Genomic DNA, 57,671 nt, shown 5'->3' with positions numbered 1-57,671 from the left:
CCTTCTAATAAACGGATTATGGGTCAAATTCAAGAGTGAATCGATGGTTCAGGAGGCAGTTTGCACCGGTATGCCGGTTAACATCTTCGGGTGAACGATAGATTGATAGCTATTGTCGGGAGAGAGTTGTTGAAAGGTAAACGAAATGAGACCCTGCTTGACATGAAATTCTTTTTCTCCTTGAACGATTTTAATATAATCGGGTTTGATTGCGGTTAACAGCTGATGTTCATGACCTACGACTTTATAAGGGATGACACGCATTCTTCCTGTCCATGAATATTCGGGCTGCACTTCCTGACTAATCAGGGTATCGGGGTTTTTAAAGAGCTCTAGCATATCATTCGGAATTCCCGTTTCCGCGCCTGAAAGAGAAATGATCATTACTGGGGAACGTGTAATCGGGTCATATAGTTGATTGCCGCTATCCACCAATCCATGAAACGTTCCTTCAAAGTCAGAAATTTTAACCGAGACCGAAACCATCTGTTCATGTGTAAGCTTGGTCATTTCCATCCCTTCTAATGTTCGCTTGGAAAATTGCCATGCGAGCGGGAACCCGATCATGACGAATATCCAGCTGACAGGGTCGCCAAAACGATTGATTCCGGCATATTGACCAGGGTCCTTGGACACGATTTGGAATTCAAATAGGTAGTGAAGTCCCAGAAGGATTCCTCCCGATAAAAATGTCACAAAATATAAAGTGGCCACCGATTTCACGAAAAGTTTTAGCCTATTAAACCCAAAGGTTGCCAGCACCATGACCATGGATACTAAAATCTTCATGTATACCCGGTCGGCAATTGCATAAAAAGGAGTGAATGCCAATACGATAATGAAGGAACCAATCAGTCCGCCGATGCACACCCGCCAAAGAGCTACCCTTCGTTTGAGAATGATTGCGGTCCAATATAAAAGGAGGCAGTCAAATAACCAATTCAATAACCAGATCACATCTAAATATAAAGTCAAACACCCTCCCCTCCTTATATGAACTAACCTTCCACTAGCAAAAAGTATAGCGTACCTGCCCTAAGAAAGTGTGTCACTTTTTGTACTGAAAACTTAAGAGTTTTTCAGTCATTTTTACCCTTTTTGTAGAAAATCAGCTATTGATATTTTCAATACTGTCTTAGAGACTATCCTGCTCCCTTTTACTTCTGTCGATTTATGTTATAAAAGTTTAATAATTTCTCTCTCATCTTTTTACATTAATGAATGGAAGTGAGCAAAAGATGGAAGCTCCTTTCTGCCCAGGCAACATCCAGCACAATTCCGTCTAGGGATGCATTTTATTAACGACAAAAAACCGTCCCCAAATGGGAACGGCTATGACGTTGTTATTAACGGCGTCTATTACGGTTACGGAGGAAGGTTGGAATATCCAAAGCCTCATCGCCTTGATTGGCATTACGTGCAGGCTGTTCATTGACTTCTTCCCTCTTCACTTCACGCTTCACGTTAGACTGTGGCGTTTGTTGTGTCTGAGGTCTTGATTGCTGCTGCTGTCCGAGTGTTGGACGTCCACTAGGCCGAATTGAAGCTTCAACCTCGTTAAAGCCTGTAGCAATTACCGTAACGACGATTTCATCTTTAAGGTTTTCATTGATAACAGAACCAAAAATCATGTTGACGTCTTGATCGGATGCTGTAGCCACGATATCGGCCGCTTCCTGGACTTCAAAAAGACTTAGGTTCGTACCGCCGGTAATATTCATCAGTACACCTTGGGCGCCATCAATCGATGTTTCAAGCAACGGACTGGAAATGGCTTTTTTCGCCGCTTCCGCTGCACGGTTTTCCCCGGAGGAAATCCCGATTCCCATAAGAGCGGAACCTTTGTTGGACATGATCGTCTTCACATCGGCAAAGTCCAAGTTAATAAGACCTGGAACAGCAATTAAATCTGAAATCCCTTGTACACCCTGGCGAAGTACATTATCCGCTTCACGGAATGCTTCAAGCATTGGCGTGCTTTTATCGACGATTTCAAGGAGGCGGTCGTTCGGAATGACGATCAGTGTGTCAACCGATTCCTTCATGGATGAAATGCCGCCTTGTGCCTGTGTTGCACGTTTTCGGCCTTCGAAAGTAAATGGACGGGTAACTACACCCACTGTAAGGGCCCCTAGATCTTTAGCAATGCCCGCTATGACAGGAGCTGCCCCCGTTCCCGTACCGCCGCCCATTCCAGCCGTTACGAATACCATATCGGCACCTTTAAGCGCTTCTTCAATCTGCTCTTTGCTTTCTTCAGCAGCTTTTTTTCCTACCTCTGGATTGGCACCTGCACCCAAACCGCGTGTAAGCTTCCCACCGATTTGCATTTTGATTTCTGCTTTTGATAGATTAAGAGCCTGTGCGTCAGTATTGACAGATATAAACTCAACACCCTGTACACCATGCTCGATCATTCTGTTTACCGCATTGTTTCCGCCGCCGCCAACACCTATTACTTTTATCGTTGCTAATTGTTCTAGATTAGAATCAAACTCCAACATGACAATCCTCCTATTTTGACGAAATTCCCGATTCTTAATGATTGTTATTCAAAAAAGTAACCCAGGATTTTTTTGAATTTAGATTCACCTTTTTCACCTTGTTTTTTAGCCATGTTCTCTTTATTTTTCTGAGAAACCTTCTGGCTGCGCTGGTCGTTATCTTCTTGAGCTTGTCCAGCTGCTACAGGAGTTTTATTAGCGGTGTTTTTTTGCATTCTCTCTTTCTTGCATGCGTGTTTAATCAAACCAACAGCCGTGGTGTATTGGGGTTCCCTAACACCGATGTAATTGGGTTCAGCTGTCCTTACTCGGTTTTGGAACACATATTGAGCTAGCTCCAGGACACCCGGCATCTTGACGACGCCCCCGGTCAACACGAAACCACCCGGTATATCCTGGAAGCCAAGTCTCTTCAAATCATCTTGAATCAACTCGAATATTTCGGTCACCCGCGCTTCAATGATATCCGAAAGCATTAACTGGTTGCAGGTCTGTTGCTGATCGCTGCCGATGATCGGTATTTGGAATACTTCATCTTCAGACGCGTCATCATAATAGGCATGTCCATGCTTTACTTTTATTTTCTCAGCTTCTTCCATAGTCGTCCTTAGAACGATGGAAAGGTCCTTCGTAAGCGTTTCCCCGCCTATAGGTATCACAGACGTATATTGTAAATAGCCTTGTTCGAAAATTGCCAGGGTCGTGGAACCTCCGCCAATATCGACAAGTGCCACACCAAGTTCTTTTTCATCCTTGGATAAAACAAGGGAACCTGCGGCTAAAGGCTGAAGGGCGATATCGGTTATTTCCAATCCTGCCCTTTCCACGCAGCGCAGCGTATTATGTAAAATTGTCCGAAGACCTGTGATTAAAATCCCTCTCATTTCCAACCGGACACCTATCATGCCCCGTGGATCACTGATTTCATCAAGTTCATCAACTTTGTAGTGAATCGGCACCACGTCGATGATTTCCCTGTCGGATGGTATCGTTATTAACTCAGCTGCTTCCCTGACACGGAAAACGTCATGCTCGGTAATCTCTTTATTGTCACTGGATACCGCTACTACCCCATGACACGGCTGAAGCGTCACATGATTTCCACTTATGCCGACGATTACCTTTGTTATCTCCATCCCTATCATCCGTTCTGCTTGCTCTATAGCCTTTTGAATGGATTGGACGGTTTCATCTATACCGACGATCGAACCCTTTTTGAGCCCTTCTGATTTAACATTTCCTACACCGATTATATTTAATGTGTCATTGACCATTTCCCCAATGATAACTTTTACACTGGATGTACCGATGTCAAGACTTACGTATATTTCGTTGCTGTTCATTCCATGGCACCTCCTTCAGTTTATACATGTATTAGTAGAATAACATTTTTATATCGAAGACTTATACATTATAGAATAACAGAACTGTTTACAACAACTGACGAATTACATAGATAAGCGTTTCATTTTGTATTTCCCGAACAAAACTCGTACTTTATGGTGCATATTGTTCGCTTCTCTACGAGACTGATTTACTAAAAAAACTAGATACTGCCATAAACTATTCGTCATTTATAACTTAATTCCCTTTAAAATTATAGATTTTTTTTCTGCTTTTTCCGGGAAATGGACCATTTTTCAATCAGGATCCTTCTAATCAGGGCAATATTTTGAAAGAGCCTGACACCGAATACAAAGATTGCGGCTAAATATAAGTCTACACCAAGATGTACACCTAGAAAAGCCAAACCTGCTGCTAAAATAATATTAAAGAAGAATCCTGTTACAAATACAACTTCATCATAAAGATTTTGCAAATGAGCCCGTATCCCCCCAAATAATGTATCAAAAGCAGCAAGCACGGCTATGGAGAGATAATTTGAATATTCATGGGGAATATCAAAATCCACCAAAAAACCAAGGGTGATTCCAATCAACAGACCAAAAACTGAAAGCCACATCACGATTCCCCCCCATCCATAATGGGCTCCATATGTTCCACGTTAATAGCATTTTGGTAAGCCGGCAATGTCAACTCGCCGGAAGGCACCTTAATCTGCACTTCAAAATTGTCTATAAAGAAATCATCCATAAGTTCGGAACCTTCAATGCGCTGCTTCAGTCTCTTTGGATTCACGGTTATTGCCTGCATTTCGACCGGGTAATGAACCAGAGGGTATCCGTCCATTTTCGGCTGCCCATTAATATCACGAATAACCGATGTTGATATATACCTTTGTCCTGAAATGGAAATTTCGTCAGCGCCATACCTATACATTTCATTAATGAGCCGAATGATCAATACTGGTGAAATATACTCGACCTTCTCACCAAGAAGGATATCGGCTTTGATAGGCTGTATAGATACGACTACCCCATTACCTCTTATTTCGGTCAAACCTGCGTCAGTCTTCAATTCGGTCAGGGTGTCACGCAAGACTTCTTCTTTACTCTCATTTTTCTTTGTTTCATAAGATGCTATTTTTCCCTCAAGCTTACTGATACCCTCTATTAATTCCGCCTGGGTCTGCTGTTCTTTCAATAAATCATTTTTCAGTTCCCACATATCCCTTGTATCGGATACGACAGGCTGATTCACCAAATTGAATTGAATAGCGAGCATGAAGCCAGCAATCAACGTTACCAAACTAAAAGAAAGCTTTTTTTTCATTCCAGTTTCTCACCAATCTTTCATCGAATCCGGCGGTCACGATCACCCTCCAATAATTGGATCAAAAATGATATTCTTTTGCTTTTCCACTGTAAAGATAATATTCTCATTAACCAGCTGTTCCTTGATGCCACCCGGTAAATCCAGTGAAGCACCCAGGACTTCCGGGTCCCCTATCGCAGATATGATGAAGGGAGCAGGATGCTGATGGCCATCGATTGTAATAACAGGCCCATTACAGATTATGTATGAATCATGATTTAACCTTTGGCCGTTAATCGCAACAGCCTCTGCACCTGATATGTATAATTCATTGACGACCTTGAAGACATGCTGTTCATGGACGAGGTAATTATTAACATTGGCTTCTGATTCCATATCTGTACCATCTTCAAGCGTCACCTGAAGGCCTGAGCCTTTCACTTTCACTTTTCCGAGAAACATTCGGTATTTTTCCGTTTCCTTTGCCAAATTGAAAAAAAGCTGCTTTTCCTGAGCTAGGTCTTTTTCTATTTGGGATACATTTTCTTGCTTCTGGAGGAGTTCCTTCTGAAGTTCCCGGTTCTGCTTCTCTTGTTCGATCAGCTGCTGCCTGAGCTCATATTCCTGGTCCCAGGCTTTGTCCTTCCCTGCACCTTCACCTTCTTTGGTCAGATTGTAAGAGAAGGCAATCATGAATCCGAGAACCACGCAAACCAGGGGTAAAACCACCCGGTTGCCATTAATTTTCCTCATTGGTGTCTTCCTTTTGTTCAGCGTCTTCATATGCTTTAAAATAAGAACCCACTTCCAGATCGATGACTCCCTTTACATTTGGATCCAGCTGGCTGACTATCGATGGATAGTGAATCATTTTCTCGTATAAAGTCCGGCTTGTCGCACTTACTTCAAACCCATCGTTCATGAACATGACGATATGGTATTCATCGGTTTTTGTAGGAGCGTAATGAATTTCCGAAATGGCATTCTGAATCTCGACAGGAAGCTTGTCCAGCTCTTCTAAAAGCAACTTTAATGCTTTACCCTCTTTGAAACCAATTAAAACAGGGGCAAATACTGGAATTTCTCCTGTTGCTAACTCCTCTAAAACGGACCCGTTTTCCAAAATGGGTGCAAACTTCCCATTATTGGACAGATATGCCATCCTGTTATGTTCCGAAACCGTAATTTTAATGGAATTAGGAAATACCGGTGTCACCTTAACGCTTTTTATTTCTTGATTTTTTTTGATATTGGCTGCCGCTGTCCCTGTATCAACCTTCCAGATGCTTCGATCCTTCTTCACCTTACTCAATTTAATGATCTGTTTGGAAGTAATATAACGATTCCCCTCTACCTGCACGGATTTCACATAGCTCAACGGGGATAGGAAATATAGCACACAAGCAACAAGAATGAAGAAAAGGGACAGCAAAAGAACAAGTCGCCTGTTTGCTTTGCTTTTTCTTAATTGTTTTAATTTCGGGATGCGGTCCTCAATGGAAACGATTTTTCCCTTTTCCATCCCCTTCACCTCTTCCTGAAAAAATGGATGGTTCTTGACAGTGCGAAATCAAGACAAACTCAATATTATGTTCTTAACAAACTTTAAAGGTAACACATTATATCACAATATTTGGATATAATGAATCCCGTTATTTTCTTCCGATAATTTCCACTTCTGTTTCCATTTCAACTTCAAATTTATCATATACAGTATCCTTCACATGCTGTATCAAAGCTTGAACATCCGCTGCACTTCCATTACCTGTGTTAACGATGAAGTTCCCGTGCATCGGTGAAATCTGGGCTCCGCCAATAGAATGTCCCTTCAGGCCTGCATTCTCGACCAATTTACCAGCATGGTGTGGAAGTGGATTCCTAAATATGCTCCCGGCACATGGAAGATTATATGGCTGGGTATCTTTACGATAATTCTTGTTATTTTGCATTCTTTCAACGATTTCGGTTTTATCCCCCTCTGTCAATTGAAAAATTGCTTCCAGTACGATACCGGGTCTTTTCTTCTGAAGCAGAGAAGTTCGATAAGAAAACTCCATTTCCTCTTTCGAAAGCCAAGCCAGAGTTCCATCTTCAAAAAGAACATGTGCCTGCTTGAGTATTTCACTCATATCGGAACCATGTGCACCAGCGTTCATATAGACCGCTCCGCCGACGGAACCAGGAATCCCACTGGCAAATTCCAATCCTGCATATCCTTTTTTACTGATTTGTACGGAGAGGCTGACAAGTGATACCCCAGCTCCTGCTTTGATCTCCGTCCCATTTATCTCGAGATGATCAAGTCCTCTGCCCAATTTAAGCACGGCACCTTCAATTCCGCCATCACTGACCAGCAGGTTCGAGCCCCTGCCGATCACCCTCCACGGCATCCCATTTTCTTTGATGACCTGCATCGTTTTTTCTATATTTTCAATGGATGACGGCACGATGAATAAATCAGCCGGCCCCCCAATTTTCATAGTTGTATGATTGGCAAGCGGTTCCTGTTCAAGAACTTTGCCGATCTTCATTTCAGTTAATTGCTTTATCACATTATCCATGATAAACCTCCTTGTTGTTCCAAAATTCCAAGTTATAATTTTCATTTCCTCTTCCATGAGGTCACTTATATTACAAGATTAATAACGCCTTTTTAGCAGAAAAATGAACAGAAGCAAGCCCCAGTACGGCCTAACCCTCTTATACTATAGTCTAAACAAAGACGTATTGCCAATATTTATTGTGGATTCCCCAACATTCATACATGGTAATATTTAAGCGGCATTTCATTTATTTCTAATTTTCGGCAAGCCCCCCAAAAAAATCGTTTTTCCTGGAAGGGTTTTCAACGTAAAAAAGGGAATCCCTGCGTTCAACAGGACTTCCCTTTTGCCAAACCACATTTTTTTCTTATTTCAGAACCTCGAATATCGGCTAATATTCAGGAGCACCCCAATCGCCATCAACATGAGCGTCAGCGATGAACCGCCATAACTTAAGAGGGGCAAGGTGATACCCGTAACCGGCATAAGTCCCGTTACCACCCCTATATTGATCATCACTTGAATGGCGACCATTGCAATGATTCCTACCGCTACAAGGCTCCCGTATAAATCAGGGGCACCAAGTGCGATCCGAATGCCCCGCCAAAGCATTAGCGCAAATAATAAAATGACAAGAGAGCCCCCGATGAAGCCAAGTTCCTCGGAGAGTATGGCAAAAATGAAATCAGTCTGCGGTTCGGGTAAATAGAAAAACTTTTGGCGGCTTTGCCCGAGTCCCAATCCGAACAACCCCCCTGGCCCGATTGCATAAAACGATTGAATCATCTGAAATCCACTGCCCAAAGGGTCTTCCCATGGATCCAGAAAAGACGTGATCCTTTTTATCCGGTAGGGCGCTGACAAAATCAGACCGATAAAACCTGCTACCCCAATTAGCCCCAAGCCGACAAAATGACTGATTCTTGCCCCGGAAATAAAAATCATGACAATGCACGTTCCAACCATTACCGTTCCCGTTCCAAGGTCTGGCTGTAACATGATCAAACCAAATGCCAAAAACACTAAACCCAAGGATGGAAGCATCCCTTTTTTAAAGGAGGTGATCAGCTTTTGCCGTTCTGATAAAAACTTAGCTAAAAAAGCGATCATCGCCAGCTTCATGAACTCAGAGGGTTGGACCGAAAAAGCACCTACACCAATCCAGCTCCTCGAACCATTTCTCGCCATCCCTATACCTGGTACAAGCACAGCCAGTAACATAATGAAACAAATGATGATAAGGATTTTGGCCCATGTCCGCCACGTCCAGTAATCCACATTCATGATGAAAAACATGGCTATGACACCGACGCAGGCAAAAAGCAACTGCCTTTTAGCAAAATAAAACGAATCATCAAATTTATATGTTGCCCAAATGGCACTCGCGCTGTAAACCATGATTAACCCAACAGTCAAAAGACTTAAGGTGACGATAATGAGAATGAGATCAGGATTCGATTTTTTTAATGGCACGGACATCCACCTCTAGGAAGTTTTTAGCCTACGAATATAAACATCAGTGCTGATTGCTTGTCAGCACTTTAGTCAAAAAAAAAGCGATAACGGCTCATTATCGCTTTTTTTCATGGTGTCAACGTAGAAGCAGGTTCACTTCTCTCTGCGAAAGCTCTTACTTAAGTTTATGCACGGCCTCCATAAACATGTCTCCTCTTTGCTCAAAAGTTTTATATTGATCCCAGCTTGCACAAGCCGGGGAGAGAAGAATACAATCGCCTTCATTTGATAATTCAAATGCAGCCGGTACGGCCTTTTCTACATTATCGACACGTTTTATATTCGCTATTCCTATTTCTTTGGCTACCCGTTCAATTTTTTCCGCCGTTTCGCCAAAAGTTATCACGGCTTTGACATTTTTCATCGCCGGTTTCAACTCATCAAATTCATTTCCGCGATCCAGACCGCCTGCCAATAAGATGACCGGTTCCGTAAAGGATGTTAACGCTTTGGATGCTGCAAGAATGTTCGTCGCTTTCGAATCATTATAAAATTTACGGTTATCGATCGTTGCCACGAACTGCAGACGGTGCTCCACACCATAAAATGTTTTCAATACAGTCTGAATGGCTTCATTAGCTACACCCTTAAGCTTGGCCGCTGAGATGGCGGCTAGTACATTTTCCAAATTATGCTTCCCGGGAAGGGCTATCTCTGAAACTTCAATGATTTTTTCCCCTCGGAAACAGGCGGCACCATCTTCCACATAGGCTCCATTCTCATGTTTCACTTCAGCTGAAAAAGGTACAAGTTGAGCCTTGGTCTCTTTCGCCATGGATAAAACAAGATCTTGATCTGCATTATAAATCATGAAATCTGATGCTATTTGATTTTTCGTGATGGCAGCTTTTGCTTCGACATATTCCTGTTTGGAACTGTGATAATCCAAATGTGCATCATACAAATTTGTCACGATTGAGATTTCAGGACGAAATTCGTCTATTCCCATTAACTGAAACGATGATAATTCTATGACGATCGAGTCATCTGGTTTTGCATGTTCAGCAACACCAGATGCCACTGTCCCGATATTACCGGCAATCAGCGGGGATTTTTCACCGGACTTCAACATTTCGTATATCAATGTTGTCGTGGTCGTTTTCCCATTTGTACCAGTGATTCCTATGAAAGGTGCTTCACTTATCTGGTAGGCCAGTTCAACTTCCGTGATAACAGGAATCCCTTTTTCCAATGCCCCTTTTACGATAGGGTTCCGATAGGGGATTCCCGGATTTTTCACGATCAGCTCGAACCCCTCATCCAGAAGCTCGATTGGATGACTGCCGCAGATGACTTTGATTCCCTGTTCAAGAAGTCCTTGAGCCTCAGGATTTTCCGATAATGGCTTCATGTCATTAACCGTCACGAAAGCACCTAATTTATGTAGAAGCGAAGCCGCCATCACTCCGCTTTTTGCCAAACCCAATACTAATATCTTTTTCTCTGAATACTTTGCAGTCTCTTTCAATTATATCCACACCTCTAAATAGATTCCGAGTACCGCACACAGCAGCCCCACTGTCCAGAAAGTGACGACGACACGCCATTCCGACCAGCCGGAAAGCTCATAATGGTGGTGAAGCGGACTCATTTTAAATATACGTTTACCAGTCGTTTTAAAAGATCCTACCTGAAGGATGACCGAGAGCGTTTCAATGACGAAGACTCCGCCAATGATTACCAGGAGGATTTCAAGCTTCGTTAACAAGGCGATGGTTGCGATCGCTCCCCCAAGGGCCAAGGAGCCCGTATCCCCCATGAAGACCTTTGCCGGGTGTGCATTGAATACCAAAAATCCGAGTACTGCACCGACAACCGCCACCGAAAAAATGGAGACATCATATTGTGACTGACTCCAGGCCAAAATGGCAAAAGCACCAAAGGCAATGGCTGATGTCCCTGAGACAAGTCCATCAAGCCCATCCGTCAAATTGACGGCATTCGAAAAGCCTACCAGCCAGAATATAACGATGAACAGATAAAACCAGCCAAAATCAAAAGAAAAGTCAGTGCCTGGAATCGTCAATTCAGGATTAAAACGGTCTGTCTGCTTGAAGACGAAGTAAAAGATGACCGAAATCACAATTTGTCCAAGCAGTTTTTGCTTGGAAGTCAGTCCCAGGTTACGCTTCATGACCACTTTGATGAAATCATCAAGGAAACCTAATAAACCAAAACCTAAAGTAACGAATAATAATAAATACGTTTCGGTTGAAGGTGCCGAAAATTTCAAAGTCATGACTAGTGTAGCGATGGTAACAGATAATAATATGACCAAACCGCCCATGGTGGGTGTTCCCGTTTTTTTCAAATGCGATTGCGGGCCTTCTTCCCTAATACTTTGCCCGAATTTCAATCTTCTTAAAAACGGGATGAAAATCGGCGAAAGAAGAACGGTTACTAAAAACGCCACCAAAATCGTATAAAAAATCACTTGTTCCAACATTCCTTATTCCCTCATTCCTAACACAATTCAAATATTAAATTCTGCTTGATGTCTTTTCCTATTTTGTTGCAGGGCAATTTCAGCATTGGTTCAAACTGAACCCAAACGACTTTGAATTGCCTTTTCCGCTTCCTCACGGTCATCGAAGTGAAGCACTTCGTCACCGACCAATTGATAGGTTTCATGACCTTTTCCAGCAATTAATATAACGTCGCCCTCTTCCGCCTTGGAAACTGCGTAAGCTATCGCCTGCCTGCGGTCTTCAATAACCGTATATTCTTTGCCTGCTACACCAGCTTCCATATCCCGGAGGATCTGGGCAGCATTTTCACTGCGTGGATTATCCGAAGTGAAGATCGGGTCAGTCGCCAAGCTGCATGCAATTTGCGCCATGATTGGACGCTTTGTCTTGTCTCGGTCCCCGCCGCAGCCCACTATCACGTAAATTTTCTTTCTAGCAAACTCACCAACAGTCTTCAGAACATTTTCCAAACTGTCCGGAGTATGGGCATAGTCAACAATGACCGGGAAGTCCTGATTCGCTGAAATGAGCTCAAAACGGCCTGCAACACCTTTTATATCCTCGATGGATCTAATTGTCTCATCCAGATCGTTACCGGCGCACAAAGCAGCAGAGATGGCAGAGAGTACATTATAAACACTGAATTTACCAATTAGCTTCAGCTGAATGTATCGCTCTTCTTTACCTGCTGTCAAGGTGAACGATGTGCCATTTGCATCAATTTTTATATCTTTGGCCATGATATCCGCTTCATTGTCTATGCCGTATGTAACGACTGTAGCGGCAGTCGCCTTAATGAAATCGGCAGTTGCCTCATCATCAGCATTAAGCACAGCATATTTAGGGCGATTTTCTATGTAAGCATTGCCAAGCTGTGAGAAAAATAAGGATTTTGCCTGCCTGTATCTGTCCATGGTTTTATGAAAATCCAAATGATCCTGTGTGAGATTCGTAAAGACGGCAATATCATAATCACAGCCATGGACGCGCCCAAGCTCAAGTGCATGCGATGAAACCTCCATAATGGCCGTGGAGACGGATGCTTCGGCCATTTCATGAAAAGCCTTCTGCAGTGTAACGCTATCTGGCGTCGTATTCTTGGTTTCATATACCGTATCGGCGATTTTTGTATACATCGTGCCAATCAAGCCTGTTTTTTCATGTCGATCCTCGAAAATCTTTTCCAATAAGTGACTGGTCGTCGTCTTTCCATTCGTTCCTGTAATTCCGATCAAGCGCATCTTTTGAGTCGGATGGCCATAAAATGCATCGGCAAGAACCGCCATCGCCCTGCTCGAATCCCTGACTACGATCACGGGAACATCGAGGTCAAGCGGCCTTTCGGCAATGACTGCTGCAGCTCCATGCTCTACAGCAAGTTGGGCAAAATCATGACCATCGACTGTATAACCTTTTATACAAACAAATAAACTTCCGTCTATGACTTTACGGTTATCATTTTCAATGGAGGTGATTTCAGGATTTTCTCCTTCATACGTAAATAAGGAGTGTAAATAAGATAGTAATTTGTGAAGCTTCATTTTTCCATCCCTCTCAACTTAATTTGAGGATTCATTATATGTGATTAGCCTTGGCTTGTCGAGAAACCAATTTCAATTATACGGGGTTATCCCGACTCCGTAAACAAAGCGGCTGATGAATCTTCAGCCGCTTTAACTATTCATATATTATATTATACTTATTCTGTATTTTCGCCAAGATAAATTCTTATTGTAGAGCCTTGTTTTACTTTAACACCTGGATCTGGGGCTTGATTTATGACTTTATCCCCATTTCCGGCAATATCAAGCTTAAGGTCGATGAGCTGGGTTTGCAACTCTTTTTTGCTGAGACCCACGACGTCTGGTACCTCGACCATGACAGGATCCGTCCAGACCGTCTCCTTCTCAATCTGGTTTTTCCTTGGCTTGACGCCCATGGCCCTAAGTGAATCCTCCATGATATTCCCAACGATCGGTGCGGCAACGACCCCGCCGAATTGTACCGTTCCTTTCGGATTATCCACAGCTATATAAACGACGATTTGCGGATCATCCGCTGGAGCGACACCAATGAATGAGAGAATATAATTATTTTCAAGGTATCTGCCATTTTCAGCTTTTTGGGCTGTACCCGTTTTCCCGCCGACGCGGTACGACTCCACGAATGCTCCTTTACCGCTTCCTTGGGCGACAACGGATTCAAGCGCTTCCCGGACTTTCTTCGAGGTTGCTTCTGAAATCACCTTTTTCTTCGCCTGAGGGGTCTTTCTCATCAGCACTTCCCCATTTTTTGGATTCACGAGTTCCTTCGCGATATATGGTGTATACAAAGTCCCGCCATTCACGGCTGCCGATACAGCTGTCACCTGCTGAATGGGCGTTACGGCTACACCTTGTCCAAACGCAGTAGTTGCCTGCTCTACCGGACCCACTCTATCCATGTTGAACATGATTCCTTTTCCTTCTCCGGTTAAATCAATTCCCGTCTTTTGCCCAAAACCGAAATCATTTATATATTTAAACAGCTTGTCTTTACCAAGCCGGTTCCCTAATTCTACAAAACCCGGGTTACATGAGTTCTCGACCACTTCAAGAAAAGTTTGATCCCCATGCCCTCCGCTTTTCCAGCAATGCAGCGTTGATCCTGACACTTCCACATGTCCGGAATCATAAAAATGTTCCTTTTGTAAGTCGACCTTCCCTTCCTCAAGCGCCGCGGCAAGCGTGATGATCTTAAAAGTCGATCCTGGTTCATATATACTCCAAACTGGTAAATTACGATTATACACTTCCGAGGGGACATTTTGAAAATTGGCAGGGTCGAAGGTTGGCCTGCTGGACATTGCCAATATTTCCCCAGTGTTCGGGTCCATTGCAATGGCAATTATACCATCAGGATCATATGTCGCCTCCGCATTATCGAGCTCCCTCTCCACTATTGTCTGGATTTTGCTATCGATGGTCAGCTTCAAATTATCACCATCAACAGGGGGCTTATAGTCATCAGCCATATTCTCAAGCCTTTTCCCTTTCGCATCGGAGTAAAATTTAACGAATCCTTTTTCCCCGCTTAGTTCCTTATCATAAGACAATTCAATACCCATCAACCCTTGATTGTCAGAGCCTGTAAAGCCAAGAACATGTGAAAGGTATTCACCAAATGGGTAATGGCGCTTTGAATCTTCAGCGATGTATACGCCCTTTATCCCTAATGCTTTAATTTCCTTCGCCTTTTCGTGAGATATCTTTCTGCCTTCCGGAATTCTGACGCTCATCGCCTGTTTCGTTAACCATTGATAAGCCTTTTCCTTTGTCATATCCAATATTGAAGCAAGCTGTTCCGCCGTCTCCCCAGGATTCTCAATCTGTCTAGGGATGACATAGACTGTTGGCGCAGATATATTCGTTGCCAGCTCGACACCATTCCGATCCAGGATTTCTCCTCGTTTGGCTTCAAAAGGAATATTCCTGCTCCAGGAATCTTTAGCCAGCCCCGTCAACTTATCCCCTAGATAAAACTGTACAATTCCCAATCGGATATCAATGATAAAAAAAACAACGATACCGATCGCCAATGCGATTGCCAGCCGTTTTCGGACAGTAACATTCGAAACACGCAAAAACAGGCACCTCCATTTCATACATGCTTCAATATATGCTTGTCTACTCGATGCTAGACTAGAAACTTTGAAAGAAACAAAGAGGGAATCCAAATGGATTCCCTCTTTATCTTCACTCTGTTTTCTCTTTTGTCTGTATATCTTCACCAGCCCCATCAGGCTGGGATAATTCAATATTGAAGGTTTCCCCTTCATTTACCTTTTTCCCGGCCTTAAGACTCTGTTTACTCACGTATCCAGTACCTTCGGTTTTCAGATCCAGTTTTGCAACCTTAGCCAATTTCATGACATCGCGCAAGGACCATCCCTTCATGTCAGGAACTTTCATTTCGCCTTCCGTCCTGAGGATTATCTTTTCACCTTGTAAGAGTACACTCCCCGCTTTCGGGGATTGGTCGAGCACTTTACGTCCACTTCCGATCATACTTACATCATAACCAAGTTCCTTCAGTTCTGTAACAGCTGAACTCTCGGTTTGATTCGTATAGTCTTTGATTTTATTTGCTTTTTGTTTTTTAACTTCAGAAGGTTTTATGTTTAGATATTGCAGGCTATTTTGCATGACAGGATTAAATATCTCTGACAATGGATCAGCCCCAACATAAGATACACCTAACTTGGGCTGCTTGACCGCCACATACATGACCAACTGCGGATCATCTTTTGGAGCCATTCCTAAAAAGGAGAACACATAGTTATTTTTCCCTTCTAAATATCTACCTGTCGGACCCGCAATTTGTGCAGTACCGGTTTTCCCCGCTACTTGATATCCATCAATGGCATATTTTTTCCCTGTTCCTTTTTTCGCGGAAATTACCGTTTCCAAATAATCACGTACTTGTTTTGCAGTTTCTTCCGAAATCGGTTGCCCTGTCACTTTCGGCTTGGTCGTTTTCAAAATTTTTCCGGTATCCTGATCGGAAATGCTTTTTATCACGTACGGCCGCATCATTTTTCCGTCATTGGCTATTGCGGATGCAGCTTGGATTTGTTGAATCGGTGTAACGGTCGAACCCTGTCCAAAGGAGGTAGTCACTTTTTCAAGCTTATACTTGTATTGAATTTTACCGGTTATCTCGTTTGGCAGGTCAATTCCCGTTTTTTCATCAAATCCGAACTTAGTCAAATACTCACGGAACGTATCGGCTCCTATTTTATCCATCGCAAGTGTGGCAAAAGCGACGTTCGAGGAACGTTGAACCCCTTCCAGAAAGGTCATGCTCTTTCCTCTTTCGATTCCGCTATGATCCCCGATTTTACCCGATCCGGCTTTGTAGGTTCCTGCAACAAAGCTTTCATTCGGATTAAAGACCCCTTCCTCAACAGCCGCGGCAAGGGTGAATGTTTTCATGGTTGAACCCGGTTCGAAGGTTTCTTCAATTGCCAGGTTACGCCATGTATCCGTTAGCCCGACTTTCGTTGTCGGATGGAAGGTGGGTCTTTGCCCCATCGCCACAATCTCCCCCGTTTTGGGATTGGAGACAATCGCTATGATTTGTTCGGGATCATATTTTTCCTGCACTTTGCTCATCGAGTCTTCCAAGAATGTTTGTATTTTCTTGTCGATCGTAAGCATGACATCATTGCCATTATCAGGAGCAATGACCTTTTCCTTCTTATCCGGTAAGAGGAAGCCCCATGTGTCACTGTCATATGTCAGCTTCCCATCTGTTTCCTGCAATTCTTTATTGAGGTACCTTTCGATGCCGAACTTACCAGCCATTTCTCCCGTTTCCTCATCCTTTTCTACATAGCCAATCAGATGGGAGGCGAAAATCCCATTCGGATAAAAACGTTTATTCGTCCTTCCGAATGTAATTCCCGGCAGTTCCAATTTTTCTATTTTCTGCTTGACGACCTGAGTCAAATCCTTGCCGGCACTGCCAAACTCCACTTGGTATGCCTTTTTTTTCGTAAGTCTTTCATAGATGTCCTGTTCATCCATGTCGATATATTTAGCAAGCTCATTCGCGGTCTTCTCCGGATCCTTGACATGCTCCGGCTCCTTTTCACTAAGTACTGCCCTTAAGATATAGGAGGAAGTATCTTCGGCGATGACTTCACCTTTTGTATCGAGTATGCTTCCCCTTTTTGCTTCTATGACCTGTTTTTTTTCATATTTCTTTTCGATTTTCGAAGCCAGTACCTCCCCGCCTGCTGTACCCGTCACCTGAATATACAAAAAGCGGCAGACTAAAACAAAAAAGAGCAGGCCGAATAAGAAGAATAATCCGGCTGCCCCATGCTTCATATTTTTTTGTTTCTGCATTATCACTGCACACCCTTCACATTATTCTCATTTAACTTGAACCCTAGCGCTGCAGCTTTTTTCCAAATTCTCTCGTATGTACTAAGTTCAGCAACCTGCACTTTCAAATCATCATTCACTTTACCCTGTTCTTCAATCGACGTTTCCACTAGCTGGATCTCTTTATTCGTTTCATAGATGGCCGCTTGAGTAGAGACTATTTTCACTCCTATGAAGGTAACCATGATAGCAAGGGCACATAGTAAGAAAACTTCACCAATGGATATCTTCGCTTTACGGATGACCACTGTTTGCTGTGCCTGTTGCTGCTGTTGGTCTTCATATTGCTGTTCTTGTACTTTTTTGGCTATGGAACTCATTCATGTTCCCCCTCACTGATATTTTTCTGTAATCATTGCTTTTCGGCGATTCTTAGCTTAGCCGACCGGGAACGATTATTCCCTTCCAATTCTTCTTCTGAAGGTAAAATCGGTTTTCTCGTAAGTATTTTCATAGTTGGTTTGAATTCATCCGGGATAACTGGAAGTCCAGGCGGAAGATCCGGCATGCTACTGGCCTTTTTAAATACCGTTTTACAAATTCTATCTTCGAGCGAATGGAATGTAATGACAGATATTCTTCCCTCTTTATCCAAAAGCGAAATGGCCTGCTCCAGGGAATCTTCAAAGACACCAAGTTCGTCATTCACAGCGATCCTTATTGCTTGGAACACTCGTTTCGCAGGGTGTCCGCCTTTACGTCTTGCCGGGGCCGGTATCCCATCCTTAATTAATTCCACAAGTTCGAACGTCGTTTCAATCGGTTTTATTTCACGTGCCGCTTCAATTTTCCTGGCAATTTGTTTCGAAAACTTTTCTTCTCCATATTGGAAGAAAATTCTCAGCAAATCATGGAATGACCAAGTATTCACGACATCATAGGCAGAAATGGCTGCATTTTGGTCCATCCTCATATCCAATGGTGCATCATGGTTATAGCTGAAACCACGCTCCGGTGTATCCAATTGCGGGGATGACACACCTAAATCATAAAGGATCCCGTCCACTTTCTCGATTCCCCGGGCATTCAACTCTTCTTTTAAGTATTTAAAATTATTAGGAACAAGAACAATACGTTCGCCATAGCTTTCCAATTTTTCCTTAGCATTCCGAATCGCCGTTTCGTCCTGATCAAAAGCATAAAGCCTGCCCTTGTCAGAGAGCTGTGAAAGTAAGTATTCGCTGTGACCGGCTCCTCCTAAAGTACAATCCACATAAATTCCATCAGGTTTGATGTTCAATCCATCAACCGTCTCTTTTAATAACACTGTTGTATGTTGAAACATGCTAGACATCCTTCCAATCGGTTATTGAGTGACTCTATTTCTGAGGGCAGCCTTAAATATCAAAGCCAATCATATTTTCTGCTATCTCAGCGAAAGAATCCTCCGAAGCTGAAAAATAGTTTTCCCAAAGGGATTTGCTCCAAATCTCAATACGATTGGTAACACCAAGAATTACACATTCTTTTTCCAATTGGCCATATGAAGTAAGCGGCGTGGGGATATTAATTCGCCCTTGTTTATCAATTTCGCATTCTGTAGCTGCAGAAAAGAAAAAACGGGTAAAGGCTCGGGCATCTTTTTTTGTTAAAGGCAGGGCTTTCAGCTTTTCTTCTAGCAGCTTCCACTCTTCCATAGGGTAACCAAATAAACATTGATCAAGTCCGCGGGTAAGGACAAATTGCTCCCCGAGATTTTCCCTGAATTTCACCGGGACTATCAAACGGCCCTTTATATCGATGTTATGATGGTACTCTCCCATGAACATACCCACTACCCCCACATTCTAATCTCAATGTACCACATTCCCCCACCTTTCTCCACTTGTTTTTACTTTCTCCTTCCAAGTAAAAATTACCTTCTTTTCTTATTAAGTTTATTTAGCCAAATTATTCAAAGAAACGTGCATTTCCCTCGAATGCACTCAAACTAAGACGCAGGCCCACCATTACTGTCGAAGCCCCGCCTGACAAGTACTCAGAAACAGAAAAAAAGACAGGCTTTAGCACCTGTCTTTTTTCACATTTCAATCCCTCCATCAGGATTGGTTTGTGGCAACCATATTCAAAATGATCTACCCGCCACTTTCCGCCAAAACGGATGGTTTTTCTAAATGAAAATCAATTTATGCTGATTATTGAAGCGATAGTCCAGTTTCATCATATCCCTTACGAGCTCTGGCCCATATTGATTCAAGTAATAAAACACATTCCAAATCCTCTCCTGGGGTGATTCGAGAGGGTACAGCGAATTTGCTACCCGATCATATTTTTTCAAGATGACCGAATGTCGTTCCTTTGTACGGTCACCGATTTTGCCATACATGAAATTCAATTGCTTTTGAATGAATTCAATGTTCTTGTTCAACATGGGCTCGAGCCCCCTATCCAAAGAGACAGCGTGGACAAAAAGCTTTTCGTGGTTCTCTTCAAGCTGTGATTTCAACGTCCCGAACAGGGTGTCAATCGTTTCATCTTTAACGGAATCAAGGTAACTTTCCACAGCATTAGCGGTTCCTTCAGTCAGAACAGTTTCCAAACTGAGTTCCATTTCTTCAAGGTCGCTTTGGATACTCCGCTCCACCAGCGTGATATTCAACCTAGGAATGATTGGCGGCATCTTCATGGAAAACAACTCAAACACCTTTTTTAATTCTGCCCAATAGGCTATTTCCCCTGGCCCAGAAACGAATGCCAATACAGGGAAAAGCATTTCCTGCATGAGCGGGCGTGTAATGACATTGTTGCTTAATCGTTCTGGATGATTTCTGGCTATCTGCAAGAGTTCTTCCCCTGTAAATGATACCTCACCGTTTTTTCCGCTGAAACCGCCTTCTACACGTTCGAGTAAACATCGATCTTTTTTTTCTGGATCATAATAAAATAAATTAGCGGCGCGTTTATCCATTTCAATCATTTTTGCATACCCTTTCGCATGCATGAATGATTGCTGTTCCTCGACCACTTCAGCAATCCGTCCACTTTCATTGACCATCGATTCAAAGTATGCCTTCTCAATTCGCCTTAAATCCGGATCTCCGGCATCGACTAGTAAAAGGCCATATTCTTTGAACCATTCATGAATCAGCTCGGCGAAGAAATCGACGAAGGTATTCGATCTCTTAATGGTTTCCTTCATATCAATCAGGAGTTTGTTCGTAAATTCCGTTTCTCCATAAGTTTCAATGATTTCCTCAAGCCACTTCTCTGCCTTTTCCGTTTCCAGCTCCACATCAGAAACCATTGTTTTATATGGCTGGTAGGAAGGATACGTTTTTTTATCGGGTTTTCCGTTTTTCATAACATAAACATGATTGACCTCAGCCAAATCATGATCTTCTCCAGCTATCCAAAAAACCGGAATGACTGGCTGCCCCAGTTTTTTTTCCTGTTCTTCCGCAAGCTTAATGATCGATATCACTTTATGAATGGTATACAGCGGCCCTGATAATAACCCAGCCTGCTGTCCTCCAATCACAACAACGGAATCATCCCTGCGCAGCCTTCCAATATTACCCTTAACTGCCTCACTGAATGAAAGTCGAGACATGTATTGTTGTATGTAATCCGACAATTCATCACGTGAAAAAGAGCGGTTCATCAATTCTTCATATCTATTGTGATAAATGTCAGGCTTAGACAAGTCATAGTGAAAATAATCCTCCGTTTCAAGACGGTTTTGTAAATAGTCCGATGCAAAACGGTTTAAAGATGGTAACGCGAGATCTTTCATCTCCATTTCTGTTCTCCCTTTCTCTGCAACTACAATTCTTTTTAGAGTATAACATTCCGGTTTAAGAAAACAAAAGAAGTTGCCCAGCAGCAGAAAATTGATGCGATGTTCTATGTTATGTAGTCAATATCTTCGTAATACTTGTAATTATTCCAATGGAAAACAATAGAAGGTAAGCCACGAAAAAAAAGGCGAAGTTCACTCTCCAAAAACCCTTTAATACCTTATGGAAAATGATTTCTTCTTTTACCTTGTAATGGACAAGAACCACCACGAATGCGTTGATGAGCATGATGAGCATGATCACCCAAATAATTTGCATATCCCAGATCGTAATGATCAAATAATGGACGGATAATACGAACAGCAGCGTACTCATGTCCATTGCAAATTGAACGGAGCGCCGATGGTTTCCAGTGAATTGTTTGGCACCTATAAAAAAAAGTATATACCCTACGAAAGGCAAGGTAATAAATATCGCGGCAAAGCTTGAAACTACGTACGGCACATCCTCATCCCCCCTGAGACTCTTTTCCTTTGACCATCTTATATAGAGAAGACGTCAGGCAATCACTTTTCCCTTTACTCTTTGCCTCCAAGAGGATATGACCCAAAATGGCATCAATTTCCGTTTTACGGCCATTTTCTAAATCTTTTAGCATGGAAGATCGATTTTCCGCAGTTGCGATGCAAACGGCTTTAACATGTTCAAATGACTCATCCTTATTTTGAACTTCCAAAATACCGGAGATTTCTTCAAAAAGCTCTTGAAATAATTGGTAGTAAAAAGAGTTAGTGATTAAACCGCCATTTTCCACACCAAGTATCGCCGTTAATGGATTTATCACCGCATTGACGACAAGCTTATCCATCAGCATCGAGTGAAAATCTTCACTCTTCGTAAAAGGAAAATGATCGATCCTTTCATTCACTAGCGATAGTTGCTCAAGTTCCCCGCTAAAGGAAGCGATTCTTGTCATGCCCAGTCCCGTATGCTCCACGGTATTCCCATCATGTTTCAATGCTCCATGCTCCACTACCCCCACATATATGGTCGGGGATTGAAGCTGCTTTAAATAAGAAATATGCCCATAGCCATTCTGCAAGAATAGCAATGGAACCTGAAAATCTTTGATCCTAGGCAGTATTTGCGGCAGGTGATATTGCTTGACGGCCACTATAAGAAGATCCACATCCGATATCCCTTCATCCAGCCCCTTGGACATGATGCCCGTCTGCAGTCGGCTTTCACCATCCGCAATAAGACGGATTCCATCACGTTGGATGATGGACGCCTGATCCGCAGTATGGGTATAGAGAGTCACATTATGCTTTTCACTTAAACGGGACGCAAACAGCAGCCCTATGGCCCCTCCGCCAATGATTCCAATTCTCATGATAACCTTCCTTACTTTTTGAAATATATTTACTATTTTATCACATTATCTTTTTTAGCCTGCACGAATTTTCCCATCGTTGGAAAACACAGCCATTCCGATTGAATGAAACGACGGAACTGCCATTAACGATGGCTCGTCATAAAATACCAGCGGAAAGAATGATTAATACGCCATTGAAGATATAATATTTTCTTCTTTAAGTGTTAATTTAATGGTATATTAGATACGAAAAGCTTAGCCATTTTGAAGACTTTACAGAAACAAAAGATAACTCCAAACTCACCCCAAAAGAAATTGAAGGGAAAAGGGCGGGGAATAAAAGGCTATAAGCATTTAGTAAGCTAGGATAAGTCGATGATGTCATACTAGATTTAACCTAAGTTGAAATTCCACATGGCAAAGATCAGTGGGATGACTTTCAAAGGGTACTATCGGAAGAGGTTTATCAGAATTAAGGGGGAGCTTTTTTATGGAATACAAGGTTGAACGATTACTTGTAAATTTTAAAACGCTTGAGGAATTCAAAAAATTCAAAGAATACGGGATACAGGAACTGTCCATGCTAGATGATTTAGAAGGTAACATCATTGAAAATGACAGCCAATCACCTTTTTACGGAATCTTTTATGGCGATAAACTTGTAGCTCGAATGAGCCTTTATAAAAGAAGCGCTAAATTCGACCAGTATTTTGACAATTCCAGGGATTTCCTTGTTCTTTGGAAACTTGAAGTCCTGCCTAACTATCAGAAAAAAGGGTATGGAAGAGCTTTGGTCGAATTCGCCAAAAGCCTGAACATGCCTATCAAAACTAACCCAAGAGTCCATTCACAAGACTTTTGGAAAAAGATGGGTTTTTCTGCTGTTTCCTATGATTTGGACAGGGACCTCGGAGAAAACCCTCTGATTTGGAGCCCATTTGACGTACAAGATAAGAAAGAAATAGATACACAAGAATAAGGAAGCATCAAGAAAATGCGGGCGGATTTTCCCACCCGCATTTTTTATTTATTGACCCTTTCCAAATTACCATTCTTATCCATTTGGAAGCTCACCTTCGGATTCGCCTTTTCGTCCTCCTGGACACTAAGTTTTCTTGCGCGCTCCATGATCTGCATTAACGCACGATAATCTTCCTCAACAGCTTTCAGGTTTTCCTTAAGCAGGACATTCTCTTCCAGTAATCGGACATTTTCCCGTTCAAGAAATAGGGAACGCTCAGAAATCCGTTCTTTTTCTTTATTATCAAGCTGAAAGAATTCATCCATTTTGGTTAAATATAATATAACTTCCTGAAGGGTAATAGATTCTTTATCTTCATGCTCGGGCGTTATTTCTTCAATCGTGACATTTTCGACCGTTGCAATCGAATCCCTTTCCACTTCAGGATTATTGACTACCTGTTCTTTCCTTTGCTTTTTCGCCAGCTCTATCCCTGATTTATATTGCTTCCTCACAAATGAATTCCAACGGAACCCACAAGCAGCAGATGTCCTCGATAACTGTTTCCCCACTTCTTCAAACGCCTTTAATTGTGTACTGCCTTCCCGTATATGCCTCAGTACCACTTCAGCCAACAACAGATCCTCATCATGAGTCCATGCATCTTGTCTCGCAATCGTCATCTCTCTACCTCCTTAGCAAGTTTTAATTCATAATATGCACATGCTAGGAAAGATAGAAGATATATAGAGCGTGTAATATTTATTTTTTCTTATTTAGAAAACGCTCGACTGCAGCATGATGCTCATCACTCGCCCACAGTTTGGAACATTCCCGGATTTCCGCATCCATTCTTCCTTTAAGCCCGCTATCCTGCCATTTATGTACCAGCAATCGTTTATAGGCCATCAATACCCCTGTCTCATGGCGAAGAAAATCTTCCGCAAACCATTCCCATCCATCCGTACCTTCTCCGACTATCTCATCTACGAAACCAAGTTCCTTCGCTTCCTCAGCTTTATGTACTTTTGCATCCAATAATAGCTTTAGCGCTTTTTGCTCTGGTATTTTTTCAAGTAAAAGCGAAGCTCCGCCCCAGCCAGTCGTTATTCCTAGAGTACCTTGTACAAACCCTAGCCTAGCTTCCCTCTTTGATAACCTGAAATCACAAGCTGTCGCTATTTCGCATCCGCCGCCGAAAGCACTTCCATTGATTAGCGCTATTGTCGGTTTTGGGAAAACTGCTAGTTTATACAGAATTTCACCCATTTTCGATAACATAGCAAAGGCCTCTTCTTCTGTATGCAAATCCTGAAATTCCCTTAGATCCCCGCCTGAACAGAACGCCTCAGAGCCCGTCCCGGTCAGGACCAGCAACTTAACTTCATCATCGCATGCAGCTTCCGATAATATCGACTCAAGTTCGTCCATCAGCTGATAATTCACGGCATTCCTTTTCTCCGGTCTATTAAATAGGAGCTTCATGAAACCGCGTTTACTCTTTTCAACTTCAATCACCTGATCCATGTAAACACCTTCTCCAAAATCATCGGCAAACGCGAATGATTCAAAATATTCTGCCAAATGTATTTGTAAAAAAAGCACAGAGAAAAATCCCTGCGCTTTGATTAGCGTGTTGCATCAAGAGAGCTAAGCTCTCAAGTAGGTCAAGAAATTATTTTGCGACAACTTCTTTTCCTTTATATGTTCCACATTCTTTACAAACGTGATGTGAAAGAGTCATTCCACCACAGCTCGGGCATTCTACCATACCAGGTACTTGAAGCTTGAAGTGTGTACGACGTTTTCTTTTTACAGTTTTCGACGTTCTTCTAAAAGGTACAGCCATTATTCCCACCTCCTTAAAAAATATAAAAAAGCTGGAAAAATCGGATTAACGATTTTTCGTTCCAATCAAGATTCTTTATTGTTGTCAAAAAAGTCGGCAAGCTTTGCAAATCTCGGATCAACCTTATGCTCATTTTCCTCTTCGGAAATAACAGCCCAGTCTTTCCCAGATTGAGGAGCAGCTTCATTCGAATCGACATCCTCACAAAAAACCTGCATCGGAATTTCTAGCAATAAATTTTCTTTAATTACCGGTATTAGGTCTACAACGTCGCCTTCCACAACAGTGACATCATCTCCGTAGAAATCTGTGCCATCTGCCTTTAAAAGAAAGGTTTCCTTTGTATCAATATCAATCGGATATTTAACGTCTACCAGTGTACGGGAGCAAGGTAATGTTAATTCACCTGAAAGATGCAAGTGAAAAGTAATCTCGGTCGAGCTGATATCAGCTCTTCCTTCTACTCTGATCGGAGAAACATCGCGAATTTGCGGGTCTCTTTCTCTAATGTCCAAGACATCCACCAGTTCATCAAACCGTAAATCTTTGTCCCGAATTTTTTGAAGTTGACTAATCGTCCATTTCAAATGAAATCACCTCAAGGCAACAAAAATAATTATAGCTTTCAATTATAAGTTTGTCAATATTTTTTCTTTACACTATAATGTAGTCATCCTAACTGATTGTCTAAGTTTTATGAATCATTTCTAACAAAAAATCCAGACGATTACTTATAGTAATTTTACTTGAAATACTATTTTAGCACTAAGTTGATAAAATACAAAGTTTTTCTCTGAGGTGAACGAATGAAAGCTTGCGGTTTAGTAGTCGAATATAACCCTTTTCACAATGGACATGTTTTACATGCAAGAGAAAGTAGAGAAAAAACAGGGGCAGATGTCGTTGTCGCTGTTATGAGCGGGCCCTTCTTACAGCGTGGCGAGCCAGCTATCGTCAGCAAGTGGACACGCGCCGAAATGGCCTTGAATGGCGGCATTGATCTTGTCATTGAGCTGCCATATGCTTTCGCGACACAGAAGGCTGAAATATTTGCAAAAGGATCTATTGCTCTTTTGGAATCGCTAGGCTGTGACTCTTTTTGCTTCGGAAGCGAGGATGGCAAAATTGAACCATTCATCATCGCCCACAAAATCCTTTCGGAAAATTCCGCTGCATTCGATGCCGCAATCAAATCGGCCATGGATGCCGGTAATAGTTATCCGTCAAGTGCTGCCCAGGCTTATCGTTCAATCATCCATGGTGATGCGGCATTGGATTTGACGAAGCCGAATAATATCCTTGGAAAAGAATATGTAAGTGCTGCCCTTTCAAACGGCTACTCCATTCGCCCTTATACGATTCAAAGGGTCGCTGCAGGGTACCATGAAACAAAGTTGTCCAAAGACCCTATTGCCAGCGCAACGGGGATACGTAAAGCCATCCATGAACACCAGGAATTACATTCTGTTTCCAGTTATATTCCTCAAGCGACGATGAGTGGCCTTGAGCAATATTTAACACGCTACCATGCCTTGCATGACTGGGAAATGTATTGGCCCATGTTGAAATACCGTATCCTATCTTCCTCTTTAACCGAATTGGCAGGAATATACGAAGTTGAGGAAGGCATAGAGCACCGAATGAAGGAGATGGCCAAACAATCTTCGAGCTTTTCTGGATTCATGGCAGCGCTGAAGACAAAACGCTACACATGGACACGGCTGCAGCGGATGTGTGTCCATATATTGACGCATACATTCAAGGAACAGGTAATTCATAATGACCAACCGGCCTATATCAGACTTCTTGGCATGAATGGCCGGGGGCAAGAATATCTTCGTTCTGTAAAAAAAGGCTTGCCCCTCCCGCTCATCTCTAAACTTTCGTCCTATCGGAAGCAGGACATCGATTCGGACTTGCGAGCAGCACAGGTGTATGCCCTGGGCTTGCCCGAGCCGCATCAAGCTGCATTGATGAAACGTGAATATGAATCTCCCATCATTTTCAAATGAAAAGGGAGTCAAGCTTGGCCGTTTTCATCCTTAAGTGTAAAAAGCTAATCATGAAAAAAAGCGCAGACAGTAGATGACTGCCTGCGCTTTTTTTCATTTTCCTTTTCCATTTAGCTTCGTTAAATAGGCTACTGCATCTTCAAAGTTGTCAACCGGTACGATCTTCATGTCAGTGTCAATATCCTTTGCTGCAATGAGTGCATCTTCATAATTCGAACCCGCTGCTCCATTTTCATTCGGGGCAAAGAATATTTCGGCTCCAGACTTATCGGCTGCAACAATTTTCTGTTGAATTCCGCCAATTGGACCGACTGACCCATCATCAGACATCGTGCCCGTACCCGCTATGTCATATCCACTTGTAAGATCGCCTTTCGTTAATTGATTATAAATTTCCAACGAAAACATTAAACCAGCCGAAGGACCGCCTATATGTTCTGAATCTATGGCAATCGCCGGTTTTGTGTTCACTCTTCGATTGTCATCCAGCGAAATGCCGATTCCTACCCTATTTGGGTCATTTTTAAAAGGCTGTAATGAAAGAACGGCCGTTTTCTCTGTCTCTTCCCGCTTATAGACTATTTTAACTTCATCTCCGGCCTTCTTTTCGTTAATATAGTCCATGAATTCCTGTGCAGACTTGAATTTAACATCATCAACTTGAATGATTTGATCGCCCGCCTTCAGCTCTTTTGCTGCCGGCATTCCTTTTAGCACGTCCAAAACATATACACCCAGGTACTCGTATTCAACTCCTTTCCCTGCTTTTTCATATGCGATCTTAATGGCATTATTTTTAGAACCATCCATTAAGTGGAGCTGCCTGATATTATATTCTTCATCTGTTTCATCTTCGCTTCGGATGGAGGTTTCCGGATAAAGCTCCTGATACTTGCTCCACTTCGCCATCATGTAGGAGTATATATTTGCCCGGCCCATCCTTACAGTGGTTAACATAAAGCTTCCTTTCGCTTCATCTCCTCCGGATACCTCAATGATTGGCTCCAATTCTTTAGCCATTCCTGGTTTCGATACATAAAAAGGTAGGGAATAAAGGGCTGATGCTATGAGAAGTATAGCCACAACCAGGAAAGTGCGTACATACGTTTTACGGCTCATCTTCAAAGGACTCCTTCCAAGTAACAATGCTCTGCTTAATTTGATCTATCTTACCTCTTGCTGCTTCTTCTCCAATACTAATTATTTCCTGTACGTTTGTAAATGATTTCGAGCTGTATTTCTCAACCCTGGGGCGTATCATGACGTCTGAAGCAAACTCCCTGCTTTTAACCAGCTCCATTTGCAGGATATCGAGGCTTTGCATGATGACGTCATATATGGAGTTTATCTCCATATCCTGTTTCACGTGAGCTACATCCACACCAATTATGATGTCTGCTCCCATATCTTTCACAACTGAAACAGGAACCCTGTCAACTACGCCGCCATCAACAAGCAGTCTGTTTCCGATTCTTTCGGGAATGAAAATCCCGGGAATGGAGATGCTTGCCCTTACAGCCGGTGCGATGGGACCTTCCTGAAAAATGACCTTTTCCCCCGTTTTTATATCAGTGGCTACCACCGCCACAGGAATATCAAGTTCTTCAAATTTCTTTCCATATGTAAATACCCTGATTAAATCCTTTGTCCGCTTACCCGAAATGAAGCCCATCTTAGGTATGGTGAAGTCCAAATAATACTTCCGCTTAAATGCACGGGACAACTTATACAGCCTCTCGATATCCGACCCCGCTCCATAAAAGGCTGCAACCATTGCTCCCATGCTGCTTCCAGCAATCATATCTATCGGAATGCCTTCTTGCTGCAATACCTTTATCACGCCAATATGTGCAAACCCCCTAGCTCCTCCTGACCCAAGTGCAAGCCCGACTTTTGGTTTCGACAAAGATATCCCTCCCGCTTTAACTAGTTCAAAATATTGAAATAACACTCATTCAAAGTTATGGTCTTAAACGGATTTATAGAAGCATATTATTTATATTGACAGTGAAACAAGCATGGCAGATATATTCCATTGTGCGGATCATCCCTCTTTACATGTCGGTACAATCCTTATTCCATCATGCGCTTACTTTTCGAGAAAAAGAAGTTCATATTTTATTATATACGAAACGAACTGCCCTTATTTAGTAACCTTCAAGAGGAGGCTGAATTTTGCTAAAATCAAAATCTAAAACAGTACTGTTAGCTACCTCCGTCACGATGATGGCAGTTGGCTTGATCATCTTCCCCCAAGAATCCTTTGAAGCTTCCAAAGGCGGACTGAATATTTGGTGGACAATTGTATTCCCTTCACTTCTGCCTTTCTTGATTTTCTCGGAGTTATTAATCAGTTTTGGGGTTGTCAGGTTCATTGGTGTCATGCTCGAACCATTTATGCGTCCCCTATTCCGTGTACCAGGAGTGGGAGGTTTCGTTTGGGCGATGGGACTTGCATCAGGGTTTCCAGCCGGGGCGAAATTCACTGTAAGGCTTCGTCAAGAAGAACAATTGACCCGCATTGAAGCTGAAAGACTCGTTTGTTTTACTAATTCATCCAATCCATTGTTCCTATTCGTTGCCGTTGCCGTTGGTTTTTTCCACAACCCTCATTTAGGGATCATCCTTGCCCTTTCCCACTACCTAGGAAATATTTGTGTAGGCATCATCATGCGTTTTTACCGTTGGAAAGAAGAAAAATCCCATGCAAAAGTAATGACTAAGCTCCCCTCCATAAGACAAGCCTTTGGTCAAATGCATCGTACCAGAATAAAAGAAACAAGGCCATTTGGCAGTTTACTTGGAGATGCGGTACTCTCATCCATCCAAACCCTATTGATGATCGGGGGGTTCATCATTCTCTTTTCTGTGGTGAACAAGCTTTTATTTCATATGAACATCACCGGATTGCTAGCATCTGGGGTTGGAGGAATTCTACATATTTTTAATTTCCCGGACTCCTTAAGCCTTCCCTTCATATCAGGCATGTTTGAAATGACTCTAGGTTCAAAATTAACCAGCACGGTCGAAGAGGCGACACTCTTTCAGCAAACCGTGATGACAAGTTTCATCTTAGCTTTCAACGGGTTCAGCATCCAAGCGCAAGTTGCCAGCATCATTGCCGCAACGGACATTCGTTTCACTCCCTTTTTTCTGGCCAGGATTGCACATGGCCTTCTTGCATCCATTATCACCATCCTGCTTTGGGAACCTTTCTATAAAGGCAAAATGTACAGCGGCAGCCCGATAAACGCATTCCCGGTCAGCGGATCCGGTGAACACGCGAATTCCCTATATCAAAGCATGCTTGATATAGGTCCCATTCTAACACTCGTGTTTTTGATCCTATACATCATCATATTTACCAAAAGGCTATTCAAAGGCCTTTCGTAAACCAAAAAGAGCATTGCCCGTTGGCAATGCTCTTTTTTCTATCCTTTCAGTTCCTCGTATTTTTTGGCCAGAGCTTTCTGGACGACACTTGGCACTAGTTCAGAAATATCCCCGCCATACTTCGCAACCTCTTTCACGATACTTGAACTCAAGAAAGAATATTGATTTTTCGTCATGATAAAGAATGACTCTATTTTATTGTTAAGGAATCGGTTCATCGAAGTTCCCTGCATTTCATATTCAAAGTCAGAAGTCGCCCTCAATCCCCTGATGATGGCATTCGCGGAAACGCTTTCAGCATAGTCGACCGTCAATCCCTGATAGAAATCCACTTTAACATTCGGCATATGGGCAGTCGCTTCAGTAATCAGTTCCAGTCTCTCTTCCACTGTAAAAAGAGAATTTTTCGCTGAATTGTTCACGATGACCACATATACCTCATCAAAAACATTCGCTCCCCTTTGAATGATATCAAGATGACCAAATGTTATTGGATCAAAACTCCCCGGACAAATCGCTATTTTGGACATTCATAGTTCCCCCTGTTCGTGTACGTTTCCCCATTGATAAATCGTAACGGCAATGACGCCATAAACTTCTTTTCTCTTAACGGTAAAGTCACCAACTTTTTCTGGCAAAGTAACATCATGGCCATGCTCACAAACAATGTATCCCATATCGTTCAGCAATCGGTATTTATGTATTTCTTCAAGAATCTCGACTAGCTTTTGTTTCTTATAAGGTGGATCAAGAAAAATCAATTCAAAAGTCATTTCCCTTTTCACCAAAGCCTTTAATGCACGTTCTGAATCATTTTTATAAACTTCTGCACGGTCTGAAAACTTGCATAGTTCCAAATTAGCCTTAACCGTTTGATTTGCTTTAAAATCCCGATCGACAAATATGGCTTTATCCATGCCTCTGCTTAACGCTTCAATTCCCAGTCCACCGCTTCCGGCAAACAAGTCGAGGACGAGCCCTCCTTCGAAATAAGGACCAATCATGTTGAAAATGGATTCCTTGACTTTATCAGTAGTCGGCCGGGTTCCTGTACCCGGTACAGCCTTAAGTGGTCTTCCTTTGCAAATTCCGGAAACGACCCTCATCATTCTCACCACATTTTATGACAAATTTCTGTTACTTTCCTATCCTAACATATTAGAAAAAGCTAGCCAATATTTAAACCCATTTGCCTTCATTTCCATGATGAAAAGAACATATCATTTCGTACCATGGATAGAAGATATCCATTCTTTTTATAAATCTTTTACATCTTGAATAATAATATGGTTTTTGGCAATAATGTGAATAACAACATTCCTTTTTAGGTGTTGTTGCCAACCGCGGAGAAGGCTTACGTTTCCCCATAAGTTCTTCCTCCGGTTTCTCCTCTCCCTTTGCCTTCTGGTCCTTAGTTAGACATAGAAGGACCCTGCATATTTTTGCAGGGCTTTTTTTTATTGATAAACCACTTATTCCCAATATCCTTTGTCATCATTCGTCAATGAAGTTGTCCTTCTCTTTTATGAGGGATAATGATAAAGTAATGAATAATAAGTTAGTTAGGAGAGGTTTAATTGATTCAACGTTTTATTGAAATTGGACAAGGATATTCCGATATATATGAGTTGCTGGAAGTAGGCCGCAATCAGAAACATCGAGTTGCAAGGCTATTGGCCATGCATACTACCATAAATGATAAAAAGGTAACGTCATTGGTCATCGTCATGGAGCCCACAGATCCAGGGAAATTCCAGCCGCTTTACATTTGCCGTGAAGGTATCCCTAACCCACATGCCACCAAAAACAAACGCTATGAGCTTTTTGAGAACTTGGCTGAGGAACTGGATAGGCCAATTATTGAAATCGAAGTGAAACCTTCGGTGCTCTTTGCAGAAAGCGAGTTGTACTACCAGCACTTAATCGGCATTTTGCGAATGAATAGATATCTGCCGCCATTAGGCTGAAAGATGTTGCTGCCCTGAAAATGAAAAAGCTGACTCCGCATGAGTCAGCTTTTTTCAAATTCCCATTTTATAATCATATTCTTTCGCTTTATCCGGTTTGGAGTTTTCGAACTCCACCTTCAAAAAAGGCTTGTAAGAAAGGTCCACCTTTTTAACGAACGAATAATTATTCAGTTTTTCCACCAGTGGTTCCACTTCATCCATATTCGTATAAAGCACGACATATTTCAGCTTTTTTGAAACATAATGGATATTTCCAAATTTCCTAAGCATTTTGGCTTGTTTCAATGTATGTAAATAGACGATGATTCCCTGTCTCGCTCCAAGCATATCAATAACTCCCTTTTATAAAGGTTTTAACTAAGTGTAGCATAGCAGAATCTTTACTTTCAACCAAGAAAAAAAGATTATAAACAAAATTCTCTCACTATTATGAATATACACACTGTGAAGGGAGCCAAACAAACGATGGATTTAAACCAAATTTGGCATCAATTTATTGTGCATCTATTAGATAATGATGAAATTACCCATGCTTCGATAAAAAAGTTCACAGGAATCCCCTTTATATATATCCATTATCATCCGGCACCAAATGATGATGGTAAGCTTTCCCTCTTAATAAAAAAAGCCGCAAGCCTTTCAATGCGTGGCAAGCAGCTTCATTGTGAAACCATTTTCGTACGGCAGGAAGAACATTTATATGTATTCCGGCATCGTTTTTATGTACCGCAGCAAAAGATGTTTTGCTGCGGCAACCTTTGTCCGGATTGTATTTTATATCGCAGTTAATCGCTTTTTGCCACGTAACCGAAATATGTAAGATGAAAGTTCACGCATCGGTTCATGCCCCTGTCTCGGCGAGGTTCCAAACATGACACAGCCACCGAACTCCGTAGTAATGTCGAATTTCGATGGCTGCATGTTATATACCGGCCCTGAATGTTCCCAATCTGGCCATTACCTTAAGCAGAGCACCCGCAACTTCCCCCGGTTCCGCAGCTTCCCGTCGAACATCCGCCGGATGAAACAAAAAATGGATTCCCAGCCGGGGTTTTGACCTGTTCAGAAACCGCTCGGCCAATTCTTCCGCTTATTTCATCAAGAACGGATTGCAATTCTGTCTCCGCCCGCTTAAACCTTGCAACGACAGGATGCATATCCATGTCTCGTTTAGCTTGCCTCGTTTCTAAATTGATGCGTTTATAATCCGGGTGATATTTACCGAACCTTTGAACATCTTCAAATAGATCCTTGAGCGAAGTAAACTTGGAAATAATCCCCTGAGCCTCTTTGTCGTTTTGTAATTTATATAAACTAAGGAGATATTCTTCTCCTATTTCAGAATGAAGGATCATTTCAGCTAATCCATCAGCCTGATGTAAAATGTCGATGATTTCCATAGTAGCAAGCATTAACAAGCTCACCTCCACAACCATTTTACCATTTCTCCCTTTTAGATGCTAATGGTTTGATTAAATCGAGGAAGTGATATGTACCTCAAGCTCTTTTTGCAGCCCTGTTTTTTCACCTGCACCGTTCAAAATCTCCAGCTTTATTTTATGCATGCCATTCGGGACATCCTTTACGATAAATGCTGCCGTTTTCATATCGACTTTCTTTTGATTATCAATAAATACGGACACAGTTGCCAATTGTTCAGGATTTGATTCAGAAAAACCATAGTTTTTCAAGTAGCACTCAACATAGACGGAGTTGCCTTTTACAAATGTTTTTACCCGAAAGTCCTCATCTGAGTTTTGGATGCTCGATACAGTGGTGGCAGCCTCTAGTGTAGAAACACCTTGTATGGCTACTCCTGAGTTTTCAGGTTCAGGTATTTTCTTGCCACAACCCGTCGCTGCCATCAACACTGTTAGAGCCAATATCAACTTTCTCATTCCATCGTCCCCCTTTTGCCTTTATTGTTCGCCAAAAGGAGTAATTTACTCTTACTTTCTTCATTCACTTGGAGCATTCATTGCTTGAAACATATGAAGCATCATTGAGGCAACCTGAACGCTTTCCGAAAATTTAGAGACCCGATGTGGAATCGACTTCTCAAAATAATATTTAGCTTCGGTTTCAAACACATCCACTTCATGTGGATTACGCATTAATCTTTTGTACCATGCAGGCTGAACCCTCAAATAATTTCGCATATCTTCGTTTGTTTGAATGAATTCATATATATTCTGGCGCATGAAAAACCCTCCTTAATCTTTGGTGAATAAAAAAGGGTTAGCTCTCTGCTCTTTTTCTTTTGGGGGAGGACTGGTATCACCTGATTTATTCCCTTGGAAAGCAGATAGCACTCCTTGGATTGCACCGATGGCCTGATTGGCATTCGTAATATATTGTTGAATCTGCCCCATATCCATGTTTTTAACGGCATTCATTAACGAACCGATCAACTCAGTGCTTTGGTCTCCCTTTTCAACCGGCGGTGATTGAGATCCTGTATTCTCTTTGGACTCACCCACACTGCCGTCAGCCTGCCAGCGTGGATGATCTTCTCCGAGTAAATACCACTCTTCAAAAAGTTCCTGCCATGTTGCTTGTTTGCTTCTCACTTCATTCACTAAATGAGGATGTTCCTTTACAAACTCCCGAAATCCATCCACGGAGGGCCGCTTTCTTTTTGCCATTACTCTCACCTCACACTTAGACATCGCCTATTGCACCATATGCTAAAGGTGGATAAAAAGTGCATAAATTCCTTTACTAACGTAATGGGGCGTGACTGCGGAATCCAAGTTCGTTATGTAAAAATTCTTCATTGGCAAACGATCCTCATCGAGGGGAATGCAAATGGTTGGGACCTTTTAAAATATGATCCACAACAAGAAAACGGACCCAAACCGGGTCCGTTTCAGACTGTAGTCAAACTCGATGAAAAACGAGTTTTGTCTACATTTTTTTTCCTTGTACAAATTTGGACGGTGATTTCCACTTCAGGCACTCGCTTTCCGCGGCGGTCCGCCCTCGACCCACTTGCGCCTGTAGGGTCTCCCCTTGGACTCGCTATTCCCGCAGGAGTCTCGCACACCCGCTCCAATCAACTAGGTTTAAAAACTTGGATAGAACTCCTTTTGCCTACAGTCTTTTTTGTTTTAATATAGATCTATTAAAACTTGAGGTGATGAGGATGGTTACGAAACATCATTCTATTCAACGAGAACAACTTGAAATGATTACTTTAGATCAACTGGTGCCGGCGAACCATTTGGTTCGTAAATGGAGGCTTCGATTGACTTCACTTTCATTATGACTTGGTGAAAGATATGTATTCAGAGGTAGGACTCGCAGTATTGATCCAGTTATTTTAGTTAAACTGACATTCATTCAATATACCTTCGTTATTCGTTCCATGCGTAAAGGGATTGAAGAAACTGAAACAACTATGGCAGGCAGCAGACACAGCAACGTTTTGTATTGGGAACGATTGTAACAACTGCTAATACACATGACAGTCATATTTGAAGCTACTTGTTGAGCTAGGATTGAGAAAGTTAGAAAACGAGAAGCTGTTGCCGCAGATGCAGCTTATAAAGCACCAGCGATTACAAGCTACCTATTTAACAAAGTAATCACACCTGCTTTACCCTATACACTTCCTCAAACAAAAGAAGGATTCTTTATGTTTCGATGAACACTTTGATTGTTACCTTTGCTCTTCGTGCAAAACTTTAAAGTCCTCAACAACAAATAAAGAGGTCTATCGGGAGTACAAATCGCCAAAACAAATTTGTGCAACATACTCATATTTATCACGGTACAGAAAGCAAGGACCATCAAAAGGTAGTGACACGACATATCTGGCAAGCATTTGTGGAAGAAGCAGACCATTGCTTCATCATCAAGGTATAAAACCTATATACGCGAAACGCAAAGAAACGATTGAGCGTATATTCTCAGATGCAAAAGAAAAGCATGTTATGCGTTGGACTACTTTAAGGGGACTTAAAAAATTGTCGATGCAAGCCAATGCTTACTTTCGCTGCCATTAATTTAAAGAAGATGGCCACGTGGACATGGCAAGGTCCTAAAATGGCATAACATAGTGGCTCTAAGAGCTCAAATCTCTTAACCTTTGGTCAAATTTCAAAGGGAATATTAAAGGTTCGGAATTTTTTAATTCCGAACCCCTTGTCAACAAACTGAAACGGACCCAAACCGGGTCCGTTTTTTTATCTCTTTATGAAATTCTGGGTGTAATAATTTTTATATACCCCGACGCCCAGACCTGTAAATTCCTCGTTCAGCATCGCATCCCGATGTCCTTTGCTATTTAGCCAACCTTCCATGACAGCAGCTGCATCCACATAATGGGCTGCTATATTTTCACCTGCCGCCCTGTATTTCACATGACCTGCATCAAGACGATTTTCCAAATCCCCCTTTGTTTCAGAAACATGGGTTCCTTCAGGGGTGTCCTTCATTTCCCGGCTATGAAGGTAAGCAACCTCCGCAGTAGCGGCATCCCATTCTAAAGGCTCCAAATCAAATCTGCTGCGCATGATATTCGTAATATCGAATATTTGCTGCTCATTTCCATCTTCCACTTTGGCCATGTCCTCATCTGAAAGTTCCTTAACTTTCACAAGTTCACCATGATAGGTCAACTCATACGGCTTTTGTTTCAATAGGGCGGAATCATTCAAGAATCGGATGCTTGAAACAGTACCAGTGAACTTATCCAAATAAAGCTGAACATTAATATTCCCTAAATCAATTAACGGCCTCATGTTCATATCTTCCTCCGACAATTCAAAACGATAGGAACTGTGACCAACTTCAATATCAACAGTTGGTTCCACATATAAACTGGAATAGATGGCATCAATCGATTGTCCAATTTTAAAAGGAGCGACATTGACCTCATCACCGATTCCATAAGCAGATACCACTTTTTCATTTTCAACGGCTAATTGGAAATAATTATTGTAGTCCTTTTTATAAACCCACCATTCATATCCATAGGCAGACAAATCAATTCGATCCGGCTTACCGTATTCCCTTTCTATCTCTTTTGCATTTTTCCCGATCGTTACTGCCAGACCTTCTGTCACTTCAGTAACCCCTTCCTTTTCAGAGGAAGTGCTTCTTTCATTTATATGTCCATTGGGGTTAACACCTTTGTTACCATCAATAAGGGGGTTCCCTTCATCTTCATCGCCGATATTAAGATAAATACCGATTACGAAAAAAATAATGATTAACACCAACACCTTACCTAAACTGCGCAGAGGAACACTCCCTCTCTCTATCTAATTTATGTATCCAATGCAAAAACCTTTCTTTCCTGATTATATCACTGTTCAATCATATTTTTCTAATTTACGTTAGACTGCCCCTTCATTAAATTTATTTTAAAAATGGAACTTTTGTGAATGATTAAAATACCATGGTTGAGTTCATTGCAACTTCCACCATTTCGTACTATTATAAAATATAGGATAAAATGGTATATTATAAACATACTTGGAGATTTTTAATATATTCATGTACATAATATTTTCCCGGTATGTCATTTTAATTCTCAATAGTAAACATAGGAGGTACTACTCGTGAAATTTGAAAGCTTTGGAATCGAAAACATCACAGCCGACTTAAACCGATTAGATGACCTAATGCCGCAATATGGTTTAATACGAGCAGAACAATGGGATTACGAAAGAGTAAGTTACGATCGTAAGTTCGAATTAAAAGAAGGCACGTTTTACCTGAGAATACTTGGCTATGCTACAGAGGGCGATGTTGGCGCTCACAGGGCCGTCATCAAATTAATGGTTCCTCTATTAGGAAAACACTATTATCCACACGGAGTTGAATATGGTGAAGGGGAGGATTTTCCTGCATCACTAGTTAAACAAAGTGAAAAAATCCTCGCTCAAATCAAAGAAGAACTTACGCAATTCAACGGCCTATAAAAGCCGTCAGCGAAAAGTGGTACAAAGAGAGAGGATCATGTGTGATGCTCTCTTTTTTGTATCCAATACAAAAGCCTGATGCTTTTTTTGCACCAGGCTTTTTTGTCATTTTAAAATCCTAGGATCGCCTTTATTAAAGATGTTGTTTCGCCGCCATGATAAATCACATAAAGCAGGATGTAAACAGCTACTCCAGTAATCCCAGTGAAAAACCAAATAATGCTTGTCGCCGGCCCGATTTTTTTATGAATGGCGAATTTACCTTTAAACCCAGTGGTAAGCATGATGATCCCCAAAACAGCTCCAGTTGTTGCAAGCGTTATATGGAAAATCAAAAAAATCGTATAATAAATTTTTATGTCATCGGGTCCGCCAAACGACGTACTACCAATGAAGACCGTCCGAGAAAGATATATAGTGAAAAAGATCACCGCAAAAACCGCAGCTGCCATCATGGTTTTTTTATGGGTCTCGATTTTGCGCTGTTTAATTTGATACCAGCCTATTGCAACAGTGATGGCACTTAATACAATGAAGGCTGTACTTATCGTTGGAAGGATTGGTAAAGACATATGAAATGTAGTCCTCTCTATATTTATTAATCAACTACCATTTTATAAGAGGCAATCATAAAATTCAATAAAATCAAGGATTATTAACAGAATGCTCACTTTTATAGAATACCCAAGTCAAATTACTGGCTATTTGCTTTAATCGAAAATCAGGTAAAGTCAGATAAAAGACTTGTCCGCCCCAAGACAAGTCTTTTATCGTACAATTATTCTGCAGTCTGAAAATCCGAAGGTATAGGATCGATATCATTTTGTCCGCCATTCTCCTTTTTGAACCAAGCAAAGAAAATGACACCCAATACATAGCCTAATACGATTTCTTGAATCACTTTCATCAGAACCCCGCCAAGCTGTTGATCCTCAAGCAATGGCAGTCCATTGAACATTTCCGGACCACTGAGCGTTAAACCGGATAGTGCGGAAGCCGGAACGCAAAGTTCCATGGCACTGGCCCAAGATTCCGCATTGGTGAATGTATCATACATCGGATCATTAGCAAATATGATTAAAGCACAGGCAGGGGTCATTAGAATGCCACTGCCGAATATATAAGCTACTTTTTTCACACCTGATAGACTTTCACGTTCGGGCAGTTGATTGACAAGCGGGAACCACATCAAAACAGCGGTCGTAAATAAAAGGACCGTGTATCCGGCATGAATCCACATCCCCGTTTTGATAAAGTCGAATACTAACGGGATATGGTACAACGAGAAAAGAACGTTAAATAATAAAAGGGCGATAAGAGGTCTCGTGAAAAACTGAAATAACGGCTTCACTCCCCTTGAATTTATGAGTGTTCTCATAAGCCAATCTGGAATCGCAATGATAAATAATGGCGGAATCACGAGATAAAGCAGTGCCATTTGAAACATGTGGGCACTGAACATGATATGGCTCAATAAATCCAGCGGCGATCCTTTTACCACATAAAGAAGGAACATGGCTATCAAAAAATAAGTTGCCTGTTTGACGGAAAGCGGTGAGCTGCCCGGAAACTTCCCCCTTTTCTTTGTCACCAGCCAAAAATAGCCAACGGTAATAAGTACGAGGGCGGCAAAATAATAAGGACTCCACAAAGCGCGAAATCCAAAAATATCAATAGACAAAAAAATCACCTCGTTCATGAACTTTTTCTTACTATCCATTATACCTAAAATGAAACATTGTAACAAATATAGATAAACTTGGATGAGAATCACCACATAAAGAAAAACCGGCTATCATTCAATAGCCGATTTTCTTTATGGTTTATATCCAAACAATCGTTAGGAACACAAGGACCGTTATCAAGCCCACTGCAAGCCCGGAAAATAAGAACAATGCAATGGTGCCATGCCCTTTATGCTTCATGTGCATGAAATAATACAATTGGAAAATCACTTGTACAACTGCCAGCAGCAAAATGACCGGTTTAATGAACCAATGTGAAAAACCCTCAATTCCTACTGCAGCAAAAGCAAGTAATGTAAAGAAAATCATTAGTGTAAATGATATTACTTGGTGTTTCATCTCTTCAGCATTTTTCTTACGGCGATATTTTAAATCGACATTCGGGTTCGCTGAATTTGATTGTTCATTCGCCATCAGTTATCCCACCATTCCCATTAAGTATACGACAGTAAAGATAAATACCCAGACTACGTCAATGAAATGCCAATATAGACTCGCAACAAAAAATTTAGGAGCGTTATACAAATTCAAGCCCCTTCCTGCATTACGAACCATAAGAGATATTATCCAAACCAAACCGAAAGCAACGTGTCCTCCATGAAAACCAACTAACGTATAAAACGCGGAGCCGAAGGCACTGCTCGTAAAGGTATGATGGAATTCATGAACATAGTGATTAAATTCATAAATCTCGAGTCCAAGAAAACCAAAACCAAGTGCAACCGTAATCACAAGCCAAGCTTGCATTTGTTTAAAGTGGTTATTTTTCATATGGTACATTGCATACACACTGGTCAATGAACTGGTCAGTAACAGCATGGTTGCTACAAAAGTAAGTGGTAATTCGAATAAATCTTTAGCTAAGGCTGCATCACCATTTGGAACTTTATCCTTCAATGCTAGGTAAGTTGCAAATAGTGAGGCGAATAATACAGTCTCTCCACCAAGAAACAACCAGAAACCTAAATACTTATTTTTACCTTCTAAAGTCGCTTTCTCGGGAGAAGCAGGCCAAGTGGCATCCGTGAATCTTTCATCTGTTTGCATTATGCCTTACCTCCCTTGTCTTTATCGTCCATAAGGTCTGCTTTATGAATATGGTATCCATGATCGTCTTTAACTGAACGGATAAACATTGAACCAAACGTCACCAAAAGTCCTACTATCATTATAGGCAGGGTCCATGTCTTATCATCCATATGGTATAAAGCACCGAATGCACCGATAAATAAACCTGAAGCAATCGTTAATGGAAGAATAGATGAATTTGGCATATGGATATCCCCAAGTGGTTCTGCAGGAGTCATTTCCTTTTTCCCTTCCATTTTTTCAACCCAGTAAGGATCTAATCCGCGGACTAACGGCAGTTGTTTAAAATTATAAAAAGGCGGTGGTGATGGAATGGCCCATTCTAGCGTACGGCCATCTCCCCAAGGATCATTGCCGACCTTTTCATTCTTCACAGATGTAATGATGATATTGATGACCATAACCAAGACACCAAATGCCATCAAAAAGGCTCCCACAGTACTAATCATATTACCTGTATTAAAGCCTTGATCGTCCAAGAATGTAAATACTCGACGAGGCATCCCCATCAAACCTAAGAAATGTTGAATGAAGAATGTTAAATGGAAACCAATCAAGAACGTCCAAAATGTGATTTGCCCCAATTTTTCACTTAACATTGTTCCAAACATCTTCGGCCAATAGAAATTGATCCCTGCCAATAAACCTAATACAACCCCACCGACGATTACATAGTGGAAATGGGCAACAACGAAATAACTATCATGGTATTGATAATCAGCAGGTGCAGATGCGAGCATGATACCAGTCACGCCGCCCATTGTAAATGTAGGAATAAAGGCAACTGCATAAAGCATCGGAACCGTGAACTTGACGCTTCCTCCCCACATCGTAAAAATCCAGTTGAATATCTTAATACCTGTCGGTACAGCGATAGCCATGGTCGCCACGGCAAAGATTGCATTTGCGATCGGACCTAGTCCAGTGGTAAACATATGGTGCGCCCAAACCATGAAACCTAAGAAACCGATTAAAACGGTTGCAAATACCATCGATGAATAACCAAACAATCTTTTTCTGGAGAAGGTAGCGAAAATTTCAGAAAAAATACCGAACGCTGGAAGAATCAGGATATATACTTCCGGGTGACCGAATATCCAGAATAAATGCTCCCAAATGATCGTATTTCCCCCTGCCGCTACATCAAAGAAATTTGCACCAAACATCCGATCGAACATCATTAACACCAATCCAACGGTAAGTGGAGGAAAAGCGAATAATATCAATGCAGAAACAACGAAAGTTGACCAGGTAAACAGCGGCATACGCATATATGTCATACCTGGCGCACGCATATTAATGATGGTTACTAGGAAATTGATTCCTGCCATTAGTGTTCCAAAACCTGATATTTGTAGTCCAAGGACGTAAAAATCAATGCCATGGCCTTCGGAGTGAAGGGATAGTGATGCATACGATGTCCAGCCTGCATCGGGAGCCCCCCCTAAAAACCAGGAAAGATTTAAAAAGACTCCCCCAAAGAAAAACAGCCAAAAACCTAATGAGTTCAAAAATGGGAACGCAACATCACGTGCCCCTATCTGTAATGGCACAACTGCATTCATAACAGCAAATACCAATGGCATTGCCGCCAGGAATATCATTGTCGTACCGTGCATGGTCAAAATTTCATTATAAAATCCGGCACTAACGAAGTCATTATTTGGGATTGCAAGCTGGATACGGATAAACATCGCTTCCAAACCGCCGATTACAAAGAATAACCCGCCAGAGATAAGATATAGAATGGCGATTTTCTTATGGTCTACCGTCGTCAGATAATCCCAAAGCGTAGCGCCAAATCCTTTTTTATTAGCGTAGGTACTCACGATTTAACCTCCTTAATCAATGTTCTATTTGTCTTCCACCTTAAGCTCTAATAGATAAGCTGCCAGTGCATTAATATCTGAATCCGAAAGTTCACCGTAAGTACCGGTCATCGTGTTGCCCGGTTTATACTTCTCAGGATCCTTGATCCATTTCTTCACATTCTCTTCCGTATGATCCAATACGCCAGCAACTTTTTCACGCTCACCGAATGTAGCCAGATTCGGAGCCTGACGAGCAGCTTCAGGCCTGCTGTCATTCGGCGTCACCGCATGGCAGCCTATACAACTTTGATTAAAGACATCTTCACCCTGTTTGGCCAGATCGCCTTCAACTACAGGTTCCTTCGAGGCTTTCATATCTTTAGTCCATGCTTCAAAATCACTTTTAGACTTCGTTATGACCTTAAAATCCATCAAAGCATGTGAAGGACCGCAAAGCTCAGCACATTTTCCGTAGAATACGTTGTTCGAATCTTCTGCCTTTTCACCATCGAATTCTAAGAAAAACTGATTGACCCCTTCTGTATTTGTATCCATCTTTCCTCCGACAGACGGTACCCAGAATGAGTGCTTAACATCTGAAGCAGTTAGATTGAAGTACACTTTTCGATCTGTCGGCACAACCAAATCCTGACTTGTTACGACGCCAAGGTCTGGATATTCAAACTCCCACCAATAAAGGTTTGCCCTAACATTCACGACAAGTGCATCCTTCGTCTTTCCATCCTTATCTTTCTTATCCATTGCCTTTGTGTCGGCTAAGTCAAAAGTCGTGACGACGGTTGGAACAGCCAGAACAATTAAAAGAAGGATAGGAATAACAGTCCAGATAATTTCGAGTTTATGACTTCCTTCAATTTGTTTCGGTATTGTTTCGTCGCCTTCCTTCCGACGGAAGCGTAGTATAACTACAACAAACAAAATAATCACAACAATAATAACCAGTACCATGATTAGTGTACTCAATATCAGTAAGTCATACTGAGATTGCGCAACATCGCCAGCTGGCTTCAGTGCGGATAGAAATGGTTCGCCGCAGCCCGAAAGGACAAGTCCTACAATTCCCAGCAGAGCAATTAGGCGCCATTTGTGCAGCCTTTTTTTCATAGCTTCAGAAACCCCTCTTTCGTCAAAATTTTCTCACAAAAATAAAAATGGGCGCAATTGCGAATATTCTCCCTATGTCAATTTCTAAAAAGAAAGAATCCCTAATCTAAGGAATTATTAAGTAGATTCATGTAACCGCTCTTATGTATGCCCCTGTTGGTTCCGTTAATATGTATGAATGGCGGTCAGTGCTTTATTTATCAGTAAACTGGAGGCCTGTAAAAGAACAGGCCGCCATTTATTTAAACCAAAACTAGATCAGTGTGACAATAACCATCGCTACAAATAAAATGGTCATATAATTTAGAGAATATACAAACATGGATGTTGCCCATTTAACATCGTCTTTCTTTTTATACCCCTTAATCCCCAAAATAAGCCAACCTGTGCTCAATAATGCAGCAAGAATAACTAGCGGTGTTCCTAATGGAGTTAAAAAGAAAGGAATGAACATTAAACAGATGATCCACAGCATAATCGATCTTTTTGCAGCCTTGAACCCTTTTACGACCGGAAGCATAGGTACTCCAGCTGCACGATATTCCTCGACACGCCTCATTGCAAGTGCATAAAAATGAGGAGGCTGCCACAAGAACATGATCGCGAACAGGACCCAGGCGATCTTATCAAGGCCCGGGTCGACCGCAGCCCACCCGATAAGCGGAGGCACCGCTCCGGATATACTGCCTATTATCGTATTCGAGACAAATCTACGTTTGAAAACCATAGTATATAAAACAACATAGGCAAAGACGCCGAATGCTCCAAGTATGGCAGTTGTCATATTAGTCAATGCAAGTAAAATCAGCCCTGCAGCAATTAAGCCGAAACTTAACGCCAATACCTTTGAAGGCTGTACTTTCCCGGTTACCGTTGGACGGTTTTTCGTTCTTTCCATTAAATGATCGATATCACGGTCATAATAATTATTGAAACTGCAAGATCCCGCCATTATGAGCGCCGAACCTGCAAGTGTATAAAACACTACATCTAGATTGCTTAAGAAGCTAAGCCCCGAAAAATGAAGAGCTAACCACACGCCGGTAAAAGCTGTAATTATATTTGAATTGACGATCCCCACTTTTATAAGTGCGAGAAAATCCTTCCAAGCTGTTGTTTCAGGTATATCCGATTGAAGGGCGGCTTTACTGTCCTCCATGACAGCTTCTGACAAACCCCTTGTTTCTGACATTTGTTTTCCTCCTTTAAATCATTCAGCACAGACGCAAATGCAAAAAAATACTTACATATGCTATAGAACATTATTTCATACTTTTTGATATTTGTAACCAAGGAAGCGTAAACAAAAAGTAAATTATTTACCAATGACTGTCGTCAATGGAATCCATGGAGAGCTATCATTCTTAATATCATGCTTAATAACAGTAAAATTTAGTAAAATCATTTCTTCAATATATTAAAACACATTTTTGGAAGCTTTTGTGAAAATTTTTCGGATATTTTTGACCAATTTGTGTCTCAATAATTTACTGCTCTTGTAAGATGTTCATCAAGAACATGAATAGTATGCTTTTATCATCATCCCCTAGGCTTATTCCCTATTTTGCTCCTACTTGTAGGTTTACACTCCCTTTATTTCTATCAAAGTCTTTTGTAACTTTCAACTATTTCAGGCATTTTAATTAATAGTTATAATATTAACTGAACTTGTAAAATCATTCTATTTTGTGTAATATCGAGGAAGTTCGACAAATATTATGAAAAATCTTATGCTATTATTAATTTTATGGAACAATCCTAATTTTCTACAGAGAAAAAGGTGGGACTACTAGTGAAATCGTCTCTTAAATGGTTTGCTGTTTTAACAACGATTGTAATGCTTTTCATCTTACTTGGCGGCGCTTTAGTCACGAAGACGGATTCCGGCATGGGATGCGGCAGGTCCTGGCCATTGTGCAATGGCCAATTGATCCCGGACAAAATCACGATTGAATTGGTCATTGAACTTTCCCATCGTCTCGTTTCAGGTGCTGGAGGATTCTTGGTTTTAATTTTATCGTATATGTCTTGGAAAAAAATCGGCCATATCCGTGAAGCACGTTTCTTATCCGTCCTTTCTTTTGGTTTTCTGTTACTACAAGGGTTAATCGGGGCCGCTGCCGTCATTTGGTCACAATCCGATTTTGTCCTTGCCCTTCATTTCGGCATATCGCTCATTTCCTTTGCTGCCGTCTTTTTACTGACATTGTTGATTTTTGAAGTAGACAAGAAGTTCGAAGCCGAAAAACTTATAGTTGACAAACGAATGAAATTCCATATCATTGGCGTATTGATTTTTTGTCTCGTAGTCGTATATACAGGTGCTCTTGTAAGGCATACAGAATCAAGTCTTATCTGTAAGGATTGGCCTTTATGTGTAAATGACAGCCTTGCACTCCCCTCTAACCTTTATGAATGGATTCAGATGGGACACCGTGCAATCGCAGGCGCCATTTTCATTTGGGTATCGTATGTGGCTTATATCGCAAAAAAACATTACAAAAATCAAAAAGTGTTATATGGCGGTTGGATGGCTGCATTCATTCTCGTATTTTTACAGGTTACCGCTGGAGCCTTCATCATTTTCTCAAGGCAAAACTTATATATCGCATTGACACACGCATTATTCATTGCCTGCTTTTTTGGTGTAATGAGCTATTTGATGCTATTGACATCAAGAAGCAAAAAAAATGCACTGGCCAAGCAAAAAAGAAACTCCACGCACACAGTCAAAGGACAGGATGAAAAGGACATAACACCAACAGTACCCGCCCGTTAATTTCTGATTGTTCAATCAATAATATAATAGGACAAAACAAGAACCACCATTCCCTGGGGAATGGTGGTTCTTGTTTTGTCTTAAGATACCGTGGATTGCCTTGAAAGAGGGGTGTAGGGCAGCTTGAAACCTCAAGCATACCCATATACCCTAAATCATTCAGAAGGTCACAGCCAGCGATATTACTTAGTTATTTCAATCAATAAGTCTCCAGTACTGATCGCTTCTCCATCTTTTACATAAATATCTTTGATGGTCCCGGAGAATGGTGCTTGCACGGTGGTTTCCATTTTCATCGCTTCCGTAATGATCAGGTGATCACCCTGCTTGACCTGATCTCCTTTCTCGACCACTACACGAATTACCGTACCTGGCATTGTCGCACCGATTTGTTCTTTATTTTTTGGATCAGCTTTTACTTTTGATACAACGGAAGATTTAATGTTTTCATCCTTGATGATCACTTCACGTGATTGACCATTCAACTCAAAATACACAACCCGTGTTCCATCAGCCAATGGCTGGCCGATTGAAACCAATTTTACGATAAGCGTTTTACCCTTTTCGATTTCAACTTCGATTTCTTCCCCTAGCCTCATACCATATAAGAAAGTCGCGGTATCGAGGTTGGAAACATCTCCAAACAGCTCAATCGTTTTATTGTATTCCAGGAATACTTTTGGATATAGGGCATATGCAAGCACATCGAAATCAGTGACTGCCCGTCCCAATTCCTTGAATAATTCTTCTTTAAGTGCTGCAAAGTCCACTTCTTCCAATAACTCACCCGGTCTTACTGTTATAGGTTTCTTCCCTTTCAGGATAACTTCCTGAAGCTCTTTAGGGAATCCCCCAACTGGCTGACCTAGATAGCCTTCGAATAACTCTATGACTGAATCAGGGAAATCGATGGATTTACCTTTTGTCAGAACATCCTCTTCAGACAGGTTATTTTGTACCATGAATAAAGCCATGTCCCCAACAACTTTGGATGACGGAGTCACTTTAACGATATCACCGAACATTACATTGACACGCTGATACATCTCTTTCACTTCATGCCAGCGGTCTCCCAGCCCAACTGCTTTGGCTTGCTGCTGCAGATTACTATATTGACCGCCCGGCATTTCGTGTTTGTAAACCTCGGTATGAGGTGCATTCATTCCGCTTTCGAAGTCATGATAGAATTTCCTGACCTCACCCCAGTATTCTCCTATACGCTCTAGTGAATCGACTTCCAACTTAGGCTGTCTGCTTGAACCCTCCAATGCATAATGAAGTGTTTGTACACTTGGCTGAGAAGTCAGTCCAGCTAAAGAACCAATCGCCGTATCAACGATATCCACACCGGCTTCAATCGCTTTAGAATACATGTAAATCCCATTTCCGCTCGTATCATGAGTATGCAAATGAATCGGAAGGGATGTCGATTCTTTCAGTTCCGAGACAAGGCGGTAAGCAGCATCAGGCTTCAAGAGCCCGGCCATATCTTTGATCGCTAAAATATGGGCACCGGCTTGTTCCAATTCCACCGCCATATTTTTATAGTAGTCGATATTATACTTGCTGCGTGTTGGATCATTCAAGTCCCCTGTATAACAAATGGCAGCTTCTGCAATTTTGCCGGATTGACGGACTGCATCAATAGCCAATTCCATCCCTTTAACCCAGTTTAAACTATCGAAGATACGGAAAACATCAACGCCTGCATCCGCTGATTTCTCGACGAATTCACGAATGACATTATCAGGATAATTTTTATAACCAACTGCATTTGAAGCCCTTAAAAGCATTTGTAATAGGACATTCGGTGCTTTTTTCCTGAAACTTAACAGCCTGTCCCACGGATCTTCTTTCAAGAAACGATAGGCGACATCGAAAGTTGCCCCGCCCCACATTTCCATTGAAAATAAATCAGGAAGCAGTTTTGCTGTAGGTTCTGCGATATCAAGGATATCTTTCGACCTGATTCTTGTCGCCAGTAAAGATTGATGTGCATCACGGAAAGTCGTATCGGTGATCAATACCTCTTTCTGGTCTTTGATCCAATTGACCAGTCCCTCTGCTCCTTGCTCTTCAAGTATATTTTTTGTACCCGAGATAAGCGGCAGGCCACCAACATTCGGAATCGGTGCTGGATCAAAAACAGGTTTTTTCTTTTTCTCGACTCCCGGGAATCCATTCACGGTCACATTTCCGATATATGAAAGCATTTTTGTCCCACGGTCTTTTCTAATTGGGAAGCTAAATAATTCCGGTGTTGAATCAATGAATGATGTATCATATTCCCCATTTATGAATTTTTCATGTTTTACAACATTTTCAAGGAAGGGGATATTTGTTTTAATACCACGAATCCTGAACTCCTTAAGGTTACGAACCATTTTGGAAGCTGCCTGCTCAAATGAAAGCGCATGAGTAGAAAGTTTAACGAGAAGGGAATCATAATATGGTGTGATGACCGCACCTTGGAACCCATTCCCTGCGTCCAGACGGACACCGAATCCCCCACCGGAACGGTACACCATCATTTTCCCGGTATCAGGCATGAAATTATTCAATGGATCCTCGGTCGTCACCCTTGATTGAATCGCATATCCATGAGTTTTAATTCCTGCTTGTTCGGGAATCCCGATCTTCTTGCCATGGAGCTCATGCCCTTCAGCCACCATGATTTGAGATTGGACGATATCAATGCCCGTAATCATTTCAGTGATCGTATGCTCAACCTGTACCCGTGGATTGACTTCAATAAAGTAAAACTCGCCATTTGCGACAAGGAACTCGACCGTACCAGCGTTTACATAATCAATATTTTTAGCCAACTTGACGGCTGCTTCACAAATCCTTTCCCTTAAATCTTCGGAAAGGGAAACGGAAGGTGCCACTTCCACAACTTTTTGATGCCGTCTCTGAACGGAACAGTCACGCTCATATAAATGGACGATATTCCCATGAGTATCAGCCAAAATCTGAACTTCGATATGCTTCGGATTTTGTATGAATCTCTCTACATAGACTTCATCATTACCAAAAGCTGCTTTAGCTTCTGATTTTGCGCGATCATAAGCCTCTTCAACTTCTTCGATTTTTCCGACAATTCGCATTCCGCGTCCGCCGCCGCCTAATGAGGCTTTTATAATAATTGGAAAACCGTATCGTTCACCAAATTCCTTGACTTCTTCAACACTGGTCACCGGTCCTTCGCTACCAGGGATAACCGGAATATCCGCCAGTTCAGCTTGTGTTCTGGCTTTTACTTTGTCACCAAACATATCTAGGTGTCTTGATTCTGGTCCGATGAAGATTATGCCCTCTTCCTCACAACGTTTCGCAAATTCAATATTTTCTGAAAGGAAACCATAACCGGGATGAATCGCATCGACGCCACTCATTTTGGCAATCGCAATTATGCCTTCAATATCCAGGTATGCATCAATCGGCTTTTTGCCTTCCCCGACCAAATATGCCTCATCCGCTTTATATCTGTGATAAGAACCATAATCTTCCTTTGAATAGATTGCAACTGTGTGAATGTCTAATTCCGTACAAGCCCGAAAAATCCTTATCGCTATTTCCCCGCGATTTGCCGCAAGTACTTTTTCTATACGTTTCCCCATTGCTACCACCCTAATCAATATGTATTTTTATTGAATATATAGAAAAAAAGCGTGAAAGATTTCCACCACTTTTTATTCATGAATTGATTTCCCAAATAAGGAGTCCAATCTGTTTAGGCTCATTTTATCGTTGATGTAATTATTTCGATATATTTTATATTTTCGTTTTTCACATCCGATAAAGACAAAAAAAGAGCCATATATCATTAACAAATTAAAATTTAGCTATAATAATATATTATCAATTTGATTTAACATTCAATTAATATAACAATAATACTAAAATTAACTGAATACAATAAAAAAATAAAAAATTACATATATTCGTATAAAAAAACAGGGAATTAGATCTGACTCCCCTACTATCGATCCATTATTGATCAAAGCCATATGACCGGAAAATCCCACAGGGAATATTTTAAAATCGGAAGATGACCATTGAACTCAGAAAGAATTCAAAAGAATAAGATAACTCAAATTGATCTTCGCGAACTAATTAGTATGTCACTATTGAATATAGTATAACATTATTCATTAATTGTGTATATAAATAAAAAACTCAAACAATCATCGAGATTTGTTTGAGTTAGTATGTTTTATCTATTATTTTTTTAACGATGCTTCATGCAAAACTGACAATTCCTGTTCAAGGGTTTCCAAAAGGGATTTACCCTCGGTCTCCTCTACCAAACCTAAGCGTACGGCAAAATCAATTTCTCGTGATAGGCCGAACATTTGCGTATCAAGTACCTCTTCATATAAAGGACATTGAGGCATAGTGAGATTTTCCATTTGAACTTTAATCAGTTTTAGAATCTTGTCAGCATCTGCTTTTAATAAAGCATAAGCTTTTTCTCGATGATTGACAAGCATATCAGATGCCATGTTAAATCCCCCCGCTCAGAGCGATTAAATCTTATCTCTAAATTCTACCTTTAGTTTTGTGAAAAAGCAAGGACATTGACGAACAATTTGCCATTGAGATATCACGATCACCTCTCAAATGGATATACCCAGCCATGGAATTTGTTCACCATCTTGAAGATGTGACATTTCTATTATAATTGATTATAATCATTAAAGAGCAACAGAAAGGAATGAGATATTTGGAACCCATCGTATTTATAAATGGAAAAGTGAAATATCCAATTACGCTAGATCCTGGAGTATGGATTTTTGATGACCGTAAAGTTGAAATCGATACATATTTCCACGCTGAAAGAGTCCAAGTCAATGAATTAGAAGAATATACGATTGCCGCCTCCAAACATTGGCAAAAAGAAATACAGGAAGGCGCAATAATGCCACCCACAATAAAAACGGAACGAAAGTTCGAGAAGCAAAGATTGCTGGAAGGGACTTTCGGCATCCCTTTTGAACCGTTTTTAAAAAATGCCGAACCTGAAAATGGGGTGACCGAAGTCATCGTTACAACCGATGATGAGGAACTTACATTCCCGTTGGCAACGGCACTTGAATTTTTCCTGGGCTTTTCCAAGGATGGAAAGCCGCTTAAAATATCCGAAGGCGGCCCCCTGGAAATTTATTTCGGAGACGCTTCCAACATCAATGATCCGATAAAAAATGTACGGTCTTTCACCGTTAAATAAGACTTCGTTCATCCTTGCCAAAAACTTTGGCAATCGGCAAGGGAAACCCCTTGCCGATTGCATTATAAAAGTGTAGCTGCCAGTTGTGCCAATCCCGATCTTTCCCCTTTTATCAATTTAACATGGCCGGCTATACGCTCGGTCTTGAATTTTTCCACAACATAGGTCAAACCATTATTATATTCATCTAAATAAGGATGATCTATTTGCTCCGGGTCCCCCATCAAGACAATTTTGCTCCGTTCCCCGACCCTCGTCAAGATTGTCTTGACCTCATGTTTCGTTAAGTTCTGCGCTTCATCGATGATGATGAACTGATCCGGTATACTCCTTCCCCTGATATAGGTGAGGGCTTCAACTTCGATCGAACTCATTCCTGCTAAAATCGCATCCAATTCCCCAGGTTTTTTCGTATTGAACAGAAATTGGAGATTATCAAAAATAGGCTGCATCCATGGTCTTAATTTTTCTTCTTTTTCCCCAGGCAGATAACCAATATCTTTACCGACCGGAACAATGGGCCTGGCAACCAAAAGTTTCTTATATTGTGACAGATCTTCAGTTTGCATCAATCCTGTTGCCAATGCCAATAAAGTCTTGCCTGTCCCCGCCTTACCAATGAGCGTCACAAGCTGGATATCCGAACGAAGCAACAAATCAAGGGCCATGGTCTGCTGGACATTTCTCGGTTTAATTCCCCAAATATGCTCCCCTTCATACATCAGTTTCTTGACTAGCCTGCAGTTCTCATCCACTATCCCAATCGCCGAAGCTGAACTGCCCAGCGTGTCCTTCATCAACAGGAATTGATTTGGGTAATATGCATCTTTTGTCAGTTCTTCCAGTGAAAGAAAACTTTTTTCATAAAACTTATTCAGGTTATCAATCGATACATACACTTCTTTGTGCCCGGCGTATATATGATCCAGTTCTACAACGCGATCATTTAAAAAATCCTCTGCCTCTAGACCGATGGCGTCAGCTTTAACCCTGACGAGAGTATCTTTGCTAACCAGAATGACCGTTTTTCCATCTTCCCTCGTCTCTTCTTCCAAAGATAAATTTTTCGCGACTGCCAATATCCTGTTATCATTCGTTTTCTCAACAAAAATTTCCTGAAGTTTGTGAAATGAACGGTGGTTGAGTTCAATCCTTATGCTGCCTCCATTATGAAGCGGAATGCTCTGATGCAGCTTTCCTTTTTCACGAAAACTATCGATCAATTTCGATACTTGCCTGGCATTCCTTCCGATTTCATCCATATACCTTTTTTTTGAATCCAATTCTTCTAATACGACTGCTGGAATGACAACTTCATTATCTTCGAATGAATAAATCGAATACGGATCCTGCAACAGGACATTCGTATCTAAAACATAGATTTTTTTCCCCAATATGACGCCTCCTGCCTGCTCTATAGGATATGTCTTACCATTTACTACACTCAGCAGTTATGTAGCGGACGAGACTGTTGATAAAATATATGTTCCTTTGCATAAAGATAGAAGAACATTTACAGACTATAAAGAAAACTTCCAGCAAAGAATGCCATCCCCAACATTGATTACACCATGTTTCACTGCATGTAATAATGACAACAGACTTGGTCGGTGGCGGACAGGCTGGAACCAAAGAACATTTAAGGAGGTTGTACATTGCAAAAAATCATATTGTCGCTCGCTGCTGTTCTTTTGATGTCAGGTTGCGCAACGGATAATAAAAATGAAGTGTCTGAAAATAATGCGCAAAACAATATAACGAAAGTCAATAATACGACCATTAAGGAAGCAGACAGGAATACAGGTCAGCAAACTGCGGAAAGACTCACCGGTTTGGCTAAGTCCATTCCAGAGGTGAACGATGCCACCGCAGTCGTACTTGGCAAATACGCCATCGTCGGAATAGATATCGACCAAGATATTGAGCGTTCACAGGTTGGAACGATAAAGTACTCAGTCGGAGAAACTTTAAAACATGATCCTGACGGTGCTAGTGCCATCATCGTCGCTGACCCGGATTTAAATGAGCGGATCAGGGAGGTAGCCAAAGATATTAAAAACGGCAAACCGGTAACCGGGATCCTAAATGAACTCGCTGACATCACAAGCCGAGTAATCCCGGAGGTTCCTGGTGATATTTTAACCCCAACGCCATCTAAGAACATCGAAAAGGAAAAAAATAAACTTGATGATGATACGGAAAGAAAAGAACTCGATAAAGAGCAAAATGATCAATCCAATCACTTTAAAGAATGAATTCACCCGACCCGAAATGAATCTTCGGGTCTTTTTCATACCCAACAATCAACTTCAACTGTTAGTTTCACTTTATCCTCGTTTTACCATAAAAATATTGGTATACTTAAAAGCATATTCAAATTGAAGTGAGGTTCAACTAATATGAAGGTTAAATGTGTAATATGCGATCAAATTGAATCTATACCTGACGATAGCCCAGAAGCGAAGAAACTTCGAAACCGTCCTATACATACCTATATGTGCAATACATGCAACCAACGCATAGAAGAGCGTACGAACGAGCGGATTGCTACCGGTAACTTCCGTCTTTATCGAACGATCAAAAATGAAGATGAGTGGTAGAGCATTTCATAAAGTTACTCTGATTGGCCTGATCAATGGACTTCTGCTTGGATGGATAATGAAGTGGGTCGAAATGCTATCCGGTAAACAAGTGTATATGCTTTTATTGAATGTGGATTTCCTCCCCCTAATGGGAGCGGTTTCCTGGAGTGAGGAATCATTATTCTTTTTCCACCTCCTTTTCTCACTGGCAATTACGTATAGTTACGTTTATTTTCTACATCCTTTGAAAGTTTTCAGGAAATGGAACAAATACGCACTTGCTTTTATCACGATCATTCCAGCCATCATGCTTTACTTCCCATTATCTGCGCTGTCAAAAACAGAAGTTGTCCTTCCTTCTGATTTGACAGCTTTCTTTTTGTGGACAATCTTACATCTTTTTTATGGACTTTCCCTCCCTAAAGCAATATAAAAAGAACCGTGCGTAAATCGCACGGTTCTTTTTATCATTACTCGATATTTTTATATTTTTCTGGCTCTAACTGAATTTGGTCTAACATGATATCAATCAATTCAATCGGATAACGCTGCTTTTTCATTTCGTCTCCCAAAAGGTACTCGACGAAATAAAAAGGTTCTGTTTTTGTAACCGAATCGATTATCACCTGATGATCGTCTTTCAGCATCTGCATGAAAAACATTTCTGTATCGCGTGCAGCTGAATCATCAGGCCTTGCATCACAGACAACTTTGATCGTCAACCAATTGTATAAAGCATCCTGTAATGATTTCATCATCTTAAGCCTGTTCTTCTTTTCTCGAATTATGAAGACGGATCCTATAAATCCCCAGAACAAGCGAAGCGATGACTAATGCCTCCCCCATAGGGAGAAACACCGCAAAGAAAGAAAGAAGGGTACATCCAAGTGCCATTACCACATAAATGACCACATTTTTTAGCAATGGTAACTTTTTGGCAAAACCTAACTGATAGACAAGGATGCATAATCCAAAGACCGTCAAATATAAATACCACATTCCTGCTTCAGGATTTTCATCCACTCTGTACAATGCTGCAAAAAATGATAATCGCTCTTGGATATCCAATCTTTTCTCCTCCTCTTGCTATTTATTTTTCTTCAATAGCAACTTTTTTTCTTTTAGCTGCTCTTTCACGCTCGTTTTTATCTAGAATTTTTTTACGAAGGCGGATTGAATCCGGAGTTACTTCACAGTACTCGTCATCGTTCAAATATTCCAGAGCTTCTTCAAGGGACATGATTCTTGGTTTTTTCATGGAAGAAGTTTGGTCTTTATTTGCTGAACGCATATTGGTCATTTGTTTCGCTTTAACGATATTAACAGTCAAATCGCTATCACGGTTATGTTCCCCGACGATCATGCCTTCATAAATATCCGTACCTGGCTCAACGAAAATAACACCGCGGTCTTCTACTTGCATAATACCGTATTGTGTAGTTTTTCCTGATTCCATGGATACAAGTACACCTTGGCGTCTTCCGCCGACTTGACCTTGTGCCATTGGTTGATAGCTGTCAAATGAATGGTTCATGATACCATATCCGCGTGTAATCGTTAAGAACTCAGTTGAATAGCCAATAAGTCCGCGAGCTGGGATCGTGAACAGTAAACGAACTTGACCGCTTCCGCTGTTGATCATATCCAATAATTCACCTTTACGGGCTCCCATTGATTCCATGATCGAACCAGTGTGCTCCTCAGGTACGTCGATTTGTACACGTTCAACCGGTTCACAACGGACACCATCAATCAAACGAACGATAACTTCCGGTTTAGAAACTTGCAGTTCATAACCTTCACGTCTCATGTTTTCGATCAGGATGGAAAGATGAAGCTCCCCACGACCTGAAACAATCCAGACATCCGGAGAATCAGTATTTTCAACTCTTAAGCTGACATCAGTCTGCAATTGGTTTTTCAAACGCTCTTCAATTTTACGAGCTGTAACGAATTTACCTTCACGGCCTGCGAATGGGCTGTTGTTTACAAGGAAAGTCATTTGTAATGTCGGCTCGTCAATACGCAGGATAGGTAGAGCGTCAGGGTGTTCGGTCGGACAAACCGTTTCCCCTACGTTAATATCTTCCATACCAGAAACGGCTATTAAATCACCGGCAACGGCTTCTTGGATTTCAACTTTCTTCAAGCCAATATAACCAAAGATTTTCGTTACACGGAATTGTTTAACCTTTCCATCAAGTTTCATTAATGAAACTTGTTGACCTACATGCATTTTACCGCGGAATACACGGCCAACCCCGATACGTCCTACATAATCATTATAGTCAAGTAAAGCCACTTGGAATTGAAGCGGTTCATCTGAGTTATCAATTGGTGCTGGGATCGTTTCGACGATTGTTTCGAAAAGTGGGGTCATGTCTTCTTCTTGTTTAGCAGGATCTGAATCCAAGCTCGCAGTACCAGCGATACCTGAAGTGAAGACAACTGGGAAGTCTAATTGTTCT

59 protein-coding genes and 1 pseudogene (1 of these 60 cut by a window edge) are annotated in these 57,671 nt (G+C 41.4%); 13 read left to right on the top strand and 47 right to left on the bottom strand.

Annotated elements, in window-relative coordinates; genetic code table 11:
• Positions 1-48: 48 nt before the first annotated feature.
• From spoIIGA to AC0VX1_RS07850, 20 genes are all read right to left on the bottom strand, one after another.
• Positions 49-975: a sigma-E processing peptidase SpoIIGA gene (gene spoIIGA, locus AC0VX1_RS07945; protein WP_034313877.1), complete on the bottom strand. Its 927-nt coding sequence runs from the start codon at positions 973-975 to the stop codon at positions 49-51.
• A gap of 371 nt (positions 976-1,346) precedes the next feature.
• Positions 1,347-2,504: a cell division protein FtsZ gene (gene ftsZ / locus AC0VX1_RS07940; protein ID WP_413008724.1), complete on the bottom strand. Its 1,158-nt coding sequence runs from the start codon at positions 2,502-2,504 to the stop codon at positions 1,347-1,349.
• A 44-nt stretch (positions 2,505-2,548) separates the two neighbouring features.
• Positions 2,549-3,847 (bottom strand): cell division protein FtsA, encoded by a 1,299-nt coding sequence (gene ftsA / locus AC0VX1_RS07935; RefSeq protein ID WP_413008722.1) that lies wholly within the window; start codon positions 3,845-3,847, stop codon positions 2,549-2,551.
• A 254-nt stretch (positions 3,848-4,101) separates the two neighbouring features.
• Positions 4,102-4,467 carry a small basic family protein gene (locus tag AC0VX1_RS07930; RefSeq protein WP_034313884.1) on the bottom strand — a complete coding sequence of 122 codons (366 nt, stop codon included), beginning with the start codon at positions 4,465-4,467 and terminating at the stop codon, positions 4,102-4,104.
• Positions 4,467-5,177 carry a DUF881 domain-containing protein gene (locus AC0VX1_RS07925; protein ID WP_475470664.1) on the bottom strand — a complete coding sequence of 237 codons (711 nt, stop codon included), beginning with the start codon at positions 5,175-5,177 and terminating at the stop codon, positions 4,467-4,469. The genes AC0VX1_RS07930 and AC0VX1_RS07925 overlap by 1 nt, the downstream gene beginning before the upstream one ends.
• A gap of 42 nt (positions 5,178-5,219) precedes the next feature.
• The gene (locus tag AC0VX1_RS07920; RefSeq protein ID WP_057278443.1) at positions 5,220-5,912 is read right to left on the bottom strand and encodes a DUF881 domain-containing protein; all 693 of its coding nucleotides are present in this window, start codon (positions 5,910-5,912) and stop codon (positions 5,220-5,222) included.
• Entirely contained in the window at positions 5,899-6,681 is a 783-nt protein-coding gene (locus AC0VX1_RS07915) for a cell division protein FtsQ/DivIB (RefSeq protein WP_034313893.1), read from the bottom strand. The genes AC0VX1_RS07920 and AC0VX1_RS07915 overlap by 14 nt, the downstream gene beginning before the upstream one ends.
• 130 nt (positions 6,682-6,811) lie before the next feature.
• Entirely contained in the window at positions 6,812-7,720 is a 909-nt protein-coding gene (gene murB, locus AC0VX1_RS07910; RefSeq protein WP_063576912.1) for a UDP-N-acetylmuramate dehydrogenase, read from the bottom strand.
• Between the two features lie 354 nt (positions 7,721-8,074).
• The gene (gene spoVE, locus AC0VX1_RS07905) at positions 8,075-9,181 is read right to left on the bottom strand and encodes a stage V sporulation protein E (protein ID WP_034313896.1); all 1,107 of its coding nucleotides are present in this window, start codon (positions 9,179-9,181) and stop codon (positions 8,075-8,077) included.
• Positions 9,182-9,332: 151 nt separating this feature from the next.
• Positions 9,333-10,685 carry a UDP-N-acetylmuramoyl-L-alanine--D-glutamate ligase gene (gene murD / locus AC0VX1_RS07900; protein WP_063576913.1) on the bottom strand — a complete coding sequence of 451 codons (1,353 nt, stop codon included), beginning with the start codon at positions 10,683-10,685 and terminating at the stop codon, positions 9,333-9,335.
• On the bottom strand, positions 10,686-11,663 hold the full coding sequence (mraY, locus tag AC0VX1_RS07895; protein ID WP_475470661.1) for a phospho-N-acetylmuramoyl-pentapeptide-transferase: 978 nt from the start codon (positions 11,661-11,663) through the stop codon (positions 10,686-10,688). It abuts the gene before it with no gap.
• 90 nt (positions 11,664-11,753) lie between these two features.
• On the bottom strand, positions 11,754-13,226 hold the full coding sequence (locus tag AC0VX1_RS07890; protein WP_413021512.1) for a UDP-N-acetylmuramoyl-L-alanyl-D-glutamate--2,6-diaminopimelate ligase: 1,473 nt from the start codon (positions 13,224-13,226) through the stop codon (positions 11,754-11,756).
• Positions 13,227-13,384: 158 nt separating this feature from the next.
• Entirely contained in the window at positions 13,385-15,307 is a 1,923-nt protein-coding gene (locus AC0VX1_RS07885) for a stage V sporulation protein D (RefSeq protein WP_034313905.1), read from the bottom strand.
• 112 nt (positions 15,308-15,419) lie between these two features.
• Complete coding sequence (locus AC0VX1_RS07880; RefSeq protein WP_475470658.1) at positions 15,420-17,576, bottom strand: penicillin-binding protein; 2,157 nt, start codon at positions 17,574-17,576, stop codon at positions 15,420-15,422.
• Between the two features lie 2 nt (positions 17,577-17,578).
• The gene (gene ftsL / locus AC0VX1_RS07875; RefSeq protein WP_475470656.1) at positions 17,579-17,935 is read right to left on the bottom strand and encodes a cell division protein FtsL; all 357 of its coding nucleotides are present in this window, start codon (positions 17,933-17,935) and stop codon (positions 17,579-17,581) included.
• Positions 17,936-17,967: 32 nt separating this feature from the next.
• Positions 17,968-18,900 (bottom strand): 16S rRNA (cytosine(1402)-N(4))-methyltransferase RsmH, encoded by a 933-nt coding sequence (rsmH, locus tag AC0VX1_RS07870; protein WP_475470654.1) that lies wholly within the window; start codon positions 18,898-18,900, stop codon positions 17,968-17,970.
• A 52-nt stretch (positions 18,901-18,952) separates the two neighbouring features.
• The gene (gene mraZ, locus AC0VX1_RS07865; RefSeq protein ID WP_034313914.1) at positions 18,953-19,384 is read right to left on the bottom strand and encodes a division/cell wall cluster transcriptional repressor MraZ; all 432 of its coding nucleotides are present in this window, start codon (positions 19,382-19,384) and stop codon (positions 18,953-18,955) included.
• A gap of 341 nt (positions 19,385-19,725) precedes the next feature.
• The gene (gene bshC, locus AC0VX1_RS07860) at positions 19,726-21,354 is read right to left on the bottom strand and encodes a bacillithiol biosynthesis cysteine-adding enzyme BshC (protein WP_336058904.1); all 1,629 of its coding nucleotides are present in this window, start codon (positions 21,352-21,354) and stop codon (positions 19,726-19,728) included.
• Positions 21,355-21,463: 109 nt separating this feature from the next.
• A complete protein-coding gene (locus AC0VX1_RS07855) occupies positions 21,464-21,856 on the bottom strand; it encodes a DUF3397 domain-containing protein (protein ID WP_413021517.1) in 393 nt (130 codons plus the stop codon).
• 4 nt (positions 21,857-21,860) lie between these two features.
• Entirely contained in the window at positions 21,861-22,745 is an 885-nt protein-coding gene (locus tag AC0VX1_RS07850) for a 2-dehydropantoate 2-reductase (protein WP_475470652.1), read from the bottom strand.
• Between the two features lie 472 nt (positions 22,746-23,217).
• On the opposite strand from AC0VX1_RS07850, the gene AC0VX1_RS07845 reads away from it, so the two are divergent.
• Entirely contained in the window at positions 23,218-23,706 is a 489-nt protein-coding gene (locus AC0VX1_RS07845; protein WP_034313924.1) for an N-acetyltransferase, read from the top strand.
• Between the two features lie 44 nt (positions 23,707-23,750).
• On the opposite strand, the gene AC0VX1_RS07840 is transcribed toward AC0VX1_RS07845, so the two are convergent.
• The 4 genes from AC0VX1_RS07840 to AC0VX1_RS07825 all read right to left on the bottom strand — a co-directional run bounded on the left by AC0VX1_RS07840 (position 23,751) and on the right by AC0VX1_RS07825 (position 26,124).
• Positions 23,751-24,371: an RsfA family transcriptional regulator gene (locus tag AC0VX1_RS07840; RefSeq protein WP_034313926.1), complete on the bottom strand. Its 621-nt coding sequence runs from the start codon at positions 24,369-24,371 to the stop codon at positions 23,751-23,753.
• Positions 24,372-24,450: 79 nt separating this feature from the next.
• Entirely contained in the window at positions 24,451-25,293 is an 843-nt protein-coding gene (locus AC0VX1_RS07835; RefSeq protein WP_475470649.1) for an enoyl-CoA hydratase/isomerase family protein, read from the bottom strand.
• A gap of 70 nt (positions 25,294-25,363) precedes the next feature.
• On the bottom strand, positions 25,364-25,537 hold the full coding sequence (rpmF, locus tag AC0VX1_RS07830; protein ID WP_034313929.1) for a 50S ribosomal protein L32: 174 nt from the start codon (positions 25,535-25,537) through the stop codon (positions 25,364-25,366).
• Between the two features lie 65 nt (positions 25,538-25,602).
• Positions 25,603-26,124, bottom strand: a complete 522-nt coding sequence (locus AC0VX1_RS07825; RefSeq protein ID WP_034313932.1) for a YceD family protein — start codon at positions 26,122-26,124, stop codon at positions 25,603-25,605.
• 219 nt (positions 26,125-26,343) lie between these two features.
• Here AC0VX1_RS07825 and AC0VX1_RS07820 point away from each other — a divergent pair, with 219 nt between their 5' ends.
• Positions 26,344-27,549, top strand: coding sequence for a nucleotidyltransferase (locus AC0VX1_RS07820; protein ID WP_095678869.1), 1,206 nt, complete (start codon positions 26,344-26,346; stop codon positions 27,547-27,549).
• Between the two features lie 93 nt (positions 27,550-27,642).
• Here AC0VX1_RS07820 and AC0VX1_RS07815 read toward each other — a convergent pair whose 3' ends face one another.
• Complete coding sequence (locus tag AC0VX1_RS07815; RefSeq protein WP_475470646.1) at positions 27,643-28,668, bottom strand: SepM family pheromone-processing serine protease; 1,026 nt, start codon at positions 28,666-28,668, stop codon at positions 27,643-27,645.
• Positions 28,658-29,455: a patatin-like phospholipase family protein gene (locus AC0VX1_RS07810; RefSeq protein WP_034313939.1), complete on the bottom strand. Its 798-nt coding sequence runs from the start codon at positions 29,453-29,455 to the stop codon at positions 28,658-28,660. Before AC0VX1_RS07810 ends, AC0VX1_RS07815 begins: the two co-directional genes overlap by 11 nt.
• A 269-nt stretch (positions 29,456-29,724) precedes the next feature.
• Between AC0VX1_RS07810 and ylbJ the strand changes: the two genes are divergently transcribed.
• A complete protein-coding gene (gene ylbJ / locus AC0VX1_RS07805) occupies positions 29,725-30,942 on the top strand; it encodes a sporulation integral membrane protein YlbJ (protein ID WP_057278456.1) in 1,218 nt (405 codons plus the stop codon).
• A gap of 38 nt (positions 30,943-30,980) precedes the next feature.
• On the opposite strand, the gene coaD is transcribed toward ylbJ, so the two are convergent.
• Together coaD and rsmD are read right to left on the bottom strand one after the other, a co-directional pair.
• A complete protein-coding gene (coaD, locus tag AC0VX1_RS07800; RefSeq protein WP_034313942.1) occupies positions 30,981-31,472 on the bottom strand; it encodes a pantetheine-phosphate adenylyltransferase in 492 nt (163 codons plus the stop codon).
• The gene (rsmD, locus tag AC0VX1_RS07795; RefSeq protein ID WP_034313946.1) at positions 31,473-32,048 is read right to left on the bottom strand and encodes a 16S rRNA (guanine(966)-N(2))-methyltransferase RsmD; all 576 of its coding nucleotides are present in this window, start codon (positions 32,046-32,048) and stop codon (positions 31,473-31,475) included.
• A gap of 471 nt (positions 32,049-32,519) precedes the next feature.
• Between rsmD and AC0VX1_RS07790 the strand changes: the two genes are divergently transcribed.
• Positions 32,520-32,909: a DUF7147 family protein gene (locus tag AC0VX1_RS07790; protein WP_063576924.1), complete on the top strand. Its 390-nt coding sequence runs from the start codon at positions 32,520-32,522 to the stop codon at positions 32,907-32,909.
• A 54-nt stretch (positions 32,910-32,963) separates the two neighbouring features.
• Here AC0VX1_RS07790 and AC0VX1_RS07785 read toward each other — a convergent pair whose 3' ends face one another.
• On the bottom strand, positions 32,964-33,239 hold the full coding sequence (locus AC0VX1_RS07785; protein WP_048684554.1) for a YlbG family protein: 276 nt from the start codon (positions 33,237-33,239) through the stop codon (positions 32,964-32,966).
• Positions 33,240-33,377: 138 nt separating this feature from the next.
• On the opposite strand from AC0VX1_RS07785, the gene AC0VX1_RS07780 reads away from it, so the two are divergent.
• Positions 33,378-33,701 (top strand): hypothetical protein, encoded by a 324-nt coding sequence (locus AC0VX1_RS07780; RefSeq protein ID WP_413021523.1) that lies wholly within the window; start codon positions 33,378-33,380, stop codon positions 33,699-33,701.
• Positions 33,702-33,874: 173 nt separating this feature from the next.
• Here the strand turns inward: AC0VX1_RS07780 and AC0VX1_RS07775 are convergent, their stop codons facing one another.
• The 4 genes from AC0VX1_RS07775 to AC0VX1_RS07760 are packed head-to-tail and all read right to left on the bottom strand — an operon-like array spanning position 33,875 to position 35,557.
• Entirely contained in the window at positions 33,875-34,324 is a 450-nt protein-coding gene (locus AC0VX1_RS07775; protein WP_230134904.1) for a YlbF/YmcA family competence regulator, read from the bottom strand.
• A 60-nt stretch (positions 34,325-34,384) separates the two neighbouring features.
• Positions 34,385-34,810 (bottom strand): hypothetical protein, encoded by a 426-nt coding sequence (locus AC0VX1_RS07770; protein ID WP_057278458.1) that lies wholly within the window; start codon positions 34,808-34,810, stop codon positions 34,385-34,387.
• Positions 34,811-34,870: 60 nt separating this feature from the next.
• The gene (locus AC0VX1_RS07765; protein WP_034313959.1) at positions 34,871-35,113 is read right to left on the bottom strand and encodes a YlbE-like family protein; all 243 of its coding nucleotides are present in this window, start codon (positions 35,111-35,113) and stop codon (positions 34,871-34,873) included.
• 12 nt (positions 35,114-35,125) lie between these two features.
• Positions 35,126-35,557, bottom strand: a complete 432-nt coding sequence (locus AC0VX1_RS07760) for a YlbD family protein (protein ID WP_475470642.1) — start codon at positions 35,555-35,557, stop codon at positions 35,126-35,128.
• 500 nt (positions 35,558-36,057) lie between these two features.
• On the opposite strand from AC0VX1_RS07760, the pseudogene AC0VX1_RS07755 reads away from it, so the two are divergent.
• Positions 36,058-36,318: pseudogene (locus tag AC0VX1_RS07755) on the top strand (transposase); the annotation flags it as partial.
• Positions 36,319-36,505: 187 nt separating this feature from the next.
• On the top strand, positions 36,506-36,919 hold the full coding sequence (locus tag AC0VX1_RS07750) for a transposase (RefSeq protein ID WP_475471732.1): 414 nt from the start codon (positions 36,506-36,508) through the stop codon (positions 36,917-36,919).
• A gap of 180 nt (positions 36,920-37,099) precedes the next feature.
• Here AC0VX1_RS07750 and AC0VX1_RS07745 read toward each other — a convergent pair whose 3' ends face one another.
• Positions 37,100-38,134, bottom strand: coding sequence for a CAP domain-containing protein (locus AC0VX1_RS07745; protein ID WP_413024586.1), 1,035 nt, complete (start codon positions 38,132-38,134; stop codon positions 37,100-37,102).
• A 345-nt stretch (positions 38,135-38,479) separates the two neighbouring features.
• On the opposite strand from AC0VX1_RS07745, the gene AC0VX1_RS07740 reads away from it, so the two are divergent.
• On the top strand, positions 38,480-38,842 hold the full coding sequence (locus AC0VX1_RS07740; RefSeq protein ID WP_034313973.1) for a YugN family protein: 363 nt from the start codon (positions 38,480-38,482) through the stop codon (positions 38,840-38,842).
• A gap of 110 nt (positions 38,843-38,952) precedes the next feature.
• Here the strand turns inward: AC0VX1_RS07740 and AC0VX1_RS07735 are convergent, their stop codons facing one another.
• The 7 genes from AC0VX1_RS07735 to cyoE all read right to left on the bottom strand — a co-directional run bounded on the left by AC0VX1_RS07735 (position 38,953) and on the right by cyoE (position 45,804).
• The gene (locus AC0VX1_RS07735; protein ID WP_057278459.1) at positions 38,953-39,414 is read right to left on the bottom strand and encodes a DUF420 domain-containing protein; all 462 of its coding nucleotides are present in this window, start codon (positions 39,412-39,414) and stop codon (positions 38,953-38,955) included.
• 206 nt (positions 39,415-39,620) lie between these two features.
• Positions 39,621-40,523, bottom strand: coding sequence for a cytochrome c oxidase assembly factor CtaG (gene ctaG / locus AC0VX1_RS07730; RefSeq protein ID WP_057278460.1), 903 nt, complete (start codon positions 40,521-40,523; stop codon positions 39,621-39,623).
• Between the two features lie 142 nt (positions 40,524-40,665).
• Entirely contained in the window at positions 40,666-41,001 is a 336-nt protein-coding gene (gene ctaF / locus AC0VX1_RS07725) for a cytochrome c oxidase subunit IVB (RefSeq protein ID WP_034313978.1), read from the bottom strand.
• A gap of 3 nt (positions 41,002-41,004) precedes the next feature.
• On the bottom strand, positions 41,005-41,634 hold the full coding sequence (locus AC0VX1_RS07720; protein WP_034313980.1) for a cytochrome (ubi)quinol oxidase subunit III: 630 nt from the start codon (positions 41,632-41,634) through the stop codon (positions 41,005-41,007).
• A complete protein-coding gene (ctaD, locus tag AC0VX1_RS07715; RefSeq protein ID WP_413024588.1) occupies positions 41,634-43,505 on the bottom strand; it encodes a cytochrome c oxidase subunit I in 1,872 nt (623 codons plus the stop codon). Before ctaD ends, AC0VX1_RS07720 begins: the two co-directional genes overlap by 1 nt.
• A gap of 24 nt (positions 43,506-43,529) precedes the next feature.
• Positions 43,530-44,612 carry a cytochrome c oxidase subunit II gene (gene coxB, locus AC0VX1_RS07710; RefSeq protein ID WP_034313987.1) on the bottom strand — a complete coding sequence of 361 codons (1,083 nt, stop codon included), beginning with the start codon at positions 44,610-44,612 and terminating at the stop codon, positions 43,530-43,532.
• 253 nt (positions 44,613-44,865) lie between these two features.
• A complete protein-coding gene (gene cyoE / locus AC0VX1_RS07705; protein WP_034313989.1) occupies positions 44,866-45,804 on the bottom strand; it encodes a heme o synthase in 939 nt (312 codons plus the stop codon).
• Between the two features lie 600 nt (positions 45,805-46,404).
• On the opposite strand from cyoE, the gene AC0VX1_RS07700 reads away from it, so the two are divergent.
• On the top strand, positions 46,405-47,391 hold the full coding sequence (locus AC0VX1_RS07700; protein ID WP_034313992.1) for a COX15/CtaA family protein: 987 nt from the start codon (positions 46,405-46,407) through the stop codon (positions 47,389-47,391).
• Between the two features lie 182 nt (positions 47,392-47,573).
• On the opposite strand, the gene pyc is transcribed toward AC0VX1_RS07700, so the two are convergent.
• Complete coding sequence (gene pyc / locus AC0VX1_RS07695) at positions 47,574-51,011, bottom strand: pyruvate carboxylase (protein WP_475470637.1); 3,438 nt, start codon at positions 51,009-51,011, stop codon at positions 47,574-47,576.
• Between the two features lie 603 nt (positions 51,012-51,614).
• Positions 51,615-51,896: an Fpa/YlaN family protein gene (locus tag AC0VX1_RS07690; protein ID WP_034313996.1), complete on the bottom strand. Its 282-nt coding sequence runs from the start codon at positions 51,894-51,896 to the stop codon at positions 51,615-51,617.
• A gap of 221 nt (positions 51,897-52,117) precedes the next feature.
• Here AC0VX1_RS07690 and AC0VX1_RS07685 point away from each other — a divergent pair, with 221 nt between their 5' ends.
• Positions 52,118-52,621, top strand: coding sequence for a hypothetical protein (locus tag AC0VX1_RS07685; RefSeq protein ID WP_034313999.1), 504 nt, complete (start codon positions 52,118-52,120; stop codon positions 52,619-52,621).
• Between the two features lie 62 nt (positions 52,622-52,683).
• Here the strand turns inward: AC0VX1_RS07685 and AC0VX1_RS07680 are convergent, their stop codons facing one another.
• On the bottom strand, positions 52,684-54,015 hold the full coding sequence (locus AC0VX1_RS07680) for a PhoH family protein (protein ID WP_413008696.1): 1,332 nt from the start codon (positions 54,013-54,015) through the stop codon (positions 52,684-52,686).
• Between the two features lie 261 nt (positions 54,016-54,276).
• Between AC0VX1_RS07680 and AC0VX1_RS07675 the strand changes: the two genes are divergently transcribed.
• From AC0VX1_RS07675 to AC0VX1_RS07665, 3 genes are all read left to right on the top strand, one after another.
• Positions 54,277-54,876 carry a YhcN/YlaJ family sporulation lipoprotein gene (locus AC0VX1_RS07675; protein ID WP_413008695.1) on the top strand — a complete coding sequence of 200 codons (600 nt, stop codon included), beginning with the start codon at positions 54,277-54,279 and terminating at the stop codon, positions 54,874-54,876.
• A gap of 144 nt (positions 54,877-55,020) precedes the next feature.
• On the top strand, positions 55,021-55,221 hold the full coding sequence (locus AC0VX1_RS07670) for a YlaI family protein (protein ID WP_072272690.1): 201 nt from the start codon (positions 55,021-55,023) through the stop codon (positions 55,219-55,221).
• 58 nt (positions 55,222-55,279) lie between these two features.
• On the top strand, positions 55,280-55,636 hold the full coding sequence (locus AC0VX1_RS07665) for a hypothetical protein (RefSeq protein ID WP_475470634.1): 357 nt from the start codon (positions 55,280-55,282) through the stop codon (positions 55,634-55,636).
• Between the two features lie 37 nt (positions 55,637-55,673).
• Here AC0VX1_RS07665 and AC0VX1_RS07660 read toward each other — a convergent pair whose 3' ends face one another.
• The 3 genes in view from AC0VX1_RS07660 to typA are tightly spaced (at most 22 nt apart) and all read right to left on the bottom strand, a layout consistent with a single transcriptional unit that may run on beyond the window.
• Positions 55,674-55,958: a hypothetical protein gene (locus AC0VX1_RS07660; protein WP_034315418.1), complete on the bottom strand. Its 285-nt coding sequence runs from the start codon at positions 55,956-55,958 to the stop codon at positions 55,674-55,676.
• A 4-nt stretch (positions 55,959-55,962) separates the two neighbouring features.
• Positions 55,963-56,271, bottom strand: coding sequence for a YlaH-like family protein (locus tag AC0VX1_RS07655; RefSeq protein WP_034314008.1), 309 nt, complete (start codon positions 56,269-56,271; stop codon positions 55,963-55,965).
• A gap of 22 nt (positions 56,272-56,293) precedes the next feature.
• Positions 56,294-57,671: the 3' portion of a translational GTPase TypA gene (gene typA / locus AC0VX1_RS07650; RefSeq protein ID WP_106027281.1), read on the bottom strand. 470 nt of this gene lie beyond the right edge of the window; 1,378 of the gene's 1,848 nt are visible here — the last part of the coding sequence; the start codon falls outside the window, past its right edge; it ends in the stop codon at positions 56,294-56,296.

The sequence above is a fragment of the Peribacillus sp. QJM3NY_7 genome (assembly GCF_056173225.1).
The sequence above is the reverse complement of the archived record's forward strand: the minus strand, read 5'-3'. Positions and strand labels throughout refer to the sequence as shown.

Excerpts from the sequence above, each read along its gene's own strand:
- ftsZ (WP_413008724.1), bottom strand. The coding sequence starts at position 2,504 with ATGTTGGAGTTTGATTCTAATCTAGAACAATTAGCAACGATAAAAGTA.
- ftsA (WP_413008722.1), bottom strand. The coding sequence starts at position 3,847 with ATGAACAGCAACGAAATATACGTAAGTCTTGACATCGGTACATCCAGT.
- AC0VX1_RS07930 (WP_034313884.1), bottom strand. The coding sequence starts at position 4,467 with ATGTGGCTTTCAGTTTTTGGTCTGTTGATTGGAATCACCCTTGGTTTT.
- AC0VX1_RS07925 (WP_475470664.1), bottom strand. The coding sequence starts at position 5,177 with ATGAAAAAAAAGCTTTCTTTTAGTTTGGTAACGTTGATTGCTGGCTTC.
- AC0VX1_RS07920 (WP_057278443.1), bottom strand. The coding sequence starts at position 5,912 with ATGAGGAAAATTAATGGCAACCGGGTGGTTTTACCCCTGGTTTGCGTG.
- AC0VX1_RS07915 (WP_034313893.1), bottom strand. The coding sequence starts at position 6,681 with ATGGAAAAGGGAAAAATCGTTTCCATTGAGGACCGCATCCCGAAATTA.
- murB (WP_063576912.1), bottom strand. The coding sequence starts at position 7,720 with ATGGATAATGTGATAAAGCAATTAACTGAAATGAAGATCGGCAAAGTT.
- spoVE (WP_034313896.1), bottom strand. The coding sequence starts at position 9,181 with ATGTCCGTGCCATTAAAAAAATCGAATCCTGATCTCATTCTCATTATC.
- mraY (WP_475470661.1), bottom strand. The coding sequence starts at position 11,663 with ATGTTGGAACAAGTGATTTTTTATACGATTTTGGTGGCGTTTTTAGTA.
- AC0VX1_RS07890 (WP_413021512.1), bottom strand. The coding sequence starts at position 13,226 with ATGAAGCTTCACAAATTACTATCTTATTTACACTCCTTATTTACGTAT.
- AC0VX1_RS07880 (WP_475470658.1), bottom strand. The coding sequence starts at position 17,576 with ATGCAGAAACAAAAAAATATGAAGCATGGGGCAGCCGGATTATTCTTC.
- ftsL (WP_475470656.1), bottom strand. The coding sequence starts at position 17,935 with ATGAGTTCCATAGCCAAAAAAGTACAAGAACAGCAATATGAAGACCAA.
- rsmH (WP_475470654.1), bottom strand. The coding sequence starts at position 18,900 with ATGTTTCAACATACAACAGTGTTATTAAAAGAGACGGTTGATGGATTG.
- mraZ (WP_034313914.1), bottom strand. The coding sequence starts at position 19,384 with ATGTTCATGGGAGAGTACCATCATAACATCGATATAAAGGGCCGTTTG.
- bshC (WP_336058904.1), bottom strand. The coding sequence starts at position 21,354 with ATGGAGATGAAAGATCTCGCGTTACCATCTTTAAACCGTTTTGCATCG.
- AC0VX1_RS07850 (WP_475470652.1), bottom strand. The coding sequence starts at position 22,745 with ATGAGAATTGGAATCATTGGCGGAGGGGCCATAGGGCTGCTGTTTGCG.
- AC0VX1_RS07845 (WP_034313924.1), top strand. The coding sequence starts at position 23,218 with ATGGAATACAAGGTTGAACGATTACTTGTAAATTTTAAAACGCTTGAG.
- AC0VX1_RS07840 (WP_034313926.1), bottom strand. The coding sequence starts at position 24,371 with ATGACGATTGCGAGACAAGATGCATGGACTCATGATGAGGATCTGTTG.
- rpmF (WP_034313929.1), bottom strand. The coding sequence starts at position 25,537 with ATGGCTGTACCTTTTAGAAGAACGTCGAAAACTGTAAAAAGAAAACGT.
- AC0VX1_RS07820 (WP_095678869.1), top strand. The coding sequence starts at position 26,344 with ATGAAAGCTTGCGGTTTAGTAGTCGAATATAACCCTTTTCACAATGGA.
- AC0VX1_RS07815 (WP_475470646.1), bottom strand. The coding sequence starts at position 28,668 with ATGAGCCGTAAAACGTATGTACGCACTTTCCTGGTTGTGGCTATACTT.
- coaD (WP_034313942.1), bottom strand. The coding sequence starts at position 31,472 with ATGTCCAAAATAGCGATTTGTCCGGGGAGTTTTGATCCAATAACATTT.
- rsmD (WP_034313946.1), bottom strand. The coding sequence starts at position 32,048 with ATGAGGGTCGTTTCCGGAATTTGCAAAGGAAGACCACTTAAGGCTGTA.
- AC0VX1_RS07785 (WP_048684554.1), bottom strand. The coding sequence starts at position 33,239 with ATGCTTGGAGCGAGACAGGGAATCATCGTCTATTTACATACATTGAAA.
- AC0VX1_RS07780 (WP_413021523.1), top strand. The coding sequence starts at position 33,378 with ATGGATTTAAACCAAATTTGGCATCAATTTATTGTGCATCTATTAGAT.
- AC0VX1_RS07775 (WP_230134904.1), bottom strand. The coding sequence starts at position 34,324 with ATGCTTGCTACTATGGAAATCATCGACATTTTACATCAGGCTGATGGA.
- AC0VX1_RS07770 (WP_057278458.1), bottom strand. The coding sequence starts at position 34,810 with ATGAGAAAGTTGATATTGGCTCTAACAGTGTTGATGGCAGCGACGGGT.
- AC0VX1_RS07765 (WP_034313959.1), bottom strand. The coding sequence starts at position 35,113 with ATGCGCCAGAATATATATGAATTCATTCAAACAAACGAAGATATGCGA.
- AC0VX1_RS07760 (WP_475470642.1), bottom strand. The coding sequence starts at position 35,557 with ATGGCAAAAAGAAAGCGGCCCTCCGTGGATGGATTTCGGGAGTTTGTA.
- AC0VX1_RS07735 (WP_057278459.1), bottom strand. The coding sequence starts at position 39,414 with ATGTCTTTACCAATCCTTCCAACGATAAGTACAGCCTTCATTGTATTA.
- ctaF (WP_034313978.1), bottom strand. The coding sequence starts at position 41,001 with ATGGCGAATGAACAATCAAATTCAGCGAACCCGAATGTCGATTTAAAA.
- AC0VX1_RS07720 (WP_034313980.1), bottom strand. The coding sequence starts at position 41,634 with ATGCAAACAGATGAAAGATTCACGGATGCCACTTGGCCTGCTTCTCCC.
- coxB (WP_034313987.1), bottom strand. The coding sequence starts at position 44,612 with ATGAAAAAAAGGCTGCACAAATGGCGCCTAATTGCTCTGCTGGGAATT.
- cyoE (WP_034313989.1), bottom strand. The coding sequence starts at position 45,804 with ATGTCAGAAACAAGGGGTTTGTCAGAAGCTGTCATGGAGGACAGTAAA.
- pyc (WP_475470637.1), bottom strand. The coding sequence starts at position 51,011 with ATGGGGAAACGTATAGAAAAAGTACTTGCGGCAAATCGCGGGGAAATA.
- AC0VX1_RS07690 (WP_034313996.1), bottom strand. The coding sequence starts at position 51,896 with ATGGCATCTGATATGCTTGTCAATCATCGAGAAAAAGCTTATGCTTTA.
- AC0VX1_RS07670 (WP_072272690.1), top strand. The coding sequence starts at position 55,021 with ATGAAGGTTAAATGTGTAATATGCGATCAAATTGAATCTATACCTGAC.
- AC0VX1_RS07665 (WP_475470634.1), top strand. The coding sequence starts at position 55,280 with ATGAAGTGGGTCGAAATGCTATCCGGTAAACAAGTGTATATGCTTTTA.
- AC0VX1_RS07660 (WP_034315418.1), bottom strand. The coding sequence starts at position 55,958 with ATGAAATCATTACAGGATGCTTTATACAATTGGTTGACGATCAAAGTT.